Source organism: Chamaesiphon sp. (assembly GCF_041738855.1).
GTDB lineage: Bacteria > Cyanobacteriota > Cyanobacteriia > Cyanobacteriales > Chamaesiphonaceae > Chamaesiphon.
This window is the reverse complement of the sequence record NZ_JBGSPA010000054.1, coordinates 1-42834: the sequence shown is the minus strand read 5'-3', so window position 1 is coordinate 42834 and position 42834 is coordinate 1. Positions and strand designations below refer to the sequence as shown.

At 47.3% G+C, this 42834-nt stretch carries 40 protein-coding genes; 20 read left to right on the top strand and 20 right to left on the bottom strand.

The window, feature by feature from the left end; genetic code table 11:
* Nucleotides 1–335 precede the first annotated feature (335 nt).
* From ACEW9I_RS05930 to ACEW9I_RS05905, 6 genes are all read right to left on the bottom strand, one after another.
* Entirely contained in the window at nt 336–710 is a 375-nt protein-coding gene (locus ACEW9I_RS05930) for a hypothetical protein (protein ID WP_373539434.1), read from the bottom strand.
* A gap of 209 nt (nt 711–919) precedes the next feature.
* A complete protein-coding gene (locus tag ACEW9I_RS05925; RefSeq protein ID WP_373539433.1) occupies nt 920–2128 on the bottom strand; it encodes a glycosyltransferase in 1209 nt (402 codons plus the stop codon).
* 319 nt (nt 2129–2447) lie between these two features.
* Entirely contained in the window at nt 2448–3170 is a 723-nt protein-coding gene (locus ACEW9I_RS05920; RefSeq protein ID WP_373539432.1) for a fasciclin domain-containing protein, read from the bottom strand.
* Nucleotides 3171–3351: 181 nt separating this feature from the next.
* Nucleotides 3352–4542, bottom strand: coding sequence for a type IV pilus twitching motility protein PilT (locus tag ACEW9I_RS05915; protein ID WP_373539431.1), 1191 nt, complete (start codon nt 4540–4542; stop codon nt 3352–3354).
* Between the two features lie 74 nt (nt 4543–4616).
* Entirely contained in the window at nt 4617–5264 is a 648-nt protein-coding gene (locus tag ACEW9I_RS05910; protein WP_373539430.1) for a response regulator, read from the bottom strand.
* 108 nt (nt 5265–5372) lie between these two features.
* A complete protein-coding gene (locus tag ACEW9I_RS05905) occupies nt 5373–6602 on the bottom strand; it encodes a sensor histidine kinase (protein ID WP_373539429.1) in 1230 nt (409 codons plus the stop codon).
* 182 nt (nt 6603–6784) lie between these two features.
* Here ACEW9I_RS05905 and ACEW9I_RS05900 point away from each other — a divergent pair, with 182 nt between their 5' ends.
* From ACEW9I_RS05900 to ACEW9I_RS05885, 4 genes are all read left to right on the top strand, one after another.
* Complete coding sequence (locus ACEW9I_RS05900; RefSeq protein ID WP_373539428.1) at nt 6785–7201, top strand: hypothetical protein; 417 nt, start codon at nt 6785–6787, stop codon at nt 7199–7201.
* Nucleotides 7202–7269: 68 nt separating this feature from the next.
* Nucleotides 7270–7551 carry a hypothetical protein gene (locus ACEW9I_RS05895; RefSeq protein WP_373539427.1) on the top strand — a complete coding sequence of 94 codons (282 nt, stop codon included), beginning with the start codon at nt 7270–7272 and terminating at the stop codon, nt 7549–7551.
* A 148-nt stretch (nt 7552–7699) separates the two neighbouring features.
* Nucleotides 7700–8515 carry a sterol desaturase family protein gene (locus ACEW9I_RS05890; RefSeq protein WP_373539426.1) on the top strand — a complete coding sequence of 272 codons (816 nt, stop codon included), beginning with the start codon at nt 7700–7702 and terminating at the stop codon, nt 8513–8515.
* Between the two features lie 91 nt (nt 8516–8606).
* Nucleotides 8607–8765, top strand: a complete 159-nt coding sequence (locus ACEW9I_RS05885) for a hypothetical protein (RefSeq protein ID WP_373539425.1) — start codon at nt 8607–8609, stop codon at nt 8763–8765.
* Between the two features lie 78 nt (nt 8766–8843).
* Here ACEW9I_RS05885 and ACEW9I_RS05880 read toward each other — a convergent pair whose 3' ends face one another.
* The gene (locus tag ACEW9I_RS05880) at nt 8844–9023 is read right to left on the bottom strand and encodes a hypothetical protein (RefSeq protein ID WP_373539424.1); all 180 of its coding nucleotides are present in this window, start codon (nt 9021–9023) and stop codon (nt 8844–8846) included.
* Between the two features lie 372 nt (nt 9024–9395).
* Between ACEW9I_RS05880 and ACEW9I_RS05875 the strand changes: the two genes are divergently transcribed.
* Nucleotides 9396–9917, top strand: coding sequence for an NYN domain-containing protein (locus ACEW9I_RS05875; protein ID WP_015160319.1), 522 nt, complete (start codon nt 9396–9398; stop codon nt 9915–9917).
* Between the two features lie 215 nt (nt 9918–10132).
* Entirely contained in the window at nt 10133–11737 is a 1605-nt protein-coding gene (locus ACEW9I_RS05870; protein WP_373539423.1) for a 2-isopropylmalate synthase, read from the top strand.
* Between the two features lie 223 nt (nt 11738–11960).
* Here the strand turns inward: ACEW9I_RS05870 and ACEW9I_RS05865 are convergent, their stop codons facing one another.
* The gene (locus tag ACEW9I_RS05865) at nt 11961–12872 is read right to left on the bottom strand and encodes a histone deacetylase family protein (protein WP_373539435.1); all 912 of its coding nucleotides are present in this window, start codon (nt 12870–12872) and stop codon (nt 11961–11963) included.
* A gap of 96 nt (nt 12873–12968) precedes the next feature.
* Nucleotides 12969–13379, bottom strand: coding sequence for an ATP-grasp domain-containing protein (locus ACEW9I_RS05860; protein ID WP_373539422.1), 411 nt, complete (start codon nt 13377–13379; stop codon nt 12969–12971).
* A gap of 140 nt (nt 13380–13519) precedes the next feature.
* Between ACEW9I_RS05860 and ACEW9I_RS05855 the strand changes: the two genes are divergently transcribed.
* The 6 genes from ACEW9I_RS05855 to ACEW9I_RS05830 all read left to right on the top strand — a co-directional run bounded on the left by ACEW9I_RS05855 (nt 13520) and on the right by ACEW9I_RS05830 (nt 19502).
* Nucleotides 13520–14596, top strand: coding sequence for a branched-chain amino acid ABC transporter permease (locus ACEW9I_RS05855; protein ID WP_373539421.1), 1077 nt, complete (start codon nt 13520–13522; stop codon nt 14594–14596).
* Nucleotides 14597–14656: 60 nt separating this feature from the next.
* A complete protein-coding gene (locus ACEW9I_RS05850) occupies nt 14657–15445 on the top strand; it encodes an ABC transporter ATP-binding protein (RefSeq protein WP_373539420.1) in 789 nt (262 codons plus the stop codon).
* 77 nt (nt 15446–15522) lie between these two features.
* Nucleotides 15523–16491 carry an arsenosugar biosynthesis arsenite methyltransferase ArsM gene (arsM, locus tag ACEW9I_RS05845; protein ID WP_373539419.1) on the top strand — a complete coding sequence of 323 codons (969 nt, stop codon included), beginning with the start codon at nt 15523–15525 and terminating at the stop codon, nt 16489–16491.
* Between the two features lie 105 nt (nt 16492–16596).
* The gene (locus ACEW9I_RS05840) at nt 16597–17151 is read left to right on the top strand and encodes a DEP domain-containing protein (protein WP_373539418.1); all 555 of its coding nucleotides are present in this window, start codon (nt 16597–16599) and stop codon (nt 17149–17151) included.
* Between the two features lie 11 nt (nt 17152–17162).
* The gene (locus ACEW9I_RS05835) at nt 17163–17894 is read left to right on the top strand and encodes a TVP38/TMEM64 family protein (RefSeq protein ID WP_373539417.1); all 732 of its coding nucleotides are present in this window, start codon (nt 17163–17165) and stop codon (nt 17892–17894) included.
* 105 nt (nt 17895–17999) lie between these two features.
* Nucleotides 18000–19502: a mercuric reductase gene (locus tag ACEW9I_RS05830; protein WP_373539416.1), complete on the top strand. Its 1503-nt coding sequence runs from the start codon at nt 18000–18002 to the stop codon at nt 19500–19502.
* A 38-nt stretch (nt 19503–19540) separates the two neighbouring features.
* On the opposite strand, the gene ACEW9I_RS05825 is transcribed toward ACEW9I_RS05830, so the two are convergent.
* The 3 genes from ACEW9I_RS05825 to ACEW9I_RS05815 all read right to left on the bottom strand — a co-directional run bounded on the left by ACEW9I_RS05825 (nt 19541) and on the right by ACEW9I_RS05815 (nt 23274).
* Entirely contained in the window at nt 19541–19906 is a 366-nt protein-coding gene (locus ACEW9I_RS05825) for a Rieske (2Fe-2S) protein (protein WP_373539415.1), read from the bottom strand.
* A 95-nt stretch (nt 19907–20001) separates the two neighbouring features.
* The gene (locus ACEW9I_RS05820) at nt 20002–20376 is read right to left on the bottom strand and encodes a diacylglycerol kinase (protein WP_373539414.1); all 375 of its coding nucleotides are present in this window, start codon (nt 20374–20376) and stop codon (nt 20002–20004) included.
* An 81-nt stretch (nt 20377–20457) separates the two neighbouring features.
* On the bottom strand, nt 20458–23274 hold the full coding sequence (locus ACEW9I_RS05815; protein WP_373539413.1) for a cyclic nucleotide-binding domain-containing protein: 2817 nt from the start codon (nt 23272–23274) through the stop codon (nt 20458–20460).
* 582 nt (nt 23275–23856) lie between these two features.
* Between ACEW9I_RS05815 and ACEW9I_RS05810 the strand changes: the two genes are divergently transcribed.
* The 6 genes from ACEW9I_RS05810 (at nt 23857) to ACEW9I_RS05785 (ending at nt 30862) form a co-directional block, all read left to right on the top strand.
* The gene (locus ACEW9I_RS05810; protein ID WP_373539412.1) at nt 23857–25206 is read left to right on the top strand and encodes a CmpA/NrtA family ABC transporter substrate-binding protein; all 1350 of its coding nucleotides are present in this window, start codon (nt 23857–23859) and stop codon (nt 25204–25206) included.
* 44 nt (nt 25207–25250) lie between these two features.
* Nucleotides 25251–26084 carry a nitrate ABC transporter permease gene (gene ntrB, locus ACEW9I_RS05805; RefSeq protein WP_373539411.1) on the top strand — a complete coding sequence of 278 codons (834 nt, stop codon included), beginning with the start codon at nt 25251–25253 and terminating at the stop codon, nt 26082–26084.
* Between the two features lie 131 nt (nt 26085–26215).
* Nucleotides 26216–28186, top strand: a complete 1971-nt coding sequence (locus tag ACEW9I_RS05800; RefSeq protein ID WP_373539410.1) for a nitrate ABC transporter ATP-binding protein — start codon at nt 26216–26218, stop codon at nt 28184–28186.
* Nucleotides 28187–28418: 232 nt separating this feature from the next.
* A complete protein-coding gene (locus ACEW9I_RS05795) occupies nt 28419–29243 on the top strand; it encodes a nitrate ABC transporter ATP-binding protein (protein WP_373539409.1) in 825 nt (274 codons plus the stop codon).
* A gap of 298 nt (nt 29244–29541) precedes the next feature.
* A complete protein-coding gene (locus ACEW9I_RS05790) occupies nt 29542–30471 on the top strand; it encodes a LysR substrate-binding domain-containing protein (RefSeq protein ID WP_373539408.1) in 930 nt (309 codons plus the stop codon).
* Nucleotides 30472–30640: 169 nt separating this feature from the next.
* Entirely contained in the window at nt 30641–30862 is a 222-nt protein-coding gene (locus tag ACEW9I_RS05785; RefSeq protein ID WP_373539407.1) for a hypothetical protein, read from the top strand.
* Nucleotides 30863–31016: 154 nt separating this feature from the next.
* Here the strand turns inward: ACEW9I_RS05785 and ACEW9I_RS05780 are convergent, their stop codons facing one another.
* From ACEW9I_RS05780 to ACEW9I_RS05770, 3 genes are all read right to left on the bottom strand, one after another.
* Nucleotides 31017–31778, bottom strand: a complete 762-nt coding sequence (locus ACEW9I_RS05780) for a DevA family ABC transporter ATP-binding protein (RefSeq protein WP_373539406.1) — start codon at nt 31776–31778, stop codon at nt 31017–31019.
* An 85-nt stretch (nt 31779–31863) separates the two neighbouring features.
* Nucleotides 31864–32316 carry a nitrate reductase associated protein gene (locus ACEW9I_RS05775; protein WP_373539405.1) on the bottom strand — a complete coding sequence of 151 codons (453 nt, stop codon included), beginning with the start codon at nt 32314–32316 and terminating at the stop codon, nt 31864–31866.
* Between the two features lie 74 nt (nt 32317–32390).
* Nucleotides 32391–33083, bottom strand: coding sequence for a TetR family transcriptional regulator (locus ACEW9I_RS05770; RefSeq protein ID WP_373539404.1), 693 nt, complete (start codon nt 33081–33083; stop codon nt 32391–32393).
* 182 nt (nt 33084–33265) lie between these two features.
* Between ACEW9I_RS05770 and ACEW9I_RS05765 the strand changes: the two genes are divergently transcribed.
* Nucleotides 33266–34696, top strand: a complete 1431-nt coding sequence (locus tag ACEW9I_RS05765) for an HlyD family efflux transporter periplasmic adaptor subunit (RefSeq protein WP_373539403.1) — start codon at nt 33266–33268, stop codon at nt 34694–34696.
* 8 nt (nt 34697–34704) lie between these two features.
* Nucleotides 34705–35862: an ABC transporter permease DevC gene (devC, locus tag ACEW9I_RS05760; protein ID WP_373539402.1), complete on the top strand. Its 1158-nt coding sequence runs from the start codon at nt 34705–34707 to the stop codon at nt 35860–35862.
* Between the two features lie 53 nt (nt 35863–35915).
* Here devC and ACEW9I_RS05755 read toward each other — a convergent pair whose 3' ends face one another.
* The 5 genes from ACEW9I_RS05755 to psbB form a co-directional block, all read right to left on the bottom strand.
* Nucleotides 35916–38294: a tetratricopeptide repeat protein gene (locus tag ACEW9I_RS05755; RefSeq protein ID WP_373539401.1), complete on the bottom strand. Its 2379-nt coding sequence runs from the start codon at nt 38292–38294 to the stop codon at nt 35916–35918.
* A gap of 150 nt (nt 38295–38444) precedes the next feature.
* Nucleotides 38445–39488, bottom strand: a complete 1044-nt coding sequence (gene mtnA, locus ACEW9I_RS05750; protein ID WP_373539400.1) for an S-methyl-5-thioribose-1-phosphate isomerase — start codon at nt 39486–39488, stop codon at nt 38445–38447.
* 193 nt (nt 39489–39681) lie between these two features.
* Nucleotides 39682–40215: a transcriptional regulator NrdR gene (gene nrdR / locus ACEW9I_RS05745; protein WP_373539399.1), complete on the bottom strand. Its 534-nt coding sequence runs from the start codon at nt 40213–40215 to the stop codon at nt 39682–39684.
* Between the two features lie 310 nt (nt 40216–40525).
* Nucleotides 40526–40624 carry a photosystem II reaction center protein T gene (locus ACEW9I_RS05740; protein WP_309729272.1) on the bottom strand — a complete coding sequence of 33 codons (99 nt, stop codon included), beginning with the start codon at nt 40622–40624 and terminating at the stop codon, nt 40526–40528.
* 99 nt (nt 40625–40723) lie between these two features.
* On the bottom strand, nt 40724–42253 hold the full coding sequence (gene psbB / locus ACEW9I_RS05735) for a photosystem II chlorophyll-binding protein CP47 (RefSeq protein ID WP_373539398.1): 1530 nt from the start codon (nt 42251–42253) through the stop codon (nt 40724–40726).
* Between the last annotated feature and the right edge of the window lie 581 nt (nt 42254–42834).

The following is a 42834-nucleotide window of genomic DNA, read 5'->3' as shown; positions in this document are numbered from 1 at the left end:
AGCGGCGCATCGAACGGGAGGAAACCTCCCGTTCGATGCGCCGCTCCAGACCTCGCTGTGACAAGACAGCGATTCGATCTTGCAGTGGGGTTCCCGGAGGAGTTAGCTACATCGAAATTGTCACTGTGATGATTATCCTACTTCTGTGGACTCTTACTCTGGCTTTTGGAGATTGAATCAGCGGTGCCAAAATTGGGAAAGAATAAGTGCTGGTGTTGGTGCTGCGGAATCGAGCGCAATGTAGTCTAGCACTGCCCAAAACACAAAAAAGCTCGGATGACAATCCGAGCTAAGAATGAGATAGATGAGATGAATGGAACCCAATCGGCCGATCGCTAGGAATCAATGTCACAAGTTAGCGGGCAAGTAGCGTAAGTCGTGGTGTTGACTGGATTTGCATCACCGTGCAACCAGCTCAACCACCGGACTTCATGAGGATGAATACCTTTGGCAGTCAGAACTCCAGCTCCTACCACTACACTCAAAATATTTAACAGGATCGTACCACCAGCGACGAGTAGCACGGCACTGACAGGTAAAATCGGGTGCAATGTAATTGACAGCAACGCTCCAACAGTAGCCATCAGCACAACTAATGGGAAACCAACTACCAACAGGGTCACTGTCAGTGCAAAACACCAAATCAAGAAGCTTTTAGCGATAGCGACGTAACGGCTTTTGTGAATAGTACGATTTTGAGTTGATTGCATTTTATTGGCTCCGGCTATCTAGATGGATACTGGCTAAAACTGATGCGTTTTGGTCAATCCCATATCGGGGATCAATTTAAGCTGATGATATTAATATAAAGAACTAGTTCCTAAAAAGGTATCTCTGTTAAAAAAACTTTACATCATTATTAATCTCTCAGCGGGTAGATGTCGATCTAAATCTGCTAATGATTTTTGATGAAATTTGGCTAGGTGCGGATTTTTGGTGGTGCGGAGCTGTCGGTGCTGCGCCAGCTCAATTTGAGATTGAGCCAATAATTGCACAGGGTGACGCTGACGATCGCGATGAAGTTGGCAATGTAGCGATCGCGAATCACAAAATTATAGATCAGATTCAACAGCGTGATACTCAGCGTCAATCCCAGTAGGCAAATCAGATTAAATTTCAGAAATCGTCTGAATTTTTGCCGCCGACTAGTCTGGGTGCGGACGAGATCGGCAAATGTCCAGCGATCGTTCCACAGAAAGTTATTGATTATTGCTGACTCGCCAGCAACTAGCTTCCCTAACGCTAATGGTAAAGCGAGGGTGCTGGCATCGGTCAATAGGTAGAGCAATGACATATCCACCACCAACCCACTCAAGCCGACAGCAACAAACCGCAAAAATCGCCCACTCCGAGCCATGCGGAGTCTCAATAAATGCTGAATATACTCTAGATATTGTCGAGCGGTAACTTTACTGCTACCAGCTTGCCGTTCTTGGAACTCATAACCCACTTCCACGATCTTCCCGATATCGCCTCGCCCGATGACTTCGATCAAAATTTTGTAACCGATCGGACTCAAGACTTTTCCGGCAATCGTGGCTCGACGCAACAGAAAATAGCCACTCATCGGATCTGTCACCCGCCCGATCGTTTCGGGGAGGAGGAGCAGCCCCAATAGTTGCGCGCCCCGCGATAGACACCGCCGCAGCAAACTCCATTCGCTCACGCCACCACCTTCGACATTCCGACTGGCAATTGCCAGATCTGCGCCGGAAGCGATCGCTTCCCACAATTTGCCCAAGACTGCGGGCGGGTGCTGAAGATCCGCATCAATTACGCCCAGGATTTGCCCTGTCGCTGACTGCCAGCCTCGCACGACGGCGGTGGCGAGTCCCCGCTCGTGAGTCCGCCGCAAGACGCGGAGATGGGGATACTGGGGGTACAGATCGCGGGCTACTTCCCAAGTGCGATCGGGACTATCATCGTCAACAACGATCAACTCATAATCATTGGGGAGCGAGCGATCGAGTTCGAGCGTCAGTAGCTGGATGATTTCGGCAATATTGTGCCGTTCTTGATAAGTGGGAATAACCAGTGAGAGTAACACCTCTCGTTCGGTAATCGGGGGGAGTGGATCGATGAGTAAGTCTCCTGTCGATACAGGTAGCACTAGATGGTGTCTGAGCATGTAAGACGAATCAAATTGTCAAGATGGGCAGATAGCAATGTCAGCAAGTTAAGTTGGCTAATTTGATTACCAAAAAGCAGGAGTTTAAAGCTCCTGCTTTGAGACAGATAGCGATAAGGGAGCTAAATCCTTGCTAGGCAAAGAATCCGCCTAGCAATCTCGATCCCAACGCTGTCAACGATCGACTAGCCATCAGTTATAGCAGTCGCCACATCGGTTAAGACACTCTAGATCTGAGTCCGCGTAGGCGGACTTTGCAGCACTAGCGGCGATTTCAATCGCTGCGCTTTCCTAACCGCCTTGGCGGTTGCTATAGTACTTAGTTAGGCGGCATCAGCACGGTGTCGATCGCGTGAATTACACCATTGCTGCCTTTGACATCAGCCATAATGACATTAGCATTATTGACCATCACTTTTTTGCCGCTAATCTTGACATTCACATTACCACCTTGGACAGTAGCAACCGATCCTGACTTGAGCATGTTGGAAGTAACTGCACCAGGGACGACATGGTAGGTGAGGATTCTGGTGAGCTGCGCTTTATTTTGGGGTTTGAGGAGGTTGGCGAGAGTCGCTTTGGGTAGTTTGGTAAAAGCAGCATTCGTAGGTGCAAATACTGTAAATGGCCCCTGAGCAGATAGGGTGGGGACTAGATCTGCTGCCTTCAGCGCAGTAACTAATGTCGAGAAGTTTTTATTTCCGGCAGCGATTGAGACGATTGTTTTGCCAGCAGGTGTCATCGTGCGAGGTGTAGACATACCACCTGGTGTCGTCATCGTCCCAGGATTGCCCATCGAGCCACCAGGGGTTGTGGTCGTCCCAGGAGTACCCATTGAGTCACCAGGGGTTGTGGTCGTCCCAGGAGTACCCATCGAGCCGCCAGGGGTGGGAGCGGGGCTGGGGGTAGTCGTAGTACCAGGGCTGGTAGTTGTCCCAGTGCCACCTTGGGCATGACTGGAAATAGTCGCAAAAATGCCAGCAGAAACGATCGCGACGCCGACAGTAGCCGCGATCGATATTTGAAAAATGGATCTAGACATGGGAAGTAAACCTAGTTGAAAATAATGAACACTGATATTAGTCCATGACCTTCAATTAAGTTTTGTGTTCCCAATCGCTCGATCGAGCGATTAGTGGCGCGGAAATTGGCTGAGTTGTCGATTTACCATTCACTATCCACCATTTACCTAGATATCTAATTTGTCACTCAGCAGCAAATAACTAGATTTTCCCACGCAACATCATCGCCATTTCATTGGCTGTGGGTGAGAGTTCGAGGGCAGTTTCTTCGGTGATCCGACCTTCTTGATACAGGGCAAATAAGGATTTGTTCATGGTGATCATCCCGTCAAATTCCCCATCTGTCATCAGGGGAGCGATCTCATCATATTTACCATCCCGCACGTAGTCTTTGACAGTCTCGGTATTGATCAAAATATCGTGATAGGCGGCGCGTTTACCATCTGTAGTCCGGCACAAGCCTTGAGAGATGACGCCGACGAGCGATTCCGCCAGCGATACGCGCATTACGGCTTGTTCTTCAGGTTTGAACAGATTGAGAATCCGCTCGATCGTTTTGATCGCACTATTGGTATGCAGAGTACCGATGACTAAGTGTCCGGTTTGGGCGGCTTTGAGCGCGGTATTGACGGTTTCGCGATCGCGCATCTCTCCGACCAAGATCACATCGGGATCTTCACGCAGAGCGGCTTTGAGTGCGGTATCAAACATCAACGTATTGGCACCAACTTCCCGATGCTTGATCAGTGCGCGTTTGCTTTTATGAATAAATTCGATCGGATCTTCGATCGTGATAATATGGCGCGGCATTTCTTTGTTCATATAATCCACCATCGCCGCCATCGAGGTTGATTTGCCCGAACCTGTCGGCCCAGTGACGAGAATTAAGCCTTTATGCTGATGGCAGACATCTCGAAATACTGCGGGTAATCGCAGCTCTTCGATGGTCGCAATCTGCATCGGAATCAGTCGCATCACCATCGCATAACCATAGAGCGAGTCAAAGACATTGATCCGCACCCGTGCAAAGTCATACTGCGTGGCACCATCAAAGTCTAACTGTTCCTGAAATGCGCGAATGTCTGCCTCACTCAAGACTTCATACAGCCAAGACATAAAGGTTGGCAAATCGGTTTCGGGATAGTCGGTTGTTTCGATCTCACCCCGATTGCGAAATCTAGGTGTTTCACCAACGCCGACATGCACGTCCGAATAACCAGCCTCGAAAGCTTTCGCTACCAACTCCCCAATACTCGGCTGTCCTGACGGTAAGGGATAGGAGATAACCGGAGCCTGGGGCACAGGGGTGGCATTCGGCGGTGGTGGCGGAAAATGAGCGGAGAGACTGGGTTTGGGTGGCGGTGGTGCTGGGAATGTATGAGAATTTACCATAAATCGATCGCGCGACTAATTTTTGCCTACTTTCGCTTAGGTTGCCCAAATTTCGGCTGACAATCGACTTCGAGCTAGGAGAAATCAACAATGCCTTTTTGCAGAGCAACGATCGCCAATTGAGTCCGATCGCGCAAATCCAGTTGGCTTAAAATATTTGTAATCCGATTTTTGACCGTTTTCTCGGCGATGAAGAGTGTTGTGGCAATTTCACGATTGCTGGCACCTTGGGCAATCGATCGGACTATTGCGAGTTCTCTGGGTGTGAGCTGTTCCCAGCCATCTGCAAGGGGGGGCTGGATGGGTGGGGCTGGTGGCAGCAGTGCTTTACTTGCCAACCCAGGGCCGAGTTGGGTGTATCCTTTATGAACGAGCTGGATCGCTTGGGTCAATTCTTCAAATGGGGTATCTTTAAGCAGATAACCCGATGCGCCCGCTTGCAAGGCTTGGGCGACATATTCGCGATCGTCAAATGTGGTCAAGATGAGTACCTTTGTCTGGGGAAATCTTTGGCAGATTTCCTGAGTACCTGCGACTCCATCCATGACTGGCATCCGAATATCCATGAGCACGAGATCTGGCTGCAGAGTCTCGACGAGATCGACGGCTGCTCGTCCATTGTCCGCTTCACCAACTATTTCTAGTTCCGCAGCGGTGTTCAGCAGGGCGCGTAAACCGCGTCGGATCAAACTTTGGTCATCTACCAATACTAGCCGAATCATCTTTGATAATTAGTAATTAAGAGAATTAAATAACTTGCGTAGAAACCCAACGCTCTAGAATTGTTGGGTAGAGCGGAGCGAAACCCAACCTACGAATCTAACCTTTCGCTAATTTTTGGTTAGCACATCTGTGTCAACTGGAAAAATAGCTTGGATCTGACAGCCACCAGTGAGTGCCGTTTGAATATTTAAAATCCCACCCACTGCCAAGGTACGTTCGCGCATCCCCTGTAGTCCAAAACCGGCAGGGTTGCAGTATAGAGCGAAGCCTTTCCCATTATCCCTGACGATCGCTTGAATCTTGGTCTCAATTTGCTCGATTTCGATCGATACTTGAGTTGCAGCGGCATGTTTATAGATATTTGTCAGACTTTCTTGCACCAGACGGTAGAGTGTATAGTTGAGTTCGGCACTCAAGGATTGGGCGATCCTGTAAGTAAATGTCGGGTTAATGCCAGTAGTTCTCTGAAACTCAGTTGCCAAACTCCCGATCGCCGCATCGAGCGATCGACCTTTCAACGGCTCGGCACGTAGCAGCGTCACAGACTGGCGAACTTCCTGCAAGGCTTGCGAACCTAAATCTTTGACTTCTAACAGCAATGCTTCGGCTTCTAGCGGGTCTTTATGCAGCAAGCGTAATACCGCACCAATGTGAATATTAAACACCGTCAGTGAGTGCCCCAGCGAATCATGAATATCGCGGGCGATGCGGTTGCGTTCTTGCGCCGTGGCTAGTTCTTCGACGCGCAAAGCATACTCACACAACCGCATATTTGCCGCTGCGAGTTGTTCTTGCCCTTTGCGCTCCGCTAGAATTGCATCTACCAGTAGATGCAAGAACAAAAACACTAACCCCAGCACGATCGAAAATCCGATCCACACTGAGCCAATTTGAGATGGGGACACATGCACGAGCAGACGACCAGACCACAATCGGTAAGTTTGGGACAGTAGACAGATAACTAATGCTAGTAGAGTAATTGTCGATCGAACTTTCCCCTCCAGCACATCTTGTCCGGCTAACAAGATACAATTCCGCATCGTCAGCACCACGTACAACAGTGATGGTGAGGGGAAATCACCTACAAATGTTAGCAATAATAACAGTCCAAATTCTGCGGCTGTGTACAGCAGTTTATGACTCCATCGATCGGGCAAACACCAGCGGATCGCGGCAAATAAGATCAGCCCCAACATATTTAGCAGTGGTAAGCCGAGATCGGGATTAGAGATCGTGACCAAAATTTGAACGATCGCCGCGATCGCCAGTAATACCCATTCTAGTAACAAAAGTAGTTGAATTGGCGACGAGCGGGATTGGACTGGCGATGAGTTCATGATTTGGGGTCGGGGATTTGGGAGCGAGAACACCAAAAATTCTAACTCAAAGATACCTGATTTGTTGTATTCACAACTAGGGACAAAATCCCGAATAATGAGGGACGTTGTACTCTATTGGCGCAAGGGTAACCCCGCGTATATTGGGTACATCGAGCGATAGATAGCAAAGAGGAAATTTGATGAACAACCCCCTTACGGTAGTTAGCACTGCTAGTGCGATCGTCGCACTCGTAGTCGTGATACCAGCCATTGCCCAACCGATGGCACTGACTCAGTTATTTCCGGCACTTGTAGAAATCGAACTACAATCTTCTCAACAAGCCAGCTTGGAGCAACTCAGTCGGCAAACTTTACCAGGAGTGAAACGGCTACTCAATCCCTCACAAGCGCAACAATTTGATGCTGCACTCAAGCAAGGGAAATCTGTCCGCGTCGCATTAGTCTCACTCAATTTATCGAAATCTCAACAACTTGGATTGAGCCGTAAATTGCAGTCGATGAGATCGCAACTCACTCAGATCCTCACGCCGGAGCAACAGCAACAAGTCACCCAAAACGCGATTTATTTACAGCAGCAGACAACAACCTCGAAATAAATTTGTTTTGTTGGCTGAAGTCTCATCTCAAATTTATCCAATTCACCATCACAACTTCGGAGTTTATCATGCAGAAATCGATCTTTAACTTATCCCTGGTTATCGGATTAGTAACTCTCGGATTCACGCCAACAGCCTTTGCGGGACAAACTACCACTCGCACTGGATCGCAAGGTAACAGCCAAGTCACCAATCGTGGCTATAGTAACGGGACTCAAACTACCACTCGCACTGGACCCCAAGGTAAAACCCAAGTCACCAATCGTGGCTATGGTAACGGGACTCAAACTACCACTCGCACTGGACCCCAAGGTAAAACCCAAACTACCAATCGCTCTGTCAGTCACTAGGTTTAGGTTGACAATCTTTCCTCCCAATCTCGCTCGCATGGAAATTAGTATGGGGTGGCTAATTAACTTAGCCTCTCCATTTTGTATCTAAAAATTATTTATATTTAAGTTTTGGTTTATCAGAATTAGTAATTGAGTTGAAAATATTATGCAACATGGTTTGACTTATTTCTTTTATCCAATGCTATCGATCGCAATTGCGATCGAAATATATTTCAGTAAAGGTAGTCGCAAACAGCTTTATTCCTGGCAAGAGAGTCTCATTTCATTAGGAATTTTCTTAGTCCATCATCTGGCTCAAATTTTATTTATGTTTGTGCCCAGTGGGATGTTATTCTTTGCTTGGCAATATCGATCGTATACAGTAACGATGGATGATTGGTGGAGTATTCCTTTCCTATTTATCTCGATCGAGTTTTGTTATTATTGGTATCATCGTACCGCACACAAAGTACGATGGTTATGGGCGACTCATACCGTCCATCATTCGTCTATATATTTCAATTTATCAGCAGCCTATCGGCTAGGCTGGACGGGTTGGCTATCAGGAAATATCCTATTTTTTATGCCATTGGCCTGGTTGGGATTTCACCCGATCTTCATTGGCATTGGATTATCACTGAATTTATTATATCAATTCTGGATTCATACCGAACTAATTCCCAAACTCGGTATTTTAGAATGGGTGTTCAATACTCCGTCACACCATCGCGTTCATCATGCTGCTAATCACGAGTATATCGACCGTAATTTTGGTGGCGTACTAATCATTTTCGATCGATTGTTTGGAACATTTGCAATAGAGCAGCCCAACCAGCCGATCGTTTATGGACTGACTCATCCGCTCTGTTCTCACAACCCTTTTATTATTGCTCTATCTGAGTGGCAGCGAATCTTGAGAGATATATTTACCGCCAAAACTTGGCAGGATCGATTTCGAGCTATATTAGGCGCACCTGTTTGATGTTTTACTCACACAATCACCATCTTCGAGACATCGAGTATTGTCAAACCCATGTTGCTACATCCACCTGCCGCTCGATGTTGTACACGGCATGTCATCAGAGGAATTAGCCCAATCGAACGGTCATAATCATCATCTGAGTTTGAGCGGCGATCGCATCTTATTCGCAGCAGTCGATCTTCTAAATAAGATCGACTGCTGTATTTTGTGGATTTTTTGGCGAACGCACGGTCGAGATCTGCGGATCTAGGCAATTTATCCATAACCGACTTTGTACTACAACTCTATCTAGATAGATCTCTACCGAAAATCCAGCAATCGACTGCCATCAATGCCGACACGGTGCTAATTTATCCCGTACTGCTGGTATGAGAGTAATTGGTGCGATGGGAACGCTTGCTTGGAGATAAGCAAATTTACGGATGATTGCTGGAATAATCGAACATTCGCTCGTTTGCGAAGCCTCTCCTTTGGAGAATCGTCCGAACTTTGGTAAGATGTAACTCATATATACATTATTCTCGTAAATTATTATGCTAATTGTCAAAACTTTACAGGTAAAGTTTAGTTCGAGCTAGACTGCATGACGTTGGGTGCCTACCCACTCGATTCTTTAATGGCTGGTTGAAACGACAAGTCTCTTGTCGTATTACTATAGCCAACTTGTTAAACCCTATAATCTTTAAATTAACTATCTAAAGTTAGTAACAAAGTATATCTTTCGATATGCCTGGATCTGTGGCTGGGTAATTCTTAGCCTCAATACTGTTCTGCTAGCCTAATTCGATCTAATCGAGATCGCCAAGATGTGCGTTGGCGTAGCCTCTCCAGTGGAGAGTCGATTTACTCTAACTATAAAAATAACTAGGTAATATTTATAATGTTTTCTGCCGCCAACCGTCTCTCAATCTTTGTGGACGGCAATAATATGTTTTATGCCCAACAAAAAAATGGGTGGTTTTTCGATCCTCGGCGCGTGCTGGAGTATTTTACGAAAGAACCAGAGTTAATGCTAATTAATGCTTTTTGGTATACTGGACTCAAGGATGCTCAGGATCAACGTGGTTTTCGCGATGCACTGATTAGCCTGGGTTATACTGTTCGTACCAAGATCCTCAAGGAGTATTATGATGATACTTCTGGTCGCTATTCCCAAAAAGCGAATTTGGATATTGAAATTGTGGTCGATATGTTTAATACTGTAGATCAGTACAATCGAGTTGTGCTGTTTAGTGGTGATGGTGATTTTGAGCGGGCGATCGAATTACTGCGATCGAAGAATACGCACATCACAGTCATCTCGACAGAAGGAATGATCGCCAGAGAACTCCGAAATGTGACCGATCGCTATATCGATCTTAATGATATTCGCGAGCGGATCGAAAAAGTTGATTCCCTATAGGAGAACCAATGCCAGTGTTAGCAAAACTAAAAATAATAATTCAGGTCAGTTTACTTGAGTTACTAGTGCTTATTTAGGTGACAGAAAGATCCTATTTATCCAATCTGTCACCTTAAATAGATCGTCAAGACAGATCCCCGACTTCTGTGGAGAAGTTGGGGATCTAGCCACCAGATTAGTAACTCCTGAACATTATTATTTAGGTTTTTAACATCATGACTCAACAATCAGATACAGACCGCGTAATTATTTTTGATACGACCCTGCGCGATGGCGAACAATCTCCAGGTGCAACCCTCAACGCCGATGAAAAACTGACGATCGCCAGACAATTGGCGCGGCTGGGAGTAGATGTCATCGAAGCAGGTTTTCCCTACTCTAGTAGGGGTGATTTTGAAGCGGTACACCAGATTGCTGAGCTAGTAGGTACGCCATCGGGGCCGATTATTTGTGGGTTGGCACGCGCCAGTGAAAAAGATATCAAAGCCGCTGCTGAAGCTCTCAAACCTGCGGCAAAGCACCGGATTCATACATTTATTGCCACGTCCGATATTCACCTCGAATACAAACTCAAAAAGACCAGAAAAGAAGTATTACAAATTGCTGGCGAGATGGTCGCTTATGCCAAAACTTTCGTCGATGATGTCGAGTTTTCGCCAGAAGATGCCGGACGCAGTGAGCCAGAATTTTTGTATGAAGTATTGGAGCGGGCGATCGCATCTGGAGCCACAACAGTTAATATTCCCGACACAGTTGGTTATACAACCCCCTCTGAATTTGGAGCATTAACTAAAGGCATCAAAGAAAACGTCCCGAATATCGAGCGCGCAATTATTTCCGTTCATGGACACGACGATCTAGGATTGGCTGTCGCTAACTTTTTAGAAGCAGTGAAACATGGCGCGCGCCAACTCGAATGTACGATCAATGGCATTGGTGAACGCGCTGGAAATGCGTCCTTAGAAGAACTTGTGATGGCTCTACACGTCCGCCGTCAGTACTTCAACCCATTTTTAGGTCGTCCGGTGGATTCTATTGAGTCACTCACCAATGTCGATACCCGTCAGATCTATAAAACTTCCCGCTTGGTATCTAGTCTGACGGGAATGATCGTCCAGCCAAATAAAGCGATCGTCGGTGCCAATGCGTTTGCACACGAGTCAGGGATTCATCAGGATGGAGTATTGAAAAATAAACTCACCTATGAGATCATGGATGCTCAGTCGATCGGTTTGACTGATAATCTAATTGTGCTGGGCAAACTATCAGGGCGAAATGCCTTCCGTACTCGCTTATCAGAGCTAGGGATCGAGTTATCTGAGAACGATCTTAATAAAGCCTTCTTGAGATTTAAAGATGTTGCCGACAAGAAAAAAGAAATAACCGATCGCGATTTAGAAGCGATCGTCAATGATGAAATCAAACAAAGTCCCGAAATATTTGTACTCGATCGCGTTCAGGTGACGTGCGGCGATCGCGCTCAACCCACCGCCACTGTTACCATCAGGATGCCCAACGGCGAAGAATCGACCGATGCCGCGATCGGGACTGGCCCCGTAGATGCCATCTACAAGGCGATCAACCGTGTCATCGACGTACCGAACCAATTGATCGAATTTTCGGTGCAATCGGTCACAGCGGGCATTGATGCCATCGGAGAGGTGACGATTCGGCTCAAGTACCAGGAGTATACTTACTCCGGTTATGCCGCCAATACCGACATCATCGTTGCTTCTGCTCAAGCCTATATCAACGCCCTCAACCGTCTGTATGCTGCCAAAACCAAGCTAGAGGAAGCCGCGCAGTTGACAGTTAACTAATGAATCAGGATTAAATAAATTGCTTAGGTTGGGTAGAGCAGAGCAAAACCCAACATTTCTAGAGTGTTGGGTTTCGCTCTGCTCTACCCAACCTACAAAGCTACTAATATGTCAGTCCGCGAAGCGGCTTGCGCTCCTCGGCTTTGCCGAGGGTTTAGCAAGACAAGACAGGCGGACTTTGCATCACGAGCCACGATTTCAATCGTAGGCTGTTTAACTTGCTTCACACCGCCAAACAGCGATCGATCGTCGCGACAACTGATGCCCCCAACGAGTCAAAATCATACCCACCTTCCAACCCAAACACGATCTTCCGCGTCAATTGCAAGCAATAATCGGTAAAAATTCCAAAGTCTTCAGGCTGGAGTGAGATATTCGCCAGTGGATCGTCATGATTGGCGTCATATCCGGCACTCACGATCAAAATATCTGGACGAAACTTGGTGAAAAACGGCATCACTGCTGTTTCAAACAGCGGTTGATAGTCTGCCATCGTACTTCCCGCCGTCATGGGTAGATTTAAGATATTTTTATAGACACCTCGCTCGATCGCTTGTCCCGAGCCAGGATAGTGGGGAAATTCATGTAGCGAACAGTAGGCAAGCTGGGGATTTTGGGCTACTACAGCCTGAGTACCATTGCCATGATGGACGTCCCAGTCGAGAATACCTACCCGCTCGGCACCATTTGCCAGTGCATACGTTGCCGCGATCGCCGCATTGCTAAAAATACAAAATCCCATCCCTCCAGATGGCTCGGCATGATGCCCAGGCGGACGTGCCAACACAAATGCTGGTTCGCCACTCATGGCGATATTTACCCCATCCAGCCACGCATTGACAGCTAGTAGAGCCACCGCATAGGTGTTGGTAGAGCATGGTGTATCGGGATCGATCGATCCACCCTGCTCGGAGAGCTGTTGTACCGACTGAATATACTCGATCGGGTGGATTTGCTCGATCCAGGGTAGGGGCGATCTAAGATCGATCGCTGTTGGCTCTCGCCAATCGAGTCTATCTGCCCATTTTGCCCGTGCTAGTGCAGACTTAATCGCTGTCAATCGCGCTGGTTTTTCGGGATGAAATACACCCGTTTGATGATCTAAGAACTCGTCTGAATAGATAACTGGAAACATCATCTTTACCGAACTTGGCTACTTGAGTCTAAGTTGTTATGCTAAATTTAATTTGTCAGGAAACTCGAAGATCGGGTGCGATTGATTAATATTGGTTTAAATTGGAACTGATGCGTATCTCAGTACCTCCAATACCTGCACTGGATCGCACCCATAAATTCCCGATCCCCAGGCGGCGTTTTGCTCGACAACAGCCCAACCGCGTCCGGCAATAACGCCCACATCCAAGACTGCTGTGCGGGTGAGTGGGATGCGATCGTCTGCTAGGATCTTCTCAACGAAGAATTCCACTTCAGCTAACTCTACTTCAGAAGCTGCAAAATCTCGATCGCGTTGAAGCTCTCCATCTCTCAAATATACCGAAATCGTGCGGATCTGAGCCTGTCGCAACTCATCGGGAACCCGCCAACTTTGCAGTCGCTCGACGCTCCAGCCGAGTTGAAGTGCAGCTCTCCACAGGGATTGAGCATCTTCGGTGAAACGTGGGGTCAATATTAATGTTGGCATTGACTATTTGCAGCTCTTTCTTAGCTTGATTATTGACGATCGAATAGTTTGGGTATTATTTGGATCGTCAGCCAAAACGATCGCTCAAACAGTATTCTATAACTATCAACACCCGATCGCTAATTTATAATTTCTGCCTCATGGTCAATTATTTTGTCTTTTTGACGATATCTGCTGCTACCTACGCCCTGTTTAGTTTGGGACTAAATTTACAGTGGGGGGTGACGGGGCTGATCAATTTCGGACATGTGGCGTTTATGGCGATCGGTGCCTATGCTACCGTGTTACTTTCGCTTCAGGGTGTGCCAATTGCGATCGCGGTCTTGATTGGGGGTGGTTTAGCAGCACTGTTGGGGCTACTGATCGGTCTTTCGACATTGAGACTCCGTGAGGACTATCTGGGGATTGTGACGATTGGGGTATCAGAATTAGTCCGATTGGTGGCTAAAAATGAGGCTTGGCTGACGAAAGGTACCTTTGGGGTGCAAGGCTATCCAGTACCGTTTGATTTCAAACCTGACTATCCCACCCGCATCTTATTTATCGTGTGGCTGACGGCAATTTGTGGGGTGGCACTGTGGCAATTGTGGTTGTGGATGCGCGTGAAGATCTCGGCGCGACTGGCTGGTGGAGCGATCGCGAGTTTATTTGTGCTGACTGTGTATATCTGTGGTGCTTTATCGCTGTATACTTACGACGCGCGGGCGGGGCTGATGTTGCTGACATTGACGACACTGGCGGTAGTCTATGTCGGCTTGGAAAAGTTGGTACATTCACCGTGGGGACGAGTCTTGAAAGCGATTCGGGAGGATGAAGAAGTACCCAAAGCTCTCGGTAAGAATGTATTTTGGTACAAGCTTCAAGCCTTCATGCTCGGTGGAGCGATTGCGGGGATTTCTGGAGCATTTTATGCTTGGCAATTCAGTGTCTTTCCTGACAATTTCGAGCCACTAATTACTTTCAATGCCTGGATTATTGTGATGCTCGGTGGTGCGGGAAATAATTTGGGGACAATTGTGGGAGCGATCGTATTCTGGGGCTACAATTCGATTACCCGAGATGAGTCATTTAAGGTTGTGTTCCGCGCTCTACATCTAGATGATACTCAACAGGGCGCATTCCGAGTAATGATTATTGGATTAGTTTTGATGCTGATTATGGTGCTACGTCCCCAAGGTATCTTGGGTAATAAAGCAGAATTGACCTTGGGTAAATAATGAGTCAATTATCAATTATCAATTATCAATTATCAATTATCAATTATCAATTAATTTACTATGTCCAACCATTACATTCCGATGTCCACTCAGCCGTTACTTTCAGCACAAGGATTGTGTAAAACTTTTGGTGGTGTCAGAGCAGTTCAGCAAGCCGGAATCGAAGTAGCCACTGGGAGTATTACGGGACTAATCGGCCCGAATGGAGCAGGGAAAACAACATTCTTCAATCTATTGTCCAATTTTATTCGCGCAGATTCCGGTCAAATTGAATTAAATGGTCGCAAGATCGATCGATTACAACCCCATCAAATCGCTAGACTAGGAATGGTACGCACATTTCAAGTAGCCAAAGCTCTATCGCGAATGTCGGTGATGGAAAACATGCTCTTGGGAGCCAAGAATCCAGCAGGCGAACAAATCTGGCAAGTGCTAATGCAGCCTAAATTGGTACGATCGCAGCAGCGGGAGTATCGAGATAAAGCAATGTCGATTCTGAGTTCGGTGGGGTTGAGTGCGAAGGCAAATGACTATGCTGGCGGACTATCGGGAGGACAGCGGAAATTACTAGAAATCGGTCGTGCATTGATGGCAGATCCACAGTTAATTTTATTGGATGAGCCTGCTGCGGGGGTCAACCCGCGCTTGATTGAAGACATTTGCGGTCGTATTCTCAATTGGCGCAAACAGGGTTTGACTTTCTTGATTATCGAGCACAATATGGATGTGATTATGACATTGTGCGATCGCGTGTGGGTATTGGCAGAAGGAACCAATCTCGTCGATGGTACGCCCACAAAAGTTCAAAACGACCCCAGAGTGATCGAAGCATATTTGGGTGTAGATTAAGATTATTTGTCAAGTTATGTGCTGATTTACCGATCATCGTTCGCTCCAGATATTTTACAGGCCAAAATTATTAATTTATGGGTTATTTAGAGACTGCGGCTCAGTTCTATACTGAAGTTGCTCAAACGCCAGAAGTCGGTTTGTGTTGCGTGCAAAGCACTCCGTTACAGTTGCCTGGATTGCAGATTCCCGCGATCGTGCAGGAGATGAACTATGGCTGTGGGAGTACCGTGCATCCGACAGAATTGGTAAATGAGCCGACGGTACTATATGTGGGGGTGGGTGGGGGCTTGGAGGCTCTCCAGTTTGCTTATTTTAGTCGGCGGGTAGCAGGAGTCATCGCGATCGATCCGGTGGCGGAGATGCGGGATGCAGCGGCACGCAATCTCCAGCTAGCAGCCGAGTCCAATCCTTGGTTCGAGCCGAGTTTTGTAGAGATTCGAGCGGGTGATGCTTTCAACTTACCCGTTCCCGATGCGTCTGTAGATGTCGTCGCCCAGAATTGTCTATTTAATATCTTTGAACCTGCGGATCTCGATCGCGCCCTGACGGAAGCTTATCGGGTGCTCAAACCTGGTGGTAGACTGCAAATGAGCGATCCGATCGCCACGCGTCAGATCCCATTACACTTACAGCAAGACGAACGCTTGCGGGCGATGTGTCTATCTGGCGCGATGACTTATGAGGAATATACCCAGCGGATCGTTGCCAGCGGTTTCGGACAAATCGAAATTCGGGCGCGTCGTCCCTACCGATTATTGGATGCAGCTAGTTATCAACTCGATCGACATTTACTCTTAGAAAGTCTCGATTCGGTTGCTTTTAAAGTACCGATTCCTGAAGATGGTGCGTGTATTTTTACGGGGAAAACAGCAATCTATGCAGGTAAAGAATCTGTATTTGACGATCGAGCCGGACATATCTTACCACGCGGCATACCTGCGGCAGTCTGCGACAAAACAGCGGCGAAACTATTGGTATTACTAGCGGATGAATGTATCGTCACTCCCTCGACATGGCACTATCAGGGGGATGGGTGTTGTTAGGGAATAGGAGAGAGGAAATTATATCGTAATTACACTCTAGCTTTTGGGCATAATAAGATCGCGGCGCGCAAGTTATACACCACGATTATTTAATTGGATATGCTATTGCTAAAGGAAAGCCAGGTTCAATTTCAGGATGCGATCGATCCAGATAGCGATCGACCGATTCCCATTATCGGGATTCTTTATCAAAATCAACTCTTCAAAAAACTTAAATCCTTTCCCAAGGATAAGTTAGAGTCAGCACAGCAATTAACACGCCAATTATCGCTCGACCCCAAAGTTCTGTGCTTGATGTTGGAAGAAGCGGATAAATATACGGTTTGGTGTCAAGATGCTAAACTCAAGCCACATAACGCCACTCAAGCAAAACCCAGTAATGACTCGATCGATAAAATCGACCTCAAAGAATTGGTTCGTCAAATGCGTGATATTGGTGGGGTGAAAATTAAAGACCGTCGCTATCGGCTGACTGTCTATCCCCGTTGTATGGTGGGTAGCGAAATGACTACTTGGTTGGTGCGAAAATTCTTTCTAGATGAAGCTGATGCCATTAAGCTAGGACAACGCCTAATGGATGAAAAGCTATTGCATCATGTGACGGACAATCACCCTTTTGAAGATGGCTTCTTTTTCTACAGATTTTATTGGGATGAATAAATTAATTAATTATGAAACCTGCTGCTAGTTTGAGACAGATTATATTATTAACTTTACTAGTATCGATCGGTCTTTTCGGATTTACGATGCCCGTGTGGGCACAAGATTCAGCGATCGGTAGTGGATTTAATCCGCAATTATGGCTCAAAAATGCGCTGGAATGGATCGCAAGTTTGGGCGCAGTGGGAGCGATCGCTTTTATTGGTATTTATATTATTGCGACGATCGCTTTTTTACCTGCATTTATTTTAACCTTGGGTGCAGGTGTGTTATTTGGCGTGTGGCTGGGTAGTGTGTATGTGTTTGTGGGAGCGACATTGGGTTCGATTGCCGCATTTTTAGTCGGGCGTTATTTGGTGCGCGATTGGGTAGCCCAAAAAATTGCAAATAACGATAAATTTAGCGCGATCGATCGTGCTGTCAGTAGAGAAGGCTTGAAAATCGTCATCCTCACCCGACTATCGCCGATTTTTCCGTTCAATTTGCTCAACTATGCCTTTGGAGTGACAGGAGTTTCGCTGCGAGATTATATAATCGGGTCGGTGGGGATGATTCCTGGTACGGTGATGTTTGTCTATATCGGTTCGCTTGCTGGTAGTTTGGCAGCGATCGGCACGGATACTCAGCAGACTAATCCCACTCTCCAATGGACGATTCGGATTGTCGGGCTAATCGCGACGATCGCCGTAACTATCTATGTTAGTAAGATTGCCAAGCAAGCATTAGTACAAGAAGGTCTTTAGATAGTCGCTCGTCATCCCAAAATCCTCAGAGCGAGGGTAAGTCCTGATTTACCCCGCTCTAAAATCATTAATCCCAACCCTGCTATGACACGATCGATCGCCCCCATGGATGTTTATAATCAGCAACTGATTGCGGCTGTACATCCTCCTGACTGGACAAATCCACAACCTGCCGATCGCTACGATCTAGTGGTCATCGGTGCGGGTACGGCTGGTCTAGTCGTCGCGGCAGGTGCGGCGGGATTGGGATTGGGTCTCAAAGTTGCCCTGATCGAGCGGCATTTGATGGGTGGAGACTGCCTAAATGTGGGCTGTGTCCCCTCCAAAACGATAATTCGATCTGCGCGAACGATCGGCGAACTTTGGCAATCTCAGGAGCTGGGCATCAAGGTAGACCACTTCGAGATCGATTTTGGCAAAGTGATGGAGCGGCTGCGGCGGATTCGATCGCAAATCAGTCATGCGGATTCAGCCGCGAGATTTCGAGAGCTGGGTGTGGATGTCTTTTTGGGCGATGGACGGTTTGCCAGTGGGGAGACAGTCACCGTTGGGGACGTAGTGCTCAAGTTCAAAAAAGCAGTAATAGCCACCGGGACGCGGGCGGCGATCCCAGCGATACCAGGATTGGCGGCAGCGGGATATCTGACCAATGAGACGGTATTTTCCCTCGTCGAGCGTCCTCAGCGATTAGCGGTGATTGGCGGTGGGCCGATCGGTTGTGAGCTAGCGCAAACTTTTGGGCGACTGGGTTGCGAGGTCATTTTGCTACACAGTGGCAGTCAGATTTTAAGTAAGGAAGATCCAGCAGCAGCGGAGATTTTGCAGCAGGTATTAGTCACTGAAGGCGTGAAGCTGATTTTGGATGCGCGGGTGGAACAGGTGGTGACAACTGCGACGGGTAAAAGTATCGCTTATACTAGCCGCGATCGCACTGATACCATTATCGTTGATGAAATCCTCATCGGCGCAGGACGCACACCCAATCTCGAACAGCTCGACCTCGATCGCGCAGGTGTGGCTGCTGATGACAAGGGCGTACAGGTCAATGACTACCTTCAGACTACCAACCCCAAGATCTTCGCAGCGGGCGATGTCTGTCTCAAATGGCAGTTTACCCATGCTGCCGATGCCGCTGCCCGCATCGTTATCAAAAACGCGCTCTTCTCACCTTTGGGATTCGGGAAGAGCAGGGTAAGTAGTCTGGTGATGCCGTGGGTGACTTATACCGATCCAGAAATCGCCCATGTCGGCTGGTCGGATGAGGATGCACGGCAGGCGGGGGTAGAGTTTGACGCGATAACCATTGCGATGTCCAATGTCGATCGAGCGATAACCGATAGCCAAACTCCAGGGTTTGTCAAAATCATTCATCGGCGCGGTAGCGATGAGATTTTGGGCGCGACAATTGTTGCCAGTCATGCTGGCGATCTGATCTCCGAACTCACTACCGCAATGGTCAACAAGATCGGCTTGAGCAAGCTCAGCAGTACGATTCACCCCTATCCCACCCAAGGCGACGGCATCAAAAAAGCTGCCGATGCTTATCGCAAAACCTTGCTCACTCCCCGCACTCAAAAGCTGCTCGGAATACTCACCAAATTCTCTTGAGTGGATGGTGGATGGTGGATGGGAAGGAAGTAGATCGCTTAGAGATCGATCGAGACTTGCTCACCCTGCTCGGTAACTGCAAAAGTCTTGAGTCCCTGAGCGGCTTTGCCAATACTCAAAGCTTGATGCGACCATTCGGGTAAGGGGATGCCCACAAATGAGTCTACCCACTTGACATTCGCACCTGTGGTGAGGTCGAAACTTGCACCATGCCAGCGACATGTTACCACGCGATCGCAGACTTTGCTACTGGCTAGGGGCATTCCCAAGTGAGGGCACTTATTTTCGACGGCGTAGATTTTATCGTCAATTTTGGTCAACATCACTTTCTGGTTCTCGACTTTAACAGCTAGCAATTCACCTTCTTTGACTTGGCTAGCAGTGGCTACAGCGATAGTTGTCATAGCGTAATGATAAATGTTTGATAATTAAATTGACTATCATTAGCCTAACAGGATGTTCGGCGTAATTTTCTAAATGTCGTCTCGATCGAGCATTTCTATACAATTGCCAACAACTGGATGCCTTCAATAATCAGAATCGTTGCCCAGACAAAGATCGCGATCCCTGCGGCAGCAGCGGCGATATCTTTAATCGCGCCAATCTGCTGGTTTTGTTGCGGTTCGACAAAATCGCACAAGACTTCGATCGCACTATTAAATAGTTCGGCAAGTAACATCATGCCAGTTGCTAGTAAAATGATGCTCAGATCGACCCATCGATAAAACATTCCCGCCACAAGTAAAATCGGGAGCGACAATACTAGTTTGTAGGCAACACTAAAATCCGTGATGACGGCAAAGTTCAGTCCTTTGAGGACGACTTTTATTTTTTTAATGGGATGATAACCAGGAGTACTATATTTTCTAGCCACGGATAAACACCCCTAAATAACTAGTCATGCAATAGTTAATTTACTATTACGTTGATGCTAACAAAAATAATTGAGCTATGCCTACATGGACTGTAGCGACCCCATAAATCGCTGGAGTTGCCGACTTTCTAGTTCCAATACCCGCCGCGAAAAATCCCGATCGCGATCGAGTAAATCGTCAAAGGCATCTACTGGCACTGCTAAAATACGAGTAAAATCACCTGTAGCAACGATCGTATTCTTTGAATCGCTATGTGCCAAAACTTCTAATTCATCAAGTGTTTGCCCTAGTTGAAGTTGCTCTATTCGTACTTCTCCGTCGGGTAAATGGAAGAGAATATGTGCATTTCCTTCAATTAAGAGGAGGAGTTCGCGACAGGTGTCGCCAGCTTCGGTAATAACTTTGTTGTCGGTAAAAGTTCTGACTTCGGCACGCTCGGACAGAGCAATTAATGTCTCACTGTGCATTCGATGAAAAAAGTCGCTATTGAATAAGTACACTACTTTTTCTAGCAATGCAAATGTAGTTAAAGACGGACGCTCTTGGGAGGATGATAACAGAATTTTGACGATTTCTTGGAGTAGCGATGAGTTTTGAATGATGGAGTAGTTGCGGGCAATTGCTTGAGCGCGATCTCGATCTAGTTGTGCGATAATGTACAGACAAGCTGATTGAATTAGGGGATTGCGATCGTCTAGTAGTGGTGCCAAAGATTTTAATATATCTTCGCTAGAATAGTCGATCGCGCAAGTACTACTGAGTCCTGCTAATGGTGTTAAACTCTCCAATATTTCTGGATGGAGTCGATCGTGCCAATTTTCCGATTCCAACAGTTCTAGTAAAACTGCTGGAGCTAAATCGCCTAATTGTTTGGCTAGTGACATTGCCGAGCGATCGTCTTTTAGAGTTACTAGTATTTCTAAAATAGTGCGAATAATTAGTTCTTTTTTGTGATGAATACTACCTTGCAATAGCATCAAAACTGCTTGATATTCATGGAGAGCTGGTTGGTTGAGTCCACGATAGCAGGCGATCAGATCGGGTAATTGAGCGAGCAAAAATTCAGCTCTCCGTAGATTTCCGGCTTCAAGCGAAATTCCACTCAGAATCCACGCTTCTTCTTGCGGATCGATCGAATACTGGCGGCGCAGAGCATTAATTTCCGATGAGTTTGGATCGAGATTGCGCTCGGTACTAGTCAGATCTTGTTGACTTTGTAATAGCATCAATCGCTCTATCGATTTGCGATAACCAGTCAAGCGAATTTGATTCTCCAAACTGCGTTTGCGATCGGGATTTAGTAGCTCTGGATCTTCAATTCCTAACTCTTCTAATACCTCGCGGTGTTCGTCATCGGTAATGCCTAATTCTTGTCTAAGTTGTTCTAATACTTCCAAACTACTAGAATAATTAACGTAGCCTTCTGCTAAGGCTTCGCGCACTACTCCCTTATATGCCGTATGGCGTTTCTCTCTGGTAAATCCTGGTAGAACTTTGGCTAAAATATAGACTTCATGAGTATTGAGATCGCTCAAAGCACGACCTTCTAATAGCTGCTTCACATTGAGTTGTAATTTCTCTAGTTGCTTGCGAAACCGACTTGCTAAATTCTCGCGTGCATATAAATCCGAGCTACGATGCCAGGTTTGATAAACCCAAAGTGTACTGAGCAAAACTAAACTCAATTCATAGATATATTGCCCCCAAATAGGCATGAGTTGAACTAGGGGACGACCGCCAAAAATAAAGAAGAAATTGAAAATAATAAAAGTGCAAAGTGTAAAAATCCGATGTTTAATCACGTCAGGAGCTAGCTCGATTTGACGTTGACGATTAGCAACTTTTAACCAGTTCTCTAGCGATTTGCCCAACCGCTGCCCGATTGCCGTAGAGATGCCTAGAGTCAAGGGTACAGCAACTATTTTGGGGACATTAATCACCTGTCCAAATAGATAAAATCCTGGCTCTAATAATGATGTTAGTTGGTCGGGTTGACGCGCCCACGCCCCTGAAAAATAATAATCCCAATTACCTGCATATAGATAGTAATAACCAAAATAACCAATTACTAATCCTACATAACCATAGCGGATAAATGCTGTTTCCGGCTTGCTCAGCCTGTCCCAATACGATCGCTCCGCATCGATATCGATACAGGGATGTTGACAGGCAACACAAGCACTTTGCTCCTTACCATCGGGCAATGTCGTCCGACACATCGACTGCGTAATCGGAGTATCGCTAGTATGTGCCTTACTACCCAATAAACCGCCAGGTTCGCTATAGATCTGCTGTACCGGAGCCATCGGACAAAAGTAGTTGCACCAAGATTTCCCACCATATAAATAGCCGACTAAAATCGCCGCTCCAATCGTCGATAATAACCATAATGCTAATACCAATCGATCGGCATTGAAGAATAAAATTCGCCCGCAGAGACCTATAAATAACCAGCCAAATTGTACGTAAGGGTAATTCCGTCCCAACCATGAATCGGACTTGACTTTTGCTAGTTCATAGCGGACTTTGCCCGTATTGGAATTTTCGCGCTTAAATTGCCTTTGTTTGCCCAATGCACGGGGAATTTGCGATAGAAAGGAGAGCGGGCAAATCCGTCGCCAAGCTTCATGTCCGAATACTAGCAGGATAAAAATTGACGCAGGGACGATCGCCCCCCAAAATAGCGTAGTAGCTAGTGGATAGGGTTGTTCGACTAGACACTTGCCTTGCACTTCGATACAACTATCCGAGAGCCGTAATGGACTCCAAGGATGGCTTGGCTCTGTCAGTACAGCACTCCACGGATCGTAGAGTAACGATCCAATAATTGACAGCCAGGCGATCGTTAATATCCACCGCACCACATGCATTTGCTGCTCAGATAATTGTGAAAACATAGAAAAATATTAGCTAAATAAAGTTATATTGCCGATCTCCGTAATTTACTCATCGTCGTGAGCGTAACGGTTGTAGCGGAAATCTAGGGCGTAGTTGCGGACTCGTTCACGTAGCGTCTGCTATGCTGAATCGGACTCGGGCATTTCCATCATTTTAGATCGAGCACAGTCAGGACGGGGGATATACAATCATTGATATTTTCTATGAATATTTAATTTTTATTAAGCAATAAAAATTAAATATAAATTATTTATTGATAAAATCTATGGACACAATTCATTTTTTCATTCAAAATGATTGCAATCAACGATAAGGACACACGTGCCTAAAATCAAAGCTTTTGACCTATATATCAATCATACAGCCAGATATCTCCAAGCGCAAGCAGGAATTGTTGATTGTAACTATCAGCTTTTGCAATCGTTATTTCGATAATTGAGCGCGATCGTACATAGTTATTTTTGTAAAATGCATTGACAAACACAATGAATGCATGCGATAGTTTTTCTATCGTATTAAAACAAATCATTGATTTTATCGATTTTAAAATCTTCTCAATTTCAGCTACCCACTTAAAACCCATGGAACATCTCTCGCGTCGGCACTTTTTGCTGGCAGTTGGTGCCGCTGGTGGTGCAACCTTGCTCAAAGGTTGCAGCATCAATCCACCCTCACCAGATGCCTTATCTCCTAAAGCACAAGCACTCACTCTCAGCTCGGTAACTACCCCAGAGACGACCGCCGTTAAGCTAGGCTATATTGCGATCGCCGAATCAGCACCATTGATTATTGCTAGGGAAAAAGGTTTTTTCGCTCGCCATGGCATGACAGATGTAGATGTATCGAAGCAAGCCTCCTGGGGTGCAGCGCGAGACAATATCGAAATCGGCTCGGCTGGGGGCGGGATCGATGGCGGACAATGGCAGATGCCGATGCCGCAGTTGATTTCGGAGGGGATTATTACCAAGGGAAATCGCAAAATTCCGATGTTGTCGCTGGCGCAGTTGAGTACCCAAGGTAATGGGATTGCGATCGCCTCACAACATGCTGGTAAAGGCTTTGGTTTAGATGTCTCCGGTGCAGCAGAACACGTCAGAGAGATGAAGGCAGGGGGTACTCCATTTAAAGCTGCCTATACTTTCCCCCGCGTCAATCAGGATTTCTGGATTCGCTACTGGCTAGCAGCGGGTGGCATCGATCCGAATAAAGATATCGATCTGATTGCCGTACCCGCAGCCCAAACGGTAGCCAGTATGCGGACTGGCTCGATGGATGGATTTAGTACGGGCGATCCTTGGCCGTCGCGGATTTTACGCGATCGCCGCAAATTCGGCTTCCTGGCAGTTTTGACAGCCCAAATTTGGCCAGCGCACCCCGAAGAATACTTTGCCATGCGCGAAGATTGGGTGCGGAAACATCCCAAAGCTGCCAAAGCAATTCTCAAAGGAATTATGGAAGCCCAAATGTGGTGCGACGATCCGAAAAATAGAGCAGAAATGGCGGCTATTTTAGCACAACGTAAATACTTTAACGTTCCCAGCGATCTATTAATCGGGCCGTATACGGGCGAATATATCCTCGGTGAAAATCGCAAAACAGTTAAGGATGAGAAACTAGCAATTCGCTACTGGAAAGATGCACGCGGTAGTGTTTCTTACCCCTATAAGAGTCACGATCTCTGGTTTTTAACCGAAAGTGTCCGGTGGGGATTTTTACCTCAAGGTGCATTGGGCGAAGCCAATCGGATTATCGATTCGGTGAGTGGTGAGAAGTATTGGCGAGAGGCAGCTCAAGAGTTGGGTCTTGCCAGCGCAGATATCCCTCCATCTACTTCTCGCGGCATCGAAAGATTCTTCGACGGTGCCGAATTCAATCCCGAACAGCCGAAAGCTTATTTAGATAGCCTAAAAATTAAATCTTTAAAGGCTTAATATCGATCGGTTAGTTTTAATTTAGTTTATTTTGGAGCAGTATTATGACCTCTAGTATACGGAAATCATCAGGATTTCGGATTGGCAATATCGAAATATCTACCAAAAGTATCAGAAAATATATCTTGCCACCAGCGGTCGCGATTTTCACTTTCTTAGCTTTGTGGGAATTGCTATCGGCTTCGGGAATTACCCTATTACCTGGTCCTTCGAGCCTGTTTACCGATGCGCGGACTTTTGAATTAGTGCGCTATCCTTTTTACGATCGCGGCGGTATCGATAAAGGAATGTTCTGGCAGACTTGGGCAAGTTTGCAACGGGTGGGTATTAGTTATACATTGGCCGCGATCGTCGGAATTTCGCTCGGCATCGCGATCGGTACCAGTGAAATGCTCTCCCGTGCGCTCGATCCCTTATTTCTATTCTTGAGAACTGTTCCCCCGCTTGCTTGGGTCCCGATTTCCCTCGCTGCCTTAAATAAAAACGAACCTGCCGCTCTATTTGTAATCTTTATTACCGCAGTCTGGCCGATCTTAATTAATACCGCAGTTGGTGTCAAACAGATTCCCCAAGACTATATTAACGTTGCTAAAGTCGTCCAGGCTTCCAAGCAGAAATACTTCTTCCAGATTCTACTCCCTTCCGCACTACCATACATTTTCACTGGCTTGCGTGTTGCGATTAGTTTAGCTTGGTTGGCAATTATCGCCGCTGAAATCGTGATGTCTGGGATCGTCGGCATCGGTTTTTTTATCTGGGAAGCTTATCAAAATAACTATATTAGCGAAGTTATCCTCGCATTAGTTTGGATCGGTGCGGTTGGTTTATTGCTCGATACGGCAATGGGTTGGTTGCAAAATAAAATCGTCAAACAATAACTCTTCGTTTCGCGATCGGTTGTAGGGTGTGTTATCGCGGAGCGTAACGCACCACGCAGGATCGACAAATATTCGGTGCGTTACGCTATCGCGATAACACACCCTACACTATCCAAAATTCATCAACTGCTATGTCAACAGTCGAATTAGTCAATATTCAAGATGCGGGAAAAACCTTCCCCCTCGGTGGCGGAAAGGAATACATCGCCTTACGCGGCATCGATCTCCAAATTAAACGCGGTGAATTCATCTCGCTGATCGGTCACTCTGGCTGTGGTAAATCGACCCTGCTCAATATGATTGCGGGATTAGATTTAGCAACAGAAGGAATAGTCTCACTCGAAGGATTAACGATTACTAAACCTGGCCCCGATCGGATCGTCGTCTTCCAGAACTATTCACTATTACCCTGGTTGACAGTGCGGGAAAACGTCGCTTTTGCTGTTGATGAAGTGCTGACCGAAAGAACAGCGCAAGAGCGGAAAGGAATCATCGAACACTATGTTGGTGTCGTCGGACTTGCTAAAGAGATCGACAAATATCCTGGTGAAATGTCTGGGGGGATGCGCCAACGGGTAGCGATCGCTCGCGCTCTAGCCGTGCAACCGCGCTTATTATTACTCGACGAACCCTTTGGAGTACTCGATGCTCTGACGCGGGGTAACTTGCAAGAACAGCTCGTTAAAATTTGCGAAGACAATCAAATTTCGGCGTTGATGGTGACGCATGAAGTCGATGAAGCCGTACTGATGAGCGATCGAGTGGTCATGCTCACCAATGGCCCAGCTTCCAAAATTGGCTCGATTTTAGAAGTCGATATTCCCCGTCCGCGTAAGCGGTTAGAAGCTGTCAAACATCCGAGTTATTATCAGCTTCGCAGCGAAATTATTTACTTTCTCAACCAGCAAAAGCAAGTTAAAAAAATGCGGGCGCAGAAAGTTCAGCATGTTGCCGCTCATGGGTTGGAAAAAATTAACTTACAGCTCGGTTTCGTACCCTTAACGGCGTGTGCGCCGATGATTATCGCCAAAGAAAAAGGCTTCTTTGCCAAACACGGTTTAGAACAAGCATCCCTAGTCAGAGAATCAAGCTGGCGTGGTGTTGTCGATGGTCTGATTGGTGGCTATATTGATGCCGCCGCCATGCCATCGGGAATGCCCCTATGGATTACCCTCGGCGGTGCCGGAGGTCAGCGCGTACCTGTGGTTAGCTCCCTCACCATCAGCCGCAATGGTAACGCAATTACCCTCGATAAGAGGTTTAAGCAGCGCGGTGTCAAAACCATTGCCGACTTCCGCGAAGCGATCCGCGAAACTCCCAACGAAACCCACCGGATGGGTGTAGTACACCCATCCTCCATGCACAATCTGCTGCTACGTTATTGGCTGGCAAGTGCAGGCATCGATCCCGATCGCGAGTTACACTTGAAACAAATCCCGCCTGCTCAAATGGTCGTAGATTTGAAAAACGGTACGATCGATGGATTCTGTGTCGGCGATCCGTGGAACCTACGCGCCGAAATCGAAGGGATTGGATTTACCGTCGCCCGCGATATTGATATCTGGAATGGTCATCCTGGCAAAGTTTTAGGCTGTCGCCAAGATTGGGCATTAGCCTTTCCCAATACCTTTATCGCCCTGAATAAGGCAATTTTAGACGCTTGCCGCTACTGTGCCGATCCAGCTAATGCCGAAGAAATTCGCAAAATCCTAGCCCGCAAGGAATATATCGGCACCAGTATTGATTTTATCCATCTGGGCGGCCCTGATGACATCGTACCTGGGGTAGAATCGGTTGCCCATCACGTCTTTTTCGGCGGTGGTGTCAACCGTCCTAGTCGCACCGAACATCTGTGGCACATGGTCGAGATGGCGCGGTGGGGCGATGTGCCATTCCCCCGCAACTGGGTAGAGGTGCTCGAAAACACCTGTCGGGTTGGGGTATTTAGTACCGCAGCACGGGAGCTGGGCATGACCGAAATTTCCTACACTCGCGGTTCGATTCAACTCGTTGATGGTACTACTTTCGATGCTGAAGATCCGATTCGCTATCTCAACAATCTCGAAATCAAACGCGATATTACGCTAGCGGAAATTCACTAGCTACCAATAATCACAGCAGTTAGCAACCACTGCTCATGATGCAAAGTCCGCCTACGCGGACTGAAATATTAGTCCGCGTAGGCGGACTTTGTATCACTAGCCCTGATTTGGTTGCCTTCGCAAAGGGCGGTGCTGGAGCGAAGCAAATATCCTTAACCCGTTCGCGTAGCGTCTCCATCAGGAGAAACTGATAATAAATATTCAACATCAACTATTACAAACCCTAAATCCTATGACCGCTATTTCTGCACCACTATCGGGAAGACTAAAAAGTACCAACCAAGACTTTATCAGCTTCCAAAAAATTACTAAAACTTATCCAACTAGAACCGGATTAAATGTCGTAATTAAGGATATCGATCTTACTGTTAAGCAAGGTGAATTCATCTGTATTATTGGACACTCTGGTTGTGGTAAATCTACTTTATTAAATACACTTTCTGGATTTGCTACGCCCACTGAAGGTCAAGTCACCATGAATGGTAAGTTAATTACCAAGCCAGGGCCAGATCGCATGGTAGTCTTTCAAAACTACTCGTTGATGCCGTGGATGACAGCTTATGAAAATGTCTATTTTGGGTTAGATTCCGTCCATCCCAACAAATCTAAATCGGAAAAAGATCGGATCGTGCGCGATACCCTAACTATGGTTGGCTTGGGAGAGGCAATGGAGAAAACCCCACCCCAATTATCTGGGGGGATGCGGCAGCGGGTGGCTATCGCCCGAGCTTTTTGTCTGCGTCCTGAAGTCTTGATTTTAGACGAACCTTTCGGTGCGCTCGATGCAATTACCAAAGAAGAAATGCAGGAAGAAGTATCAGAAATCGTCCGCGAAGTTGGCTGTACGGTGCTAATGGTAACTCACGATATCGATGAATGTTTATTCCTAGCCGATCGTCTAGTAATGATGACAGAAGGGCCATCAGCGGGAATTGGTGAAATTTTAGAGATTCCCTTCGAGCGTCCGCGCGATCGCGAACAAATGCTCGAAGATCCTCGCTATTATGATTTACGCAACCGCGCGCTCGAATTTTTATATAGTGGTAATGCTCATTGAGTCGTTGGCGCAGCCCCTCTGCAAGAGGAGCGATATTTAGGTCTAAAAAACGATCGGTAGCGGCAATTTCCGATCGCCGCTACCAATCGTTTTAGCGTTCACGTAGTGTCCGCTGTGCGGAATGACAATTTAATCAATCATTCATCGCTCCAGCAACACCGATCTTCGGCGGGATTCGATTTCTATTCCACAAGAATCTGGCAGCCAGCCGCCTCAGATCTACCCCTATACTGTGCAGTTAAGCTAAAGTGATAACGAATATCGATCGATCTCAATTGAGCCACTTTAGGCTAAAACTATGAAGCAAGCGACGCTACACCAACTACAAATTCTCGAAGCGATCGCCAGACACGGCAGTTTTACCCGCGCCGCCGAAGAACTCGAACTCACCCAGCCCACAGTTTCCCAACAAATTAAACGGCTCACCCAGACCATCGGGCTACCGCTATTCGAGCAACTGGGCAAACAAATCTATCTCACCGCTGCTGGAAAAGAAGTCTTAGCCGCGAGTGCAATTATTTCCGAAAAATTTGCGGAGCTAGAAATTGCAATCGATGAACTCAAAGGTTTGAAACAAGGACGCATTAATTTAGTTGCCAGCACCACCGCCAAATACTTTGTCCCCCGCTTGCTGGGTACCTTTCGCCGCAAACATCCTAATATTGAATTAGCTCTACACATTACCAATCAAGAAGGTGTTCTTGCCAGATTAGCGCGGAATCAAGACGATCTATACTTTACAGGGAGACCGCCTAGCGATTTGGACATCGAGCTACGACCGATCCTCGAAAATCCCCTGGTAGTTGTCGCCCCCTCCAATCATCCATTGGCGGGGAAAACCAATATTGCGATCAAAGAACTCACAACCGAACCCTTTATTTTTCGCGAAGCAGGTTCGGGTACCCGCTCAGTCGTCGAGCATTTTTTAGCTGAAAATCGGGTTGCGGTTGATGTCGCGATCGAACTCAGTAGTAATGAAGCTATCAAACAAGCGATTGCTGGGGGGCTGGGTATTTCGGTTCTTTCCCAACATTCCCTCGATTTGGAAACCCAGAATGGACTGCTCACCATTCTCAATGTCGAAGGCTTTCCGATTCAACGTCATTGGTATGTAATTTATCCCAAAGGGAAACAGCTATCGGTGGCGGCGCAAACTTTCTTGGATTTTTCGATCGCTGAAGGCAAACAAATTATCGAACGATTCAGCGCAGATTTAATTTCTCGCTGATCTCACATCTTGCCTCAAAACATAGTGAATAGTAAATAGTGAATAAGGGAATGAGCCTAATTAAAAAAGTTTTGGTAATATTTTTTCACTCTCGATCTCGCCTTAGCTCGTCAACTACGGATTTTTGGGTTAAGTTATGTAAATAAACCCTCAGCACATCGCAGTAGCAATGAAGCGGACTTATAACGATACTCTCAGCGATATTCATGATGCACCCGATCTTCAGAGCCTCGTCTGCGACAAACGATCGAGCAAACGCGCGACTACCGCCAAAGGCAACCGCCGCAATCGTCGCTATGAGAACCGAATGCTCACCGCCCAATCGGGTGAAAATTTTGACGAAGGTGAAGAGACTTTCGCCGAATTAGATCTGAATCACCCACAAAATTGAGGGTAGGGGCAATTGATGAATTGCCTCCACCCTCACAACCTACTCCCTTCCCAGTGCAGAATTAGATATCTGATGTAAAGGTGAATGGTGGATGGTGAATCAACACTGTCTATTTCTTGGGTGGGAAGGGAGTAATTATCAATTATCAATTAATTTAACTATCACTGACAGTCAGGACATCATTTTGCGCCAGACAGCCATCTTCGAGATGGACGATCCGATCGGCTACGTCCAAAATCCGGTTATCATGAGTCACCATCAAGATTGTCGTCCCCTGTTCCTTGGCTAATTTCTGCATGATCTCGACGATTCCTCGTCCCGATTTTCCGTCTAGAGCGGCAGTCGGTTCGTCAGCTAAAACTAGCTTGGGATGGCTCATCAGGGCACGGGCGATCGCGACACGCTGTTTTTGACCCCCAGACAAGTTATCGGGGTAGTAGGACTTGCGATCGCTCAATCCGACGGCATCGAGCATTGCAGTAGCGCGCTCTTTGATTTCCTTGCTACTCATGTTGTCATGCAGTTGTCCCGACATCTGGACATTCTGTTGAGCGGTAAGAGATTTGAGCAGGTTGTGCGCTTGGAAGATATAACCGATATTGCGCCGCACTTCGATCGTTTTGCGTTTACTCGCACCGACCATTTCCACACCCAATACTCTCATACTCCCCTCTTGCGGCGATCGCAAGCCACCCGATAGTGTCAACAGGGTAGTTTTCCCAGAACCAGATGGCCCCGTCATCAGCACGATTTCACCTTTACCGATTTGGAGGTTGATATCAAACAACACTTGCTTTTTGAGATTGCCTTTACCGAAGTAGTGATTGAGTTGATGGACATCGACTACGATATTATTGTCGGGATTACCGCTATCGATATTTACTAAATCTTGGTTTTTGGGTTTAAAGGTTAGCATCTAATTAGGTGTTAGGTGTTAGGTGTTGGGCTTTAGGTGTTAAGTGTTAGGTAATAGGGTAAATCTTTTAACGCTCGATCGCTTATTAAGTTAATAGTCCGAATTCTTTTAAGGCTGGCAAAAAGTTATTATTTTCATGTTGCGATCGAGTTAGTTTAATTAATGCAAATCTTTGAATTATTGTCAAATTTACCCATTGAACTAGATCGATATTTACGCCCTCTTCAGTGGCTTTAGTTGTCACACTTTCGGGGATTTCGAGATCGTTCGCCCACGGTGGCTGCGGATCGATGCTGAGTAAACTAGCTGCATGTCCGGTATGTTGGAAGATTAATTGACTCACATATTCTTGATAAGCAACGATCTCGGACTCGCGATCGCACGGTAACTCAACTAATTGCTGGCACTCAGCTTGCGTAAATCGATTCCACTCAGCCAACTTCAATTTCACACCACAAGTATCCAACTTCAGCCGCACGATCATCGGAATGCAGCGCAATGAATCAACAAAATCAGCTTCAAACTTAAAATATGTCATGGAGTTTGGAAGGAGGAATCTCAACTATTATTTCAATGGTAACTATCAACTATCAACTGTCTTGAAAAGGTGCTCTACTTGGGGAAACCCCTGTTCCCGCACTTTTCGCTGTCAACTGTCAACTGATTTCTTACTCCTGCCATAATTAGATCGATCGATTCTCGTGTATGACCTTGGAGTAACTCTTTACCTAGCAACCGCTTACCAGGCCAGAGATATTTGAGATTTTCTTGAGCGGTAAAGTAAAACGAACAAGCACCGACAATATTTACCGCAGTGTGACGGGGTTCGAGTTGACGAAAAACCCCCAAACTCATCCCCTGCTCCAAAATTTGGACGATCGTGCCATACAGGATATTTCCTAATTGTTTGGGGTAATACTTGCCCTTATTTTGAACCGCTTCTAAGCAGAGAATACTTCCGACACGCGGATTTTCAGACATGCACTGGAGCATTGTTGTCAGCAACGTCACCAGCGCGGCATCTGGAGGTAAGCAATCGAGTTGGAGTTGCTCCGCCATCCCCAGCATTCCCACCAAACAACGTTCTAACACCGCTTGATACAATTCCTCCTTACTTTGGAAGTAATAGTAGATCATCGCCTTGGTGACGCCTGTTTGGGCGGCGATCGCTTCTGTGCGTGCTCCACTCAAGCCAGTTACGGCAAACTCTGCCTCGGCTGCATCTAAAATTTGGGTTTTGGTCGCTTCTGGATTGCGGGTGAGGGTTGTGGTCTTGATGGTCTTTTGCTTATTGACTTCGGGCATTATAGTGGGATGATGCAACAGGTTAACTAACTAAATGGTAAGTGTAAAGCCATGTCTATAATCTCATTATGGCATAGGCTTCAGGAATTGTAACTTAATTGACATATATTTTATTTTTAGGTTAAACTAACTAACAAGTAAGTAAATTTTCGCAGGCACACACCAGAGGCAACTCATCAGCGATGGCAGAAAATAACTTTGTAGTAGATAAATTTAAGAGCCTAGATCCTGTCAGCCGCTGGGTTGCGGTCGGAGCTGCCGCTGCCGCTCTATTGCTGTTACCAGCCGGATTATATTATGCTGGTTTTGCACAGCCACCAGCCACCACTCAAGCAGTCAAACCTGCGCCCAAACCTGTAGTAGCCACAGCCGTCACCTCATTAGGACGGTTGGAACCATTGGGCGAAGTCATCAAAGTCTCCTCGCCTAGCTCTCAGATGGGGCAGGGGACGATCGCCCAATTATTAGTCAAAGAAGGAGATCGAGTTACCAAAGGACAAATAATCGCTGTCCTCAACAATCGGCAACGCTTAGAAGCCGCTCGATCCAAAGCGCAAGAAGACGTGAAAGTCTCGCAAAACAATCTCGATAAAGTCAAAGCTGGAGCCAAACAAGGGGAAATCGGTGCTCAACAAGCCGAGATCGATCGATTCAAGAGTCAGCTCAAAGGTAATCGGGACACATATATCGCCACCAGAGCACGCCTCGAAGCCCAGCTCAAATGGGAACCCGCCGCCCAAGCTGGCAAAATCGAATCCCTCAACGCCCAACTCGCTGGCGAAAAACCCACTCAAGAAGCCACCCTCCGGCGACTGCGATCGCAATTGAGAAATACCGAAGTAGACTATCAACGCTTTCAACAACTGTACGCCGAACGCGCGATCGAGACTACCAGACTCGATGCCAAACGGCTGGAAGTCGATACCATCCGCCAACAAATCGCCGAAGCCCAGTCCAAATACAACCAGACTGTCGCCACCCTCAACCAGCAGATTATCGAAAATCAAGCCACCCAACAGCAAATCACCAGTACCGCCCGACAACAACTCGCCGAAGCCAAAGCCAACTACGATACCAGCGTAGCCACCACCAACCAACAAATCGCCGCCGCCCAAGCCACGCTTGCTAAAATCGCCGAAGTCCGCCCCGTCGATGTCGCGGGTGCCCAAGCCGAACTCGCCCGCGCCCAAGCCACAGCTCGTCAAGCCCAAGCCGAACTTGCTGAAGCTTATGTGCGTGCGCCGATCGCTGGCGAAATCCTCAAAGTCCACGCCCGTGCGGGCGAAGCTCCTGGTACTAACGGCATTGTCGAAATGGGACAAACCAGTCAAATGGTAGCCGTCGCCGAAGTATATGAAAGCGATGTTCGCAAACTCAGAGTCGGACAAACTGCCACCATCAAAAGTGAATCTGGAGCATTCAATCAAAATCTTCGCGGAACAGTCAGCTACATCGGACTCCAGATCGGCAAGCAAGATGTCCTCAACACCGACCCCGCAGCCGATTCCGACTCCCGCGTCGTCGAAGTCAAAATCGCGATCGATCCTACCGATAGCACCGCCGTCAGAGGACTGACCAATTCTAAGATCGCCGTCATGATTAATACTCAGTAGTTGTAGCAATGTTTAAAAAAATCCCTCTGGCTTGGTTGCAACTGAGCCACGAAAAAATTCGCTTACTAGTCGCGATCGCGGGCATTAGTTTCGCTGATATCCTGATGTTTATGCAGCTAGGGTTTCGGGATGCCTTATTTGATAGTGCCGTCAAGTTTCATACCAATGTCAACGGAGATGTCTTCCTCGTCAGTCCTCAATCGACAGCATTGATTGCGATGAAATCTTTTCCTAGAAGACGCATCTATCAAACATTAGCCTTCAAAGATGTTGAGTCGGCTACACCCATTTATCTCGGTTTTGGGATCTGGAAAAATCCTGTTAAAAAAAATACCCGCCAGATCATGGTGATTGGCTTTAATCCAGCCGACAAGCAACTATTTCAACTCCCAGGTATTGCTGAAAATATTACCAAAATGCAACTGCCAGACACCTATCTGTTCGATGAAAAGTCGCGAGAACAGTTTGGGCCGATTGCCGAGATATTTAACTCTGGGGAGCGGGTGCAAACCGAAATAGACGGACGCAAAATTGATGTTGGTGGCTTATTTACCCTCGGTGCATCATTTGGTGCCGATGGAAATATCATGACTAGTGATACCAACTTTGCCCGCATGTTCAAAAGCCGAGAACCTGGCTTAATTGATATCGGCGTGATTAAACTCAAACCAGGTGCTGATGTCAAATCTGCCGTTGCGGCGATCGATGCCTATCTGCCTAGCGACGTAAAAGTCATGTCCAAAGAGCAATTCATCGAATTTGAGAAGAGTTACTGGCAAAGTGGTACTTCGATCGGGTTTATTTTTACCCTCGGTACGATCATGGGTTTCATCGTCGGGATTGTGATTGTTTATCAGATTCTCTATACCGATGTTGCCGATCACTTATCTGAATATGCCACCCTCAAAGCGATGGGTTATACAGATTTTTATCTATTAACTGTCGTCTTCCAAGAAGCAATTATTTTATCGATCGTCGGCTTTTTCCCTGGCATGTTAGCAGCCGTTGGACTCTATACCTTGACGCGCAATGCAACTAGTCTGCCACTAGTGATGACTGTCGCTCGTGCTACTACAGTCTTGATTCTAACGATGATTATGTGTACTATTTCTGGCGCAATCGCGGTGAGAAAACTTCGCGCCGCCGATCCAGCGGATATGTTTTAATTAATCGATCGCTCGTCTTGAAGATCGCGAACAGCTAAACATTGCCCCTGCTCCTAACCTCTACCCACTAACCGATCGAGTATTTGTAAAATCTGCTGATAAATTTTGCTATAGCCCCGATCGAGGTAGAGTCTAGCAGCGTGATGATAATCGCTAATCGCGCCAGTACGATCGCCAACGATCTCATAAACTTTGCCGCGTTGAAAATAAGCAGGGGCATAGTGCGGATCGATGTCGATACTATCGCTAAAATCGGCGATCGCCGCAGCGAGATTGCCCAGGCTGTGATAGCTGCATCCCCGATAATAATAGGCATCCAGATCTGCTGGGTTTAGCTCGATCGCCCGTTGATAATCATCGATCGCCTCTAGATGTGCGTGGCTCATCGCCAAGATCCGCCCCCGCTGATAATAAGCCAGCGTAAATGTGGGATTCAACTCGATCGCTCGATCGAGATCGTCAACTGCACCTTGAATATCATTAATCTCACTACGACTAATTGCTCGGTTATAATAAGCGTGGAGGTGATGGGAATCGAAATAGATGGTCTGAGTATAGTCAGCGATCGCCCCCCGTTTATCACCCAGGTATTGACGCGCATTCCCGCGATGATAGTAGGCGTAAAAATATTGCGGATCGAGAGCGAGTGTTTGGGTATAGTCGTCGATTGCTGCTTGATGATTGCCGCTTTGACGATGGCAAATCCCCCGATTATAGTAAGCGACAGTCAATCCAGGATCGAGACCGATCGCGCGATCGTAATCAACTAGAGCTGCAACTAAATCGCCCCCAATCCGATGCACATTTGCTCGATTGCTATAGGCAACCGCAAACTGTGGATCTAAGGCGATCGCCTTGCTATATTGGACGATCGCCAGTGAAGTTTCCCCCATTTGACAGTAATTATTGCCGAGATTGTTGTAGACACTGACAAAATCTGGCTGAAGTTCGATCGCCCTCGTATAGTCGGCAATTGCTGCTGAGAATTGACCGATTTGGGTATAAATAATTGCCCGGTTGTTGTAAGCGATCTCCGAGCGAGGATCGATCTTCAACACCCAACTAAAATCTAAGATCGCGCCATCCACATCGCCTAGATGCTGACGCAAATTGCCCCGATTGTTGTAAGCAACAATCAGTCTGGGGTTGAGACCGATCGCGCGATCGTAATCAGCGATCGCCCCTTGGGGATCTAGGAGCTGTGCTCTAGCAGTACCCCGCATCACATACTCGATCGCTTGGGTCGGCTGCGCGAGTAAGTCTTTTCCCCGCTCGAAATCTACCTGCGGATCGGCAAGATGATTGGGCCCAAAGCTACTCGCCAGTCCCCGTCCGATATGTGCCACGCCGCAATCGGGATCGAGTTGCACGGCGATGTCAAAATCCTCCCAGGAGCCGATATAGTCGCCCACATAACGGCGGGCATTGCCCCGACCACAGTAGGCATCAACACACTGAGGAGCGAGCGATAGAGCCAGATCGTAAGCCGCGATCGCCTGTTGACAATCCCCAATTTCATAAAATCCGGCACCCCGATCGACATACAGTCTTACGTGTCGGTGGATCTCCGTCCGCGTATCCGCCCGCGAGTGCTGATGAACGAGCAGTTGTGGGATGATCCCGACTACCGCTTGCCAAGCCGCTGCGATCGACGGATAGCGATGTGCTGGCGCGGGGGTAATTAGTCGATCGAGCGTCGCGATCAGTTCGGGATGGACGATTTGTGGTGCTAGATCTAGCCAGTATACTGGGGTGGCTGTCAATACTAGCTCATCGCCAGCAATCCCCATCGCCGCAGCAATAGTAATCGCTCCGACTGTGTACAAGTCGCGCCAAGGTACGAGCCGATCGTCTGGACTTAGTGGTTGGGGCGCACCAATCGCCAGTGGTAAGTTAATCAATACCAGTTGGCGATCTGGAGTGCGTCGGATCAGCCGCTCTAGTGAGAGCGGTGGCGGGGCTGCGGATCGCTCGATATCGCGCAAGACTTCCAATAAGTCTTTTAATAACAGCACCACTTGCGATTGCGTCCACGATCTCGCTGCTAATTCTTGTGCTAACGGGACTCCCGCAATAAACTCTCTGACGATGTAAAATGCCTGCTCTTGGGCAAAATATCCATACACCATCGGCAGTCTTTGGCATCGCCGCTCTTGGGGAGAATTGACTTGACGACTCAAGGCATAGAGACTTTGGGCTGAAAGCGTCGCTCGATCCCAATCGGGACTGTCTGGACTCGGATCGGGTAGCTCATAGCGATGAATGACACATTTGAGTTGGAGATTGCCAGGGACTTGGAGATCGATCGCTAGGAATGTAGTGACCGATCCGGCTTGTTCCAACTGCTCTAGGATTTGATAACGCTGCCCAAGAGTAGATCCGATCGGATTGACTGTGCGTATACTCTCACCACTCACTTGCAAGTTCTTCAAAGTCTGCTACTTACTGATGATACGTCATGTTTATTTTACACATTAATCTCGAAAATGTAGCCACCAAACTTAACAACCTGCTAGATACATTTCTGCCCCTATTTACTTGACAAGTAGGCATGGAGTGAACTCACTGGTTGAGCTGCACACTTATTTATGTTGAAGCTCGATGATTTTGGCTGGCGCAAATGCACCAAACTCAGTAATAATTGCCGCAATCAAATCGGCTGGCGTCACATCAAAAGCCGGATTGTAAAACTCCACGCCAGGAGGACAAATAATCGTTTCCCCAATTTGATAAAGCTCTGAAGGATGACGCTCCTCGATCGGAATCAAACTACCGTCGCTGAGACTAAAATCGATCGTCGATCGCGGTGCGGCTACAAAGAACGGAATATTGTGCGCTTTCGCTACCAATGCCAAACTATAAGTACCGATTTTATTAGCTGTATCACCATTTGCGGCAATCCGATCGGCACCTACCACCACCGCATCGATTAACCCCTGTTTCAGACAGTGTGCCGCCATACTATCCGCAATGAGTGTCACCGGAATCCCCTCTTGGACGCATTCCCAGCTCGTGAGTCTCGCCCCCTGCAAGCGCGGACGCGTCTCATCGGCATACAGCCGCGCCAACCGCCCCTGCGTCCACGCCGAACGTACTACCCCAAGCGCAGTACCATAACCAGCCGTTGCTAGGGCACCAGCATTGCAATGAGTGAGCAAACACAGCTTCTCTGGACTGCTGGGCAAAACTGCCAAACCATGTGCGCCGATCGCCTGACAAGTGGCGATATCATCAGCATTGATCTGTTGCGCGGCGATTAATAACTGCGGAATAATTTCAGCCACACTCCCCACCCAACTGCGCGCTGTCGCCTCCATCCGATCGATCGCCCAAAACAAATTTACCGCCGTCGGACGTGTCGCTCTGAGCGTTTTCCCAATCGCCACAAGCTTTGTCAAAAACTCTTCCCGATCTGTAGTCCCAATCTCCCGCGCCCCCAAATACATCCCATAAGCAGCCGCTACCCCGATCGCTGGCGCACCTCTGACGATCATCGTCGAGATGGCACGAGCCATATCTTCCACCAGATCGATCTCGACGTATGTATACTCATTTGGCAGTCGATTTTGATCGATTAATAGGACGCGATCGTTTTGCCAGCGGACGGGATAAACTGGGGTATTCATAATTAAATCGATGCTCTAGGGCAGAGGCTTACACCAACTAGTCGTTAGACCCAAATTTTATCATCGATCTCACTATTAAATTAGGGATCTCGATCGCATCTAGAATACTCAGCAATGCAACGATCGCAGAAATCCATACACATTATATAGCGAAGGTAATGCTGTCATCACACCCAATCAAATAGACAGTCAACTAGAGATCGAGCGGCACTGGCGCAGGAGGTGGACTCATGTCCAGACGGCGAACTACCGACTCTTCGACAGGTTCAAGACACCGATCTTCATTCAATTGATGCAATGTATCTACAAAGTCACGAATCCCCTGAAATTGTCGGTAGACAGACGCAAATCGGATATACGCTACCTCACTCAATGGACGCAATTCCAGCAGTACCAGTTCGCCAATTTCGGCGGTAGTTACCTCCCTGAGCGATCGAGTCTGGAGTTGGGACTCGATCTCATCGACAATTGATTCTAGGGTATCGGGAGTGAGTCCGGTTTTCTGACAGGCATGAATTATCCCGCGCAGCAGTTTGGATCTGTCAAAATATTCACGACGGGCATCTTGTTTGATGACGGTGACGGGGACAAATTCCAAGCGTTCGTAAGTAGTAAACCGATGTTTGCACTGGAGGCACTCCCGCCGTCTGCGAATACTTTGCCCCGCTTCTGTCGATCTAGACTCCAAGACGCGACTATCTGTATATTGGCAGTAAGGACATTGCATTGGGACAGGGGGACTGGGGGGACGGGGGGACTGGGAACTATAGCGATCTTAAATCAGACCCCTGGTATCAAATACTGGTGCGTTACGGCAGCAGCCCAACACATCCTACATTAACCTAGCTTTTCATTTAGGATTGTTATAGTTATAGTTTCTTTTCCCTCAAGCCTAAGACCTAAAGCCTAAAACCTCAGTTATATTTTCTTACCCCTAAAGCCCAAAGCCTAACACCTAACACCTAAAATGAAAATCTGAGCTAACTTAGAGAGATTTCTCTAGATTAGCTCAGATCGTGACCAAACTGAATTGTTGTTTACTTGCGAGGAATTTTGGGTGGTTCGCGAAAAGCGATCGCAAAGAATACCACACCCAAAGCCAACGTCGTGACCAAAATATAAATAGTTGCTTCCATTGTGAGAACCCTCTAGGCTTACTTTTAGTTTAACAGTAACCAGGAGATTGGGGTGAGGCACTAGCTAAAGCCAGATAACGCCCCCCAATCTCCACATGATTAAGCTTCTTTGCGTCGAGTACTGGGGTCGCCCAATTTCTTGAACAGACCAAATTCGACTTGCTCTTCCATATCGGCTTCTACACCAGCAAATACGTCGCGGTAGATCGTCCGCGAACCATGCCAGAGGTGACCGAAGAAGAAGAATAGTGCGAACACAGCATGACCGAACGTAAACCAACCGCGTGGGCTAGTCCGGTATACACCGTCAGAGCCAAATTTTTCGCGATCGAATTCAAAGATTTCGCCACCTTGAGCTTTCCGGGCAAACTGCTTGACTTGGTTGGGGTCGGTAAATGTTTGACCATTTAGCGCGCCACCATAGAAGCTCGCAGTGATACCAGCTTGCTCGAAGCTATATCTGGATTCTGCCCGACGGAACGGTACGTCTGCACGTACTACGCCTTCAGAGTCAGTCAAGATCACAGGGAAAGTTTCAAAGAAGTTGGGGAGACGACGGACGCTCAGTGCCCGACCTTCAGAGTCTTTGAATACTGGATGTCCTTGCCAACCTTGAGCGACCCCATCGCCTTTATTCATCGGCCCAGTACGGAATAGACCACCTTTGGCGGGACTATTACCGACATAATCATAGAATGCCAATCTGTCAGGAATTGCCTGCCAAGCTTGGGCTTCAGTCTTGCCATCTTCGATGCCAGTCTGAACGCGACGTTGAATTTCCTGTTGGAAATAACCGCTATCCCACTGATAGCGCGTCGGCCCGAATAACTCGATCGGAGTGGTAGCATTGCCGTACCACATGGTACCAGCAACGATAAAAGCTGCAAAGAATACTGCGGCGATACTGGAGGAGAGTACCGTCTCGATATTCCCCATCCGCAGAGCTTTGTACAACCGTTCGGGTGGACGGACTGTGAGGTGGAATAATCCAGCAATAATCCCGACTGTACCCGCTGCAATGTGGTGTGCGACGACGCCACCAGGATTGAAGGGATTGAACCCAGATGGCCCCCACTCTGGCGCGACTGGAGCTACATGTCCGGTGATGCCAAATGGGTCGGTAACCCACATGCCTGGGCCAAATAGACCAGTCAGGTGAAATGCGCCAAAGCCAAAGCAGAGCAGACCAGACAAGAACAGGTGAATCCCGAACATTTTGGGTAAATCTAAGGCAGGTTCACCAGTCCGAGGATCTGTGAACAGTTCCAAGTCCCAGTATACCCAGTGCCAGATCGATGCCAAGATCAGCAATCCAGACAGAATAATGTGCGCGGTAGCTACACCTTCAAAAGACCAGAAGCCAGCGTCTGCTGCTGATTCACCTGGAACGATACTCCAACCACCCCAAGATTTGGTGACCCCAAGCCGTGCCATGAACGGCATGACGAACATTCCTTGTCGCCACATCGGGTTGAAAACTGCGTCGCTCGGGTCGAAGTTGGATAGCTCAAACAGAGCCATCGAACCTGCCCAACCAGCAACTAGAGCTGTATGCATTAGATGCACGGATATCAGTCTACCTGGGTCATTCAGGACGACTGTGTGCACACGGTACCAGGGTAGTCCCATCGACTACGATCCTCCTTAAAATAGGTGTCTACGAATTTTATTATTTAAATAATCTCAAGCATTATGTTATCCGCTTCCTAGCTCAGAGGCAAGGTAATCTCACTTGTATCAGTTTGCTGCTATCGATCGTCTCAAACCGCCACACAAACAGCATCACAGTGGTTTCAGCACTTTTGTCAATCTCAATTCGATCGAGATTTATCCTCACAATGTTTACAAATGTTAATAATTACTCTTGGTCAGTCACAAATTAGATAGTTGGTGGTGGCTGGTGAATGGTGAATGGCGAAAAGTGCGGGAACAGGGGTTTCCCCGCTTGGGTTTGTTCCATGGTCGAGAGACCCGACCGGGCAAACTCCGCAAGTAGAGTACCTTTTCAAGACAGTGAATGGTGAATGGTGCCTTTGACAGGTAGTTTATCGATTTGGTAGAGCCGACTATACCTGAGTTCGATGAAGTTTTGTCTCCTCAAACTCAGGCATTTCAACACTTTTAGGCTAACAGCAGAATTTTTTCAATTTTTGGCACATTAAAATCCACCATCAATATCATTAATAGTTGAAAAAACATTGATTTAAATT

Excerpts from the sequence above, each read along its gene's own strand:
- ACEW9I_RS05915 (WP_373539431.1), bottom strand. The coding sequence starts at position 4,542 with ATGGTAAATTCTCATACATTCCCAGCACCACCGCCACCCAAACCCAGT.
- ACEW9I_RS05775 (WP_373539405.1), bottom strand. The coding sequence starts at position 32,316 with ATGACATATTTTAAGTTTGAAGCTGATTTTGTTGATTCATTGCGCTGC.
- ACEW9I_RS05770 (WP_373539404.1), bottom strand. The coding sequence starts at position 33,083 with ATGCCCGAAGTCAATAAGCAAAAGACCATCAAGACCACAACCCTCACC.
- ACEW9I_RS05925 (WP_373539433.1), bottom strand. The coding sequence starts at position 2,128 with ATGCTCAGACACCATCTAGTGCTACCTGTATCGACAGGAGACTTACTC.
- ACEW9I_RS05785 (WP_373539407.1), top strand. The coding sequence starts at position 30,641 with ATGAAGCGGACTTATAACGATACTCTCAGCGATATTCATGATGCACCC.
- ACEW9I_RS05870 (WP_373539423.1), top strand. The coding sequence starts at position 10,133 with ATGACTCAACAATCAGATACAGACCGCGTAATTATTTTTGATACGACC.
- ACEW9I_RS05765 (WP_373539403.1), top strand. The coding sequence starts at position 33,266 with ATGGCAGAAAATAACTTTGTAGTAGATAAATTTAAGAGCCTAGATCCT.
- ACEW9I_RS05895 (WP_373539427.1), top strand. The coding sequence starts at position 7,270 with ATGCAGAAATCGATCTTTAACTTATCCCTGGTTATCGGATTAGTAACT.
- ACEW9I_RS05890 (WP_373539426.1), top strand. The coding sequence starts at position 7,700 with ATGCAACATGGTTTGACTTATTTCTTTTATCCAATGCTATCGATCGCA.
- ACEW9I_RS05810 (WP_373539412.1), top strand. The coding sequence starts at position 23,857 with ATGGAACATCTCTCGCGTCGGCACTTTTTGCTGGCAGTTGGTGCCGCT.
- ACEW9I_RS05815 (WP_373539413.1), bottom strand. The coding sequence starts at position 23,274 with ATGTTTTCACAATTATCTGAGCAGCAAATGCATGTGGTGCGGTGGATA.
- ACEW9I_RS05885 (WP_373539425.1), top strand. The coding sequence starts at position 8,607 with ATGTCATCAGAGGAATTAGCCCAATCGAACGGTCATAATCATCATCTG.
- ACEW9I_RS05800 (WP_373539410.1), top strand. The coding sequence starts at position 26,216 with ATGTCAACAGTCGAATTAGTCAATATTCAAGATGCGGGAAAAACCTTC.
- ACEW9I_RS05930 (WP_373539434.1), bottom strand. The coding sequence starts at position 710 with ATGCAATCAACTCAAAATCGTACTATTCACAAAAGCCGTTACGTCGCT.
- ACEW9I_RS05910 (WP_373539430.1), bottom strand. The coding sequence starts at position 5,264 with ATGATTCGGCTAGTATTGGTAGATGACCAAAGTTTGATCCGACGCGGT.
- devC (WP_373539402.1), top strand. The coding sequence starts at position 34,705 with ATGTTTAAAAAAATCCCTCTGGCTTGGTTGCAACTGAGCCACGAAAAA.
- ACEW9I_RS05850 (WP_373539420.1), top strand. The coding sequence starts at position 14,657 with ATGTCCAACCATTACATTCCGATGTCCACTCAGCCGTTACTTTCAGCA.
- ACEW9I_RS05905 (WP_373539429.1), bottom strand. The coding sequence starts at position 6,602 with ATGAACTCATCGCCAGTCCAATCCCGCTCGTCGCCAATTCAACTACTT.
- ntrB (WP_373539411.1), top strand. The coding sequence starts at position 25,251 with ATGACCTCTAGTATACGGAAATCATCAGGATTTCGGATTGGCAATATC.
- ACEW9I_RS05830 (WP_373539416.1), top strand. The coding sequence starts at position 18,000 with ATGGATGTTTATAATCAGCAACTGATTGCGGCTGTACATCCTCCTGAC.
- ACEW9I_RS05790 (WP_373539408.1), top strand. The coding sequence starts at position 29,542 with ATGAAGCAAGCGACGCTACACCAACTACAAATTCTCGAAGCGATCGCC.
- ACEW9I_RS05740 (WP_309729272.1), bottom strand. The coding sequence starts at position 40,624 with ATGGAAGCAACTATTTATATTTTGGTCACGACGTTGGCTTTGGGTGTG.
- ACEW9I_RS05880 (WP_373539424.1), bottom strand. The coding sequence starts at position 9,023 with ATGAGTTACATCTTACCAAAGTTCGGACGATTCTCCAAAGGAGAGGCT.
- ACEW9I_RS05875 (WP_015160319.1), top strand. The coding sequence starts at position 9,396 with ATGTTTTCTGCCGCCAACCGTCTCTCAATCTTTGTGGACGGCAATAAT.
- arsM (WP_373539419.1), top strand. The coding sequence starts at position 15,523 with ATGGGTTATTTAGAGACTGCGGCTCAGTTCTATACTGAAGTTGCTCAA.
- ACEW9I_RS05825 (WP_373539415.1), bottom strand. The coding sequence starts at position 19,906 with ATGACAACTATCGCTGTAGCCACTGCTAGCCAAGTCAAAGAAGGTGAA.
- ACEW9I_RS05865 (WP_373539435.1), bottom strand. The coding sequence starts at position 12,872 with ATGTTTCCAGTTATCTATTCAGACGAGTTCTTAGATCATCAAACGGGT.
- ACEW9I_RS05855 (WP_373539421.1), top strand. The coding sequence starts at position 13,520 with ATGGTCAATTATTTTGTCTTTTTGACGATATCTGCTGCTACCTACGCC.
- ACEW9I_RS05920 (WP_373539432.1), bottom strand. The coding sequence starts at position 3,170 with ATGTCTAGATCCATTTTTCAAATATCGATCGCGGCTACTGTCGGCGTC.
- ACEW9I_RS05795 (WP_373539409.1), top strand. The coding sequence starts at position 28,419 with ATGACCGCTATTTCTGCACCACTATCGGGAAGACTAAAAAGTACCAAC.
- mtnA (WP_373539400.1), bottom strand. The coding sequence starts at position 39,488 with ATGAATACCCCAGTTTATCCCGTCCGCTGGCAAAACGATCGCGTCCTA.
- ACEW9I_RS05780 (WP_373539406.1), bottom strand. The coding sequence starts at position 31,778 with ATGCTAACCTTTAAACCCAAAAACCAAGATTTAGTAAATATCGATAGC.
- nrdR (WP_373539399.1), bottom strand. The coding sequence starts at position 40,215 with ATGCAATGTCCTTACTGCCAATATACAGATAGTCGCGTCTTGGAGTCT.
- ACEW9I_RS05860 (WP_373539422.1), bottom strand. The coding sequence starts at position 13,379 with ATGCCAACATTAATATTGACCCCACGTTTCACCGAAGATGCTCAATCC.
- psbB (WP_373539398.1), bottom strand. The coding sequence starts at position 42,253 with ATGGGACTACCCTGGTACCGTGTGCACACAGTCGTCCTGAATGACCCA.
- ACEW9I_RS05835 (WP_373539417.1), top strand. The coding sequence starts at position 17,163 with ATGAAACCTGCTGCTAGTTTGAGACAGATTATATTATTAACTTTACTA.
- ACEW9I_RS05900 (WP_373539428.1), top strand. The coding sequence starts at position 6,785 with ATGAACAACCCCCTTACGGTAGTTAGCACTGCTAGTGCGATCGTCGCA.